Origin of the sequence: Legionella antarctica (assembly GCF_011764505.1) — a bacterium.
GTDB classification, from domain to species: domain Bacteria; phylum Pseudomonadota; class Gammaproteobacteria; order Legionellales; family Legionellaceae; genus Legionella; species Legionella antarctica.
Window position 1 is genome coordinate 1,162,401 of record NZ_AP022839.1, and the last position, 57,671, is coordinate 1,220,071.

Sequence of the window (57,671 nt, forward strand, 5' to 3'; positions counted from 1 at the left end):
AAATAGCTGATTCTGATAAATAAACGCCAAATCTCCTGTTCGAAAATAATTTAACTGACTATTAGGAATTCGATGGTTGAATGATTTAGAGGTTTCCTCAATTTTTTTCCAATATCCACCAGCTATATTGCTGCCAGATAAACAAATTTCTCCTACCTCAAGTTCTTTACATAGCGTATTGGTTTTAGGTTCAACAATACGCAAATCCAGCCCCTCAACAACACGTCCACAGCTGACCAGAGGTAATGCATTAGGGTGATACTCATCAACAATATCGATTAAGTTATTTTCATATGCTTCTTTATTAATATACAGTGTTAGAAAAGGTTCGTTTTCTTTTACCCCACTCACTAACAAGGTAGCTTCGGCCAAACCATAAACAGGAAAAATAGTCTCATGCCTTACCCCGACAGAAGAAAAAGCACGAACAAATTTCATTAACGTGTCATGGTTAATAGGTTCAGCTCCACTGAGCCAAAATTTCATTGAACTTAAATCATAACAATTGAACGTGTCATCCTTCGCTTTGCTTATTAACAAGTTATAAGCAAAATTGGGCATAGCTACAATTTCTGTTTTTGCCTCATTCACCAAACGAAGGAAATTTTGTGGGTTTTTAATAAAATCAAACGGTGACATGAGGTACAGTGTTTTCCCATACAGCAGTGGACAAATAATGGCACCAATTAAGCCCATATCATGATACGGTGGTAACCAGCTAATCGCCCTATCTATTTTATTTACAAAAGTTCCATAAATTTGTTCTGTGTTTTTTAATATGGCTTTATTCGTTACGATAACCCCTTTGGGATTGCTGGTAGACCCTGAAGTATATTGTAAAAAAGTCACATGCTCTTCTTCAACGGAAGGAATCATAGTAAAGGGAACCTGGTTATCATAATGATCAGTTACTATAATCCAGGGTACACTCCGGATAGTGATGTTACTTTCTTTATTTCTACGAAAACAATTCAGCAGTTTACGAAATACACTGGTTACATGATAATTCGTTGATTTTTTAATCTGATATAACTTAGTTAATTTCCTGGAAACAACAGTGCTGGTCAATAATGCGCTGATTTGCGCATCTGCTGCGATGAAGTTCAAATTGTCAGCTGTGCTCATATTAAGCGGAACCATAACAGGGACAGCTACAGCATGTGCAAAAACACAGGCCCAAAATGCAACAATATAATCAATACCAGGCTCTATTAGAACCAGTACACGCTTGTTAGAATAGCCTGACTCTACCAGATGATGAGCGATGCTTTGAGCTCTTTGTATCAGAGTCTCATAGTTATATTGAACATTGAGAGAATTGTTCTGAAAAAACTCTACGGCAATTTTTTGATGGTTCTCTTTGTTCCTTTTAACAAACTCGTATCCAACAGATTCCATGATCTACCTCGCACGTGACTAACTGATGAACACCAGACCTGGTACCTTGTTTTATACATCCACATTCTCAGAAGATCGCCACATCCTCATAGTTTTCATGGATATACAAAGTTAACTCATGCACGTTAGAGCAATCCCAAAATAAAGTTTCCGGCAAGGCAATTTTTAATTCCGATTCCAAATTCGATAGAATGGATACAGCTTGAATAGAGCTTACCCCTAAAGAATCGAAACTCTGATATCTATCGCTGCCAGCCAAGGAAGCGAGGAACGAGCGAGGCTGGTAGTCCCTGGTAGCCTTAGAGCCGGATGTTTTGCCGCAGGCAAAATATAAGGCATCCGAAAAGGCGTCAGTCATTGGGGTAGCGTTGTTTTTGAACCCCGAATGGGGTGAAAAAACAAGCGGACACAGGACGGCCAGGGCCGCCGGAGGCATACTTGTCGCGTTTGCGAGTCGATTTCAGCCATGGATGGCTAAAATCAATCACGAGCTTAGCGACACTATCGCCAGGTTCTTTATACCCAGCTCTTTTTGAATGAAATTACAACAGAAATGATCAAGCTCTTTTAATTTCGCTTCTTCCATAATATGTCTGCCCTCGATACCCGAACTGAGTAAATTATAGACCTTTTGATTTGTTTTTCAACTATAATCATAATCACTAGTACGTTTGAAGGAAAATATATGCATCGATTACGTCTGTATCCTCAATTAGAACCAGGAAAAAAGTTAGATTCATTATTAGGTTCAGCTCATGATGAACGTAATGCCATTTCCTTTAAAAAAATCAGGGATGCCGATGAAGCAGAGGAATATCCCGAAGAAATGCTGCAACATCTCTACAGTATGAGACTGCAAGACTATTTGGTTCCCAAATCCCAAGGTGGACTGCTTAATAATTTTGAAGAAATGGGTTTTATCCTGCGGATCATAAGCCAACGTGATTTATCCCTTGGTTTATCCTTCTGTATGCCTTTTCTTGGTGCCTGTCCGGCATGGATTGCAGAACAGGACTACACGGTAACCTTAACTAAAAATCTGATACTGGATGGGAAACGTATTGCAATGTGTTTAACGGAACATGGGCATGGATCTGATTTACTCGCAGATGAATGTTATGCTACCCAGCAGGAAAATGACGTACTGATTACTGGAAAAAAATGGCTTATCAACCATGCTACCAAAGCCCAGGCTTATATGGTGTTTGCCAGCGATGATAACCGTCATAAGCCAAGGAGCTATTCGTTTTATATGATTGACAAGGGGTATCTGAATCAATCAAATTATCGAACATATCCAAAAATTCGCACCCATGGGGTCAGAGGTGCTGATATGGGGGCAGTTGAATTTAACCAAATACAAGTTCCTATAAAAACCAGAATTGGAAAGTCAGGCCAAGGACTGGAAATATTACTTAAGGTATTTAACATAACTCGTTCAGTGGCACCTTGTTTAGCTCTTGGAGCAACGGATACTGCTTTGCGTATTGGAATGACATTTGCCTTGGAACGCAAACTTTATAGACAATCCGTTTTTGATATTCCCCATGCACGAACTACCTTAGTCAATACATTTTGTAATTACCTTGTTGCAGAGTGTTGTTCTATTCTCAGCCTGAGAACCCTTAATTTTTACCCTGAAAAAAGCGCTTTTTACTCTTCAATATGTAAATATCTAGTTCCAACCCAATGTGAACTCATCTTAGCAGACTTAGCTAAAATAATTGGAGCACGATACTACCTGCGTGATGAGTATTATTCAGGTATGTTTCAAAAAATTCTTCGCGATGTACCTCTCATTAGTTTTGGTGACGGTAATTCATTAGTTAATTTACACTCCATTTTATTGCAAATGAATAGTGTTTTCGGTCAGGTAAATAATACATGTCACCCCGTAACTCCCGATTTTTTTGATCTAACTCAACCACCTCCAGATATAGCACTAAATAACATCACACTAAGCTGCCACAAGGGAGATATTGCCTTCAGCGCTTTTTTGAAGTACATGACAGCGATCAGCATTTATTTTAACGATGACAGTATATCTTCCCTGCTCGCTGAACTTGGAAAACAAATTAATCAATTAGTTACATGGATTCAGAGCCGAACTGCATCCCTACCCTACCAGGAGCCTTACAGTTGGTTTGAAAAAGCGAAGAAATTTTGTCTGCTGCAAGCTTTATGCAGTACCGTGTTGTTTTGGTATTTTAATCATAAAGACAGCACGTCCCTTTTTTCCAAAACCAGTATACTGACCTACATCCTGAACCATAATCTTTATTCAGAACAAGAGATATCTGAAGAGTTGATAAACGAAATCGCAATTGAACTGGAATATAGAACAAAAAACCATAAATTATATTCCGTATACCCTTTCGAAACTGCTGCTGGAAAATCCGATGACCTGATACAACCAGTTTCAGTATCTTAGGTAATATGGGGTATATCACTTATGGCTTTGATGAACCATAGAATCACCTTCGTTCCAATTTGGTCTAAACTCTTAAGATAAGCAATGATTACTTAATTATTAAAAAATATTCAGTTTCTGGATTGAATTTATAAGGAGATAAATTAATGGACTTTTTAACACATGATAACCTGATGAAGCTGATAAATTACAATACCCCTCCCTGCCTGTCACTTTATCAGAAAACCCATCGTAGCCATCCAGATAATCAGCAGGATAATATCCGGTTCAAAAATCTGATAAAAATATTGGAAGACTCACTAAAGCAGCTATATAAAAAATCACAAGCCCATGATATTTTGCAACCATTTCATGAATTGGCTAACGATTTCACGTTCTGGGAGCATAATGATCAAGGATTAGCTGTGCTGGGGTCAGGCGATTTTTTTCAAATATATAAATTACCAAGGCCTGTACCTGAAATGGCGATTGTCGCAGATAGTTTTCACATCAAACCGCTGATAAGAATCACACAATCAGCTGACAGATATCATATTCTTGGACTTAACCGCCATGAGCTAAAACTGTTTGAAGGAAATCGCGATAGCTTAAGTGAAATTGAACTGGATGCAGCTATTCCTCGTACTATAGAAGATGCATTGGGTGATGAACTGACTGACTCCTACCTGACGGCAGGATCATACGGAAATGGTCCAAGCGGACCTGCTATGCACCACGGACATGGTGGCAAAAAAGCGGAAGTAGATCTTGATGCATCACGATTTTTTAAAATTATAGACATCAAAATTTTGAATGCTTATTCACGACCATCGGGCTTGCCATTATTACTGGCAGCTCTACCCGAGCACCATCATCTTTTCCACTCCATTAGTAATAACCCATTCTTAATAAAACAGAGTCTGGATATCCATCCTGATGCATTATCATTAAACAGCCTTCGTGAAAAAGCCTGGGAACTGATGAGGCCAGGTTATTTAACCAAACTCGATACATTGATCAGGAAATATCATCAAGCAAAAGAGAAAAAACGAGGTTCAGATAGTTTAAGTGAACTGGGAAAGGCAGCTCTGGATGGTCATATATCTGCACTTCTTATTGCAGCAGAGAACCAAGTGGGTGGACGCCTGGATCGTGGAACCGGAACTATTGAACTTGATGAATTACAAAATCCCAAAGTTAATGATTTGCTTGATGATTTAGCTGTATTAACATTAAAAACTGGAGGCGATGTGGTAATCGTTCCCAGTGCAAGCATGCCTACCCAAACTGGGGCTGCTGGTATTTTCAGATTTTAACAAAGGAACAAGAAGTCATATTTGACACACAGGAGCAACCATGCAAATTCAATTCAACACAGATAATCATATCAACGGACATCAGCAACTGGAGAACGGGGTCGAAAGCCAAGTAGTCAAGGCGTTGGGACGATTTGAAGAGCATATAACCCGATTGGAAATTCACCTCGGTGATGAAAACAGCAATAAATCAGGGCGGAAGGAAAAACGCTGTTTACTTGAGGCCCGCCTCAAAAACTATCAACCTATCGCTGTTAGCGAGCATGCGCCAAGCCTACAGCAAGCAGTCACCGGTGCTATCGATAAATTAAAGCGTATGCTTGACGACACCCTTCAACGTTTGAATAAAAATTAATAGATGCAGTTTGTAGTGACTCTGGTGCTCAAGGGAACGACACCATGCTACTTTGGGCCTGATTAAACTTTCTTAATCAGGCCCAAGAAAAATATTATTCTCACCTGGTTCTTAACAAAGCATTTTATGAAAATTAGGAAAATGCCCAAAAAAACTGCTGGTTTGATTTCTCTTTAATCTCTATGAGAGTGGACTTATAGATTAATTACTATACAATTAACTGTATCCTGTCAGAATCGCCGGGTAAGTGTCTGCCACTGAGCCCGGACTAATCCGAGCCGCGCGCGTCAGCAAGCGGAATTATCTCGAGATGCTTATGTGGTGCATGGAACCTGCCGCACTTTAAGTAAGATTAATTCAGCCAATGATGGCATTTCAAATTTTTTAGTCACCCTATCGTAAATATACTGATAAACGTTAACTTTCAGTTTTCTGGCCGTCTGTACAATCGTGGCAAACGTATCCTTTGATTTGGTGCCATTTTGGGAGACCGTTTGGAGATTGATGTCGCGTATCCTTGCTTGAAACCGTGTCCCTAATTCAGAGGCATTGTTGTGCAATGGCAGAAATGGATGGTCTAACACCAATAATAACGCTTGTTTTTTAGCACGTGTCTTTGCAATGCGTTGATCTAAAACATCATAGCCTGTCGTGGTTGCGAACAAAGTATCAAATTGCATTGATAGTTGTTGGGCCATTGATTGAGATGGAGCCGTCTTGTAAGTCAATAATGCATGGTAGAAATCCCATAATTGCTCAAGAAATACAGCCAATATATTCTGATTCATATCTGAGAATGGAGTGAGTTTTTTATAATGACGACCTTCATGGATCCAGCACAGCGCATGATGTAGGGCCAATTTATTAAACTGAGGCGCATCATCTGTCATTAAATAATGGATGAAGTATTTCGAGTGCTGATAATAGGCAAGAGCTGCTGACTCAAGAATTATGCGTCGATTCGTGCTGTGTTTTTTTGGATTTGGAAAAAGTGTTCCCATCAAACTATCGATTGATTCACGTGTGAGGGGTTGTGCATGCAGCATTGGTTTAATTTGATCCAACCATTTTTTTGCGAGACCAAACTCATCCATTAACTCATAAGCCTCCTGATTAAACATAAACTTTAATTGGTCTCGACACAGCAACTCCAATAAGGTCAAGCGATCTTTTTTACGACGAGTGAAGTATGCTGTAAAAAAGTCATTACATAAAACATGGGTGTAGTGATTTTTGCCGTTAACACGACTGCCTGTGTCATCCATCTGCTGGTACAAGCCTGCGTTGCTACCGGCATCGACAATATCTTCTTTTTCCTGATGAAAAATATCATTGCCTTCTGTCAGCATGGAAGCAATTTTACCATGTGATATTTGAATACCACATGTTTTTAAAAAGCGCTCAATGGCGCTCTCCGTCATCCCTGCATCACGGTATAATGTGATGACCAGCGCTTTAACCCCAGGACCAAATTCACTGCCCTTATATTCGCCAGGAATCGGCGCAATAAAGGTTTTTTTCAAAGATGGTGAGTAATACGTTTCCAGCTTGAATTCAACATTATCCGTGATGATTTTTAGATCCTGGATGATTCGAATCTCAAAACCCTTGAACTTGGCGTCATCTGGCAGCGTTGCTTTGTCCAGAGCAATCGTAACACGTCTATCAATACGTACGTTTTTTTTGTCTTTGCCTGTGTTTTTATTGTTCCCTTTACCACGTTTATTGCGATCTCCTTCAGATGAATGATTGGAATTGCCTGTATTATCGCCATTGCTACCTTTGGATTGACCGCGAATATTAGGTTTGCCCTGTTCACCCTTAAGGCGGTTTATCTCATCACGTAATACTTGGTTTTCCTCTCTGAGCAAAGCATTTTCTTCGGCAAGCATTTCGACCAAATTAACCAATACCTTAATGATAGTCACGGCCTTTTTGTCGGCAAGACTATCGATATCTTTTGTTAACTCATCTAAAACTTGTTTGATTTCTTGGCGTTTCATCATCTACCACTGCGTTACTAATGCTGATACGGCAATCATAACATGACTTTTTTTGAACGCATTTTTCGAGTTTTAACGCCACTAAGGGCTAAGAAAAAATCTGACCTCAGGAGGGAGATGTTTTATTAGTGAAAGGGGCTACATTGTGATCTTGGGGATCTTAGGGCATGCATATTGCATGACTTACGTTTGATATGGAAAAACATCAGTTTTACAGAAAAACCGTGTCAATAGGTATTTTGAATATTTTTAAAGAATTCCGCTTGCTGACGCGCGCGGCTCGGATTAATCCGGACTCAGTGGCAGACACTTACCCGGCGATTCTGACAGGATACGAATACTCTTTTTACTAAAAGACATAATATGTTATATAAAATTAAATTTTTGCCTGTACTCTAGTCTATACAGATTAACACCTGTTAATAAGTTATTTTGGTAATAAGTTTTTTTGGTTGACCATTTTCAGGTGAAAATTTATAGACTAATAAAAGTGAAAGTCCAACGAGATTAAGCATCCTGACTTCTAACACATATTTTAGGTTTTTATATGAACGGTTTCATTCATGTCCTGTTTTAAAAAATTCAAAGATTTTTATAACGCTTCTGCAGAAAATAGAATTCAGATCCATCTGTTTCTTGCATTTGTTATTATTCCAGTTCTGGGGATGTCAATTTTGTATCTATTGGTACAGATATTCTGGATGTGAGAAACCCTGCATGGCCAATTAATCCAGGTACCAAATATGATGTTCAGAAACGGGGTTCGGGCTTAAGGTTTATTGTTTCACTTTGTTGCAAAAATACTAGAGAATAGGACGTTAAATACTACATTAATATTTGAGAATAAATGAAAATAAAAAAAATACCTGTATTAAAATACGGTGATACGGTTGAAGTTATTGCCCCAGCTTCACGATGTTCAGACAAACAGTTAATTGAAATGAGGGAGTTACTTGAGTCATGGCAATTAAACTGTATCGTCAAAAAGGATATTTTTGGCCCGGATTTATTATGTGCTAACACAGATGAAGCACGCTTAAAGCATTTGTCGCAAGCGTTACAAAACCCTGAATCAAAAGCCATTTTTTGCGCACGTGGTGGCTATGGTTCTATGCGTTTAATCCCAGGATTAATCAGGATTGATCAACCACAATCCCCAAAGATTTTGGTAGGCATGAGTGATATTACGGCCTTACAACTTTATGTGCAGCAACAGTGGGGTTGGCCAATAATCCATGGGGCTGCTGCACCCGATCGATTTTCTCCAGAATCCATTGCCTCTTTAAAGTCAATTTTGTTTGGAGCGACAAGATATATTGAATTTTCTGGCCTAATTCCACTGAATCAATATGCACTAATAAACACGACTATTGAATCCAGTGTAACAGGTGGTAATTTGTCAATAATCCAGGCAGGGGTTGGCACAAGCTGGACCCTCAACGGGCGCGATAAAATTATTCTATTAGAGGACATAGGAGAGCGAGGCTATCGTATCGACCGTATGTTAGAACATTTATTTCAGGCCAATATGTTCCAAAATGCGGCTGCAATTGTATTAGGAGATTTTCTTGAAGGAAAAGAGCCTGACACCTCATCATTGATTCATCCTGTTTTAAGTCGTTTTGCTGAACACTGTGATATTCCGGTGGTGCAAATTAAAGGAATAGGTCATGGATGTAATAATATGCCATTGCCATTTGGCACGGATGCCACATTACAATTGGGCAATGAAATTAAATTAACCTGTTTCACTTAGGACACAGCAATCAAAATTGTCGCCTAGTAAAAAATCCTCTCTTGGAGTTTTAGGCTGAAAACCTCGTCTTGATGTTATTTTGCACTATACTAAAACGGTATGAGTTAAATTATATGAAAAGATTACCAGAATGATTCTGCTAAAACTGTGATAGTAGTGTTGAAGTCGCTATACGTGATTATTTATGAGGTATTACTGTGCGAGTCGTAGAGGCACGTGGGCATTGATAGGCCATTATCCAAACCCCCTACGTATTGGGTAATTGAGTATATATTATGGACACTTTAAGGGTGCGATGGATGCAATGGAACCCATTGACGGCAATTAAGAACATCTCAATGATAGTTTGTTTGCTATTATCACCGCTCTCTATTGCCGCACCCACTTTGAATATTCCTCAAGTTTCTCTGATTATGACCATCCCTAATCATCCTCAGGTAATGATATTAATAGGTAACTCTCAATCCATGGATGGAAGTTTAAGCGGGGCAATAATGACCGGATCGGGTTCTCTTTCTTCCAATTTGAGTACCCTTCATAAATCCAGATAGGCCAGGGTACATGAGGACTGGTGTTGTGTTTTATATGATCATTTGATATGATTATGAATCAAAAAGATATTCAAGAGATCAAAAAATGTATCATTTAGAAGAACTGTCCGAATTTCCTCACGCTTTAATCTATGCTTTTGAACCGGAGTCATCACCTCAGCGTCTGGCAGGTTCTCACAGTTTCAAACACGCTCTGTTTCCTGAAGCAGGTCAACATGAAGATATGTTGCAAGCTTACCTCTACGCTCAGAATACTATCCTTCCTTTGATCAGAGAAAGAGGTCTGGATAAAATAGATGAAAAAATGTTTCTGGAATGGATTAATACACTTCATGGCTTGATCGGTAAAAGTCTCTTTGCAAATTATCCGCAAAAAAAAGCGGGTGAATATACCTCAGAACAAATTTTACGATGGCATAAAGGTGCACAGTTGAATGCAGATATTGTGCATTATTTATCGGGATACCATCCTTGTAACAACATGAAAGACTTCGCAAAGTTCCTACAAGAGCAAGGGGTTGCAGTGAACGTTGCGCTTCCTTTCATTAAACTGCTTCACAAATTAAAGAGCGATAAGACAATTAAACCTCATCCTTCGCAATTACCCTTTATTGATCTAAAGAATCCTGTTTTAGAAGGAATCATGACATTAAATAAAATGGTTGTGGTTTACCATAATGGAAATTTAACGGTTAAAGAAAAAGAGGTTGTGGATCAGGTTGTCAAGGTCTGTCGATTTCCTCACGAAATTCCTGATGCGATGCAAGTCTTCGCACAAGAAACACTACAACAGCTTCGTAACCTTGAAAAAGAAAATTTGCCTGAAATTGCCAATTTTTTAGGAACACTTTTTTATCAATTTACCGATATTCATCCCTTTGGCAATGCCAATGGACGTACAGGTACCTGTTTGGTAAATATTGTTCTTCGAGCATTTGACTTGCCCGGCATCTTGTTACGTCATCCTGGAGAAAACTGTGATGAAGGCAGTGATTATTCTAAAGCAATTGCACAACTGGATAAAACTTTGGTGCCCTTACAGACATTGATTTTAAAGCGTATAGAAACCGCAAAAGAAAGTACATTTGTAGATGAGCAGTTAAAACAAATTGTCTCTTTGCGTGTCTCGTTGAGTGATTTGCTTAAGCAAATCCAGAAAAAACATCCAAAATATGACATTGAACCAATTCAGCATATGCTTAGCGAATCGGTACTTAAGTCTCTATCATCTGTTAAGGATATCAATACCGCCTCAATCATCGTGCTGACCGAAATTTTGCAAAGTGCTGCAAATGAAGAAAAAAGATTGGACGATGCAAGAAAAATCAAAGCCCTCCTGCCAACACCTGTTTCTCCAACGGAAAAACAAGCTCTAATTCATGCATTCGAACAATTGACTGGAATGACTGGCTGGAAATCAAATAGCAGCAATGGATTAGTTGTCTGGCTTGAGTTGAAAGATAAATCAACTGCAGCAACAACAGCCAGCGGATTGCAAAAACTTAATGCAGCTACGGTTACCTTAGCGAACAGAAGCGATAATGGCATGCCTGTGATTCAATGTAAGTTGATTGATATTAAAAAAATAATTGATATGGCTGCCAAGCTTCAGGCTGAGGAACATGATTCAGGCCTCCAGGCTGTAACTAGAAGGATCTAATCCTGGAGGCGATGGAGCCTGAAATTAGTGCAAGAATAAACCGAAATTGATTTTTTCATAAAGTGAGCAAGATAAAGTTTAACCTAATAAAACCTTAGTTAAGACTTTTTCAATTTCGGTTTATTTTTCACAGCTTTATTTTTTGTTTTTTTTTGTTTCATACTGTCTTTCAGGAGAGAAATGAAATCGACAACAGCTCCACTATTTTTTACAAGTTGTTGAGACGCTTTCTTTCCTGCTTTTGTTTCTTTCTCAACTTGTTGATCCAACCATTGTTGTAAGGCTTGCCGATAATCATTATGGTATTTTTCAGGCTTCCACTTGGTAGACATTTCTTTAATTAAATCAGTTGCCATTTTAATCTCTTTTTCAGTTACTTTATATGTAGTTAAATTCTCTTTAGGCACATTGAGATCCTCTTCCTCACGAATTTCATCTTTAAAGTGAATTAGGTACAAAAGAAGGGCATGTTCATGAGGAAGGATGAGGCTTAGAGATTCTTTGGTACGAATAATTACTTTGGCAACACCTGCTTTATTTGTTTTTTTTAATGCTTCTCTTAGCAGAACGTACGCTTTTTTATTTTTGCTATCAGGAGTTAGATAATAAGGTTTAGTGAAGTAGAGACTATCAATTTCATTGAAGTCTACGAATTCTTCAATATTTATAGTCTTGAATAGTTCAGGACCGGCTTTTTCGAATTCTTTTTCATCTACAATGATGTAGCTGTCCTTATCATACTCATAACCTTTTACTATACCTTCCCAAGGTATCTCTTTACCAGTTTCTTCACTAACTCGTTGATAGCGAACACGAGATTTAGTTTTTGAATCCAGTAAATGAAAATGTATGTCATTATCTTCTTCAATAGATATTAAAGAGACAGGAATAGACACTAGTCCAAATGAAATTTCTCCTTTCCAAATTGACTTAGCCATTTTCTTACTCCTGTAATTTAGCAAAAGGCAAAAATTCCAGTGATAAATGATTAGGCTATTTGCCAATATCCTTTAGCTTGTTCAAGGCATACCAGGATCTGATTTCAGCGTGTGATTCCGTGCTTCCTCAGTCAAGCCGAGGATCGACTGAGCAGTTAAAGTAGTGTAATAAACCATAGCCTATAAATTTAATATTAGACTGTTTCTGTGTATTTGGTTAGACCATTCATTGTATTTTAACTATGAGTTGATCCCCATAGGGCTATTTTCCTCGATGTGTTTCGGTACAATATCCTTTGTTAATATTTCCTTAACAAACTGTTAATATTTTGTTAACAATCGCAATCTATAATCACCCCAAGAAATCTAAAATAGAAAAACGGGGCTCCATATGCAATCCAAAGATGATAAAACGACTACGAAAAGAGGGAACTTTGGTTTTTCACGAGAAGAAATCCACCAGATAAGTTGGAGATTTTCTAATTTTACTGCCGTTGCAGGGGTGACTAGTTTCTGTATTGTTGCAGTCCAAAGTCCAGCAAAAACATTTCTGGTAAATCTTACTAAAAATGGAACAGCTATGCCGGTATACTCTGGTGGTACTTTTGGATTTGTTCGTGCGTTATATGCAGGATCTACTGCTTCTTTATCGGGTTCATTAGCAAGAACTGTATACGTCACCAGTGCAAAAAATCATAAACCTGTCGAAATAATGCCAGAAGAAATGGTCAGAGGGGAAGGAAAGTTTACCAGAGCGAATCTTGCCTTTTTCGCGGCTGCAGCAGGAGGCGATGTTGCGGTGTCACAAATTCCTGAGTCGCTTTCAATATTGAAAAAAGTACAGGGACTTCTGCCTCCAGATTTTAAATGGTTCACAGCTAATAATGCATATCAATTAATGACAGGTGGTTTTGGAGCTAAGTACTCGTCTGCGCTTATTAACTTTACTTCTTTATGTATGGTTGAGGATGTTATTGCGCAAAATTTACCTATATCTGAACCAAAAACCAGGCATTTTTTTGCTGGTGCTTTAAGTGGAGTAGTCGCGTCAGTCTGTTCCTATCCTTTTACGGTAATAAAAGATCTTACTTTAGTTAAATCTATGGTCTCACCTGCAAGCCAACTATCTATACCCTCAACATCAAGTGTAATCAAAGATCTGATTAAGGACTTCAAAGAAAATCCACTGCAAGTGGCAAAAGCAGCAGTTGGTAATTCCGGCAAACAACTTCTTGTAAGAGCGCCTCTCACTGCGGCGATTTTTGGGATTATATCAACAGTTGGGGCGGCTATGGGACCTGAACCTTTAAAAGATTTTGTCCCTGAAAGCCTTCAGCCCTCTGTAGGCAGAAATCCCCATGGATTTTTTGGTGGATCCTCACCAAGGGTTGAGGTTGTAGAAGAAGTTCCTATACAACAAGCAAAACCTCAAGAAGCTACAACAGCCTCTGGCCCAAAATAGATAAGCTTTTTAACCACACTGAACTTTTAATTTTCAGTCAATTAATGTACAATAAGCTCTGTTGTTTGGTACCTCAATAGAGGTTATTGTGCAAAGTTCAATTAGGAATGGATTATGTTTGGTTTTTTTGCTAAAAAAGTAGCTGTTAATACAGGTACGGTAATTGCCTCTGCCGGAATTGCAAATATTTCTTATGCTTTAGGAGCTTCTATTTATGAATATGGCTCACATCAATTTGAAGCAATGAAAAACAAGTCTCTTTTAGGGCAGTCATCGCCTTCGCAAGATAGAGAAGAACATATTCGTGCCTTGTTTATGCCATTGAGCTACTAATTTCAATTCCAAATTTCTTATTGAGACTGGTACACCAGAAGAGATTGTGTTCAGATCATAATATGTCCATGTCCCTTATAAGTTACCGATATTTATAAGGGACATGGGCTTTTGTAATGCTCATCCAGTGCTCTTTAATGCTATAATTTTCTATCAAAATTCACAAAACCTGGCATATACTGTAACAAAATTATTAGTTACACAAGGATTGCATTATGAACATGAAGCAATATATTTTATCATTTTCTTTAATTGCTTTATTAATCCCCTTAGTCCACGCGACTACAGAGGAAGGGGAGGAGGCATACAATCAGCAGCGTTATGAAAAGGCATTTATGCTACTTTCGCCCGAGGCAGACAAAGGTGATGCACCAGCTCAGTTTTTGCTTGGTAAAATGTATTATAATGGTCAGGGGGTTGCATACAATGCTGAGAAAACAGAGCAATTATTGTTAGCAGCCAGCAATCAGGGCAATGTTAACGCACAGGTACTCTTGGCGGCTTATTATTGGTACCTCAAAACCCCGGAAGGATTCTCTAAAGCTTTTTCCTTATATCAAAAAGCTGCAAATCAAAATGATATGGGTCCGCATGTCTGGAACAAAATTAAGGAAAAATAAGAGCTATTCATCCATCATTTATAGTTAAAAATTCACTCAAATTAACCTATTTAAACCTACTCAATACCGTATGAATAGTGATTGCTACTACGAATTGTCTTAGGTCATTTTACCACAACTCTATCAGAATGACTTATCCACAAGTCCACAGGTCAGGAGAGCTTCACTTTCTCGTATAGGCCTGTGGGCCTTGTGGGTAAGTCATGACGCTCTCATTTAGGGTTTATGGTCTTTTCCGGCCATAATACACCTCTGCGGGCGTTAAATAATTAAAGGACTGGTGAAGCCTTCGGTTATTATAATACTCAAAATACTCCGTTAAGGCCAGCTCAACCTCTTCAATTGTATCAAAATCATACCGGTAGATTTTTTCTTGCTTAACACTACGCCACAATCGCTCGATAAATATATTATCTAAATAACGTCCTCGCCCATCCATGCTGATAGAAATGTGGTGAGATTTTAGCGTATTTATCCAATCTTTTGAGGTAAATTGAGAACCCTGATCCGTGTTAAAGATCTCACAACGCGAATGCAGCAAAGCGTTTCTAAGCGCCTCAATACAAAATTCAGCCTCCATAGTAGGTGAAATAGCCCATCCAATCACATAACGACTATACCAGTCCATAATAGCTACTAAATACACATGCTTTCCTTTCATGCGGATGTAGGTGATATCTGCGGCCCAAACCTGATTTGGTTTGGTGATATCCACCTCTTTTAATAAATAAGGGAACACCTCATGCTCCTTATTGGGAACGCTTGTATTTGGCTTTGGGTAAACAGTCGATAACCCCATCATTTCCATCAACTTTTTTACTCGACGTTTACCAACAGGATAGCCTACTTCTTTTGACAGCCATCTTGCCCGCTTAATTTTACCTTCACATGGATACTGCAGATAGTGCTCATCAAGTAGCGCCATAAGCGCTTCATCTTCGACAGAAATGGGCTTGGCACTATAATAATAACTTGAAACAGGCAAGTCTAATAGCAAGCATTGTTCACGAATGGTGAGCTCGGCAAGAGGATCAATCATGACGCGCTTTTCATCCAGACTAAAGTTCATGCTTTTTTTTTAGCCAAGATAGCTGCGCTTGAAGTCGACCAATTTCTTGATATAATGCCTCAACAAGCTGCTCTTGGGACTTGGCTTCTTTTTCATTAGCCCCAGAGAATAAATCGTTAATGGCTTTGATGGCCGATTGCTTCCAAGTTTTTACCTGCGTTGCGTGAACACCGTATTCACTGGTAATTTGCGCTTGTGTGAGTTTCCCCTCAATCGCAGCTAGCGTTATTTTTGCCTTCTTGGCCGCCGTATAATAAGCTCGCTTTTTAGACATTTTATTCTCCTCTTTGTATTAAGAAGAATAGCTCTTAAAAAACCTTTTTTTGTGTCCAGAAAACCGCGCCTATATTACTTTGACCAACTGTTTTGTTTGAGGAATTCCATATAGACTGAATTTTCTAAAAGTCCTCCATAATGGAGACTATTAAGTAGTTGCTCTTCATTATCAATCCAATTTGTATTTGATTCATTCCTTCATCAGGCGTACGGAATTTCTTAATAATGGGTTATCCATTGGCTAGCCATCTTTAAAACTGTTTTTAGAATACGCAGCTACTTGACACCCAACTAATATAATAAGATAGTTTGAAATGAGCTGGTAAATTAAATAAGCTTTTCGTGAAATATGGAAATCATTTCTAATTCTAATGGACTTTAAAAACAGGACGTTATCATATGAAAAACAATGGAAATTATATATTGTTTAGTTATCTTATTTGTTTTTGTCAGATACTCATCATGTGCTTTCCCTCGGCAGTTTTTTCTGCTGAAAATAAAGATATTGAAATAAAGGTTGTTGCCGATCCTGGGAGGCGGGTCAGTGACATACCAAAGATTAGTAAAGAAGAAATTTTGGCACGTTTTCCTATGGAAAAACATAGGGAATTTATGGCCCGGGCTATTGCAAACTCATATAAAGCCGGCGTTAAATATAAAACTGGTGGTGCGTTTGGTGCGGTGATCGTTGATAAGAACGGCACAGTCATTTCAGACGGTCTCAATCATGTTGTTGGTCAAAACGACCCAACATGGCATGGTGAGATGCAAGCAATTCGCGAAGCTTGCGCCTTATTGAAGACTCCTAAACTAACTGGTCATATATTATATACTTCAAGCGAGCCGTGCCCTATGTGCCTTGCAACTGCTTATTGGGCCGGGATTGATGGGATAATCTATGGTGCTACAGTTGCAGATTCAAAGAAGTACGGTAATTTTGATGATGATTTCATTTATGCGGAGCTAAAAAAACCGGTTGCTGAGCGCGCTATATCCGAGCAAAGTTTAATGCGTCCAGAGGCTGTTGAAGTATGGAAGCAATATGCAGAACGTAAGGATAAGGTAGATTATTAAGTAGGAGTAAAAAAACATGGTGGCCAGAGACGGAATCGAACCGCCGACACGAGGATTTTCAATCCTCTGCTCTACCGACTGAGCTATCTGGCCCCAAGGGTTGCTATTAGACTCCGAGATGGATTTAGAGTCAAGAGTTTGTTTACATTTTTTTTGAAAATAATGTATTTTGATAAGCAATTGCTATTTGTGCACCCAATAAAGCATTGCTTTTTATTAACTCAATATTTGCTTCCAAACTTCTACCCGCTGTTAACTCTCCAATTCTTTTTAAAAGAAAGGGAGTCAGAGCCTGCCCATTGATATTTTTTGCTTCTTGATGGGCTTGGTGAATAAAAGGCATAATTTCATCATCTGAAATTTCAGCCTCAAGAGGAATAGGATTGGCGATGATAATGCCATTATTCATATTTAACATACGCTGATAAGCCATTAATTTGGCCACTTCTTTAGCACTGTTTAAACGTTGAATCACAGGGATGCCACTGGAACGACTATAGAATGCTGGGAATTCATTGGTAGCAAAGCCTATGACGGGTACCCCATGTGTTTCAAGAACTTCAAGAGTTTTGGGTAAATCGAGGATGGATTTAGCTCCAGAACAAACAACAGTAACCGGGGTGGTAGCAAGCTCGATAAGATCGGCGGAAATATCAAAGCTGTTTCCCACTTCTTGATGAACACCTCCAATGCCACCCGTTACAAATAAGGGCAGTTTAGCCAGGTGAGCACAGAACATAGTTGCTGCGACAGTGGTGCTCGCTGTCATTTTGCGGCTTAAAACATAGGCAATATCTCTGCGGGAGGCTTTTCTTACCTCGTTATCTTCAGCTAACTGATCCATTGTTTTTTTAGTCAGTCCAATATGAATTTTGCCTTGATAAAGTGCTATAGTTGCTGGCATGGCTCCCTGATTACGAATAATAGCTTCAACCTCAATGGCCGTTGCCAAATTAGCTGGATAAGGCATACCATGGGAAATAATAGTAGATTCAAGTACAACAACGGGAATTTGATTATTGATTGCCTCCAATACCTCTGGTTTTATTTCCAATAAATCATGAAACATACTTTGTTCCTTATTCTTTTGCACTATAGCCTGATGGTTTTTCTGAACCTTCACCAAAAAAATATTTGTTCATTTCCTCTTTTAAGAATTCACGTGACTTCGCTTCTATTAAGTTGAGACGGTATTCATTAATTAACATTGTCTGGTGGGCAAGCCACATATTCCAGGCTTTTTTTGATACTTCATTAAATATTTTCTCACCCAGGACTCCTGGGAAAGGAGATTTTTCCATGCCCTCAGATTCCTCTTTTAATTTACAACAAAATATTATTCTACTCATGTTATTTATCCCATATATTTAAAAAAGACCCATTATGCGTGAATCTGGCCTCTACTCCAAGTAATACCCAACTGCAACAGGTATTAATTAATCATCACGGCTTTGTACCTGAGCCTGTAAAATATGTTGGGAAAGTAATTGCTCTTGTTCGTTGGTTAAACCATTGAATGTAATGGCGGTACGATAATGATGTTCACTTTGGTATTGGCTGTAGACTACCGTCGCATCGAGAATAATCGGAATCATCTTGGGCTTTGTATAGATAACCATCTTTAAACTAGTGTTTTCCTTAAGAAGTTCCTCTGTTTTAAAGGCCATCCCCCCTAAACTGATATTAACTTTTCGTAATTGAGCCTTATGAGTCATTAGCATTTGTCGAGATAAATAGTCTATTTTGGCATTTAACAGATTAAGATAATGAGCTAATGCGGGTTCTTTTATTCCCATGGCTTGGGTAAGCCCAGCCAACTCATAGTCAATATTTTGGAAATATTGAGCTGCTTCCATGTACCGCTGTCCGCTTTCACCCAATAATTGATTCGTTATGGTGAGGTCAGAGCAGAACTCACCTGGTGCTAAGACTCGATAATCGAAATAAACATGATCATCGATACGAAAATGCTGACGTCTTTCATGTACTGGCATAATAGCTCCATTAAATCCGTTTGATGAAAAATACTATTTTCATGATCCCTGCTAGTTACTTATTATTTCGATGATATCAATGCGACTTATCTATAACTATAGACAGTGTTTAACCTGTTGGTAAAAAAACAGCACAAATTATTTTTTAAGCGAATAAGTAATGAGAAGCTGAGATAACATTTTAATGTTATTTAATTTAAAAGAGCAATAACAGTCATATAGTTCTAGCAGGTGTAATATATATAAATTGGTTGCGAAGAAAACTTCATCAGAAAATAAGTATAATCCTTCCTTTTGAAAAGGAAGGATTATACTTTAGCATTTATCTCCGAGACAATTAAGGGTTAGATGAATGTGAGGGAACTGGATCAGTTGGTGGCTCCCAAACGATTTTATTTACATTAGTTCTCTTACTAGGAACAGGTTTTTTACCACGGTAACTAAAATTATCACCTTGGAGCATGGAGGTTGTGACACTGTGATAAGCTTCTTTTTTATTAGCGGGTTTTGGTTTCGGATGATCCGTATCATTAGCTGCAAAGAAAGATAATCGTCCGGGAGACAGAGATTTGGCGTTCTCATCAATGACCATGGTTCCGTAAGAAATAGAGCTATTTTTTGCTGAGGACTCTGTACTTGGAGAGTCAAGAGAGGGTTTGACGTCTGATTTTGAGAGGGAAGCAGCATATGATTTTTTACTGTCTTTAGACGTTCCATTCAATGGCATAGTCTTAGCAATTGATTCTGAGCTACTCTTTGATGTTTGTCCCTCATCGGATAATATTAATGCTACATTATTTTTAATAGCCTCTTTCAAATACTCAGCTTTCGGGTTACCTAAATCATCGAATTTTGATGGGGGGAGAAATTCAAGATGAGGAAAATAGGATAAAAATTGTTCCTCATTTAAATCCAGACCCATACTGTCTCGAATTTCAGAAAGCTCAGTAACTTTTTCCACCCGGAAATAACCAAAAGACAGTACATGAATTAATTGTCTGTACCAAGGTGCCACATCCCAATCCTTATTTAAAAGAGCTGTTTCGATACATTGATTAAAAAAAGACTTTGCATAGTGTTCAAAACATTTAGTTGCCAGTTTTTCAGCCATGCGAATTAAACGAGGTTCCACAGATGGACTATCGGATAATTTATTAAATATAGGATTTGCTGCCTGCAAGAATTGGTTAACAGGGAAAGTACCATCGAGTAAGTTTTGTATTGCATCAATATCTTCCTGAAATCCGATAGTTGAGGAAGGTAATTTTTCTTCCACTTTCTGGTAGAACTGCTCTGGTTGGTGATTAAGAAATTTCATTAGTTCTTTGAATTGCTGAATTGACATTCGTTTATCAGGATCTGGTCGGGTTAATTCTTGTATAAGTACAGACAGATTAACGATTGGTCTTGGGGTTGTCGTAAAATAATGAGCTGGATTAAAATCATGATCCCTGAACGCGTCTAAATCTGGTATTTCGTCCATCTGAGTTAAAATTAAAAATTCTTTTAAAGCCATTCCCAGCTGGTAGGCCATAAACTGCGGCATGTTTAGCACAGTTTTGGATGCCGCCTGATTGTAACCATCCCAATCTTCGTTTAGGCAATCAGTGAATTGCTCTGGAGCATATGGTGGTGAACTACGAATCTTTGATACAGTCGGATTTTCCTCAGTCAGGAAGGTTTTTCTGTCACTAATGCGAATTAAATTACGATGGACTAAAAAATTAGTTAATTTAATATCGGGATGATAGGTTTTAGAATCCATTAGCCTGGTACAAAAATCGGCAAGCTGTGAAAAATAATGGGCTGTTTTTGACCCGATATGTTTGTCATCTACCTTCCTTAGTTTTTTTGCTACATCAGCCAAGTTACCTCCATTGGCAAACTGACTCAGTACTACAGGCCTGTATTCGATAAGACTCGTTTTGCTTTTAAATCTCATCATAAACACCGCATAATCTTCGATGAAATATTTTGCCATAGGAAAGGAGTGGAGATCTTGCTCTAGTCCTAATTTATCCCTATCTTCAACACGAAATACAAAAAATTCCTCCCATCCTTCCATTGTAAATTCAAAATTATAATTATTGATCTGAGTTCCCAGTACTTTGGTCTTATATTTTGGAACTGGAACTCCGGGGGGCGGGGTTTCTCTTTTTTGAATTGCATCAAGCTTTGCTTTTGCCCCATCCAGAATTTCAGAATGTCTTCTTACTATTTCGTTCACTCGATGATCGCTTTCTGACAAAGTATGAAGCTGACTATTAATTGCGATATAGTTGTCTCTTACCTCTTCGAACGGCTTATTATTTCTTAATAAAGCATCACGTTCTTGCATCAGTTGAAATTCGTCTTTAACTTTGGCTTGCTCAGGCTCAACTTTAGCCAGATTGGCAATAGCTTGAGCAAATTGCAATCCTTTGACAAAGATTGAGGCATCTGCATTGATTTCATAGGCATTCAAATTTGCCAGCCAACCATCAGGCTTACTGTCAGCAAGCCATGCGAATAACGAGGGGCTAAGGGTAAGTGTATTAAGCAGGTAATTTATTTTTTGTAAATAAAAAAGACGCTGAATATGATCTTCTTCGGGTAACTTGTTAAACGTCTTGATTAAATCTAGTAAATCTTTTGAAATACAATACTGTTGTGCGGGTAACTGCAATGGCATTATGTCTCCGGAGCAATAAGTTAGTAAAAAAAACAGCAAAAATGTGTAAATAATATTTTATTGCCCAATAATAACACAATTTATAGTTTATTACAAGTCAGTTTGCTGCGCAAAAAGAAAGTATTTAATACGAAAAGATTTTATATTTCTCTTGTCTTCATTGTTTTTATCATTTCAATATAAATACTTTTCCTTGATATAAATAAGCCTTAAATACACTATCTTGATCAGGGTATTTTATGTTTTAATATCCGTTATTTTCTTAGTTTAATTGAAAGGTTTGTCATGACTTTTGTGGTTACTGAAAGTTGTATTAAGTGTAAATACACCGATTGTGTGGAAGTGTGTCCTGTTGATTGCTTTTATGAAGGGCCCAATTTTTTGGTTATACACCCCGATGAATGTATTGACTGTGCACTTTGCGAGCCTGAATGTCCAGTTAATGCCATTGTTTCTGAGGATGACCTGACTGACGAACAGCAGCAATTCAAACAGATAAATGCAGATCTTGCGCAAACCTGGCCAAATATTACAGCAAAAAAAGATGGTCCTGAAGATGCTAAGGACTGGGAAGATGTCAAAGACAAACTTCAATATTTGCAGCAAGAGTGGAAGAAATAACGTCTCTCGCTGAGTCTTGTCGGCGAATTCTTAGTGAAAAAGGGCGGCTTTCCACATCAATTCCCGGATTTGTAGCGCGAACACCACAATCTGATTTAGCAGTAGCCATTGCGCAGGCTATTGCTGATAAATCCACTTTAGTTGCCGAAGCGGGTACCGGAACCGGAAAAACTTTTGCGTATCTATTACCCTGTCTTTTAAGTGGAAAAAAAACGCTTATTTCTACCGCAACTAAAACCTTGCAAGATCAACTATATCAGAAGGACTTACCAACTCTTGTCAGAGCGTTAGGTTTATCAGCCCGGATTCAAAACCTAAAAGGGCGATCCAACTATATTTGCCAGTATCGAGTTAATTTACACGCGGAAGAAGGGAAATTTCAAACACCTCAATGTGCTCATGAAGTGATGCATGTGAAAGATAAACTGTCCCAGATGAAAAATGGAGAACGCTCAGAGTTACCAGAGCTCAGTGAAGACTCATCTGTCTGGCATTATGTCACTTCAACCACTGACAATTGTTTGGGAGCTGAATGTCCTAATCATGAAACGTGTTTTCTAGTAAAAGCACGTAAACGGGCATTAGAAGCTGATATTGTAGTGATTAATCATCATCTTTTTTTTGCAGATTCTCGTCTAAAACAAGAAGGTTTTGGCGAGTTGTTACCAGGGGTAGATGTAGTAATCTTTGATGAAGCACATCAGCTTGCCGAGATAGCAACCCACTTTAATGGCGACAGGGTGGGTACTCGCCAATTTTGTGATTTACTAAATGACATTATTGAAGAGTGGCCGGTTTTGGATCTGGCCAATCAACCTTTAAAAGCGTTAAGTCATAAAGCAGATCAATTGGTGGATGAATTGTTAAACTCTTTACCATCCCGAGAGGAGCGCCTGAGTTGGGATGAGGTTAGGCGTAATAAATTATTCATGGCGGCATGGGATAATTGGTTGACGTTAAAGGATGATCTGCTTCAATGTTTCAATGATGAGCATTTAGCCGAAGCTCCAGGTCTGATTCGTTGTAAAGAGCGTTTGGAAGAGTTGGAAAAAACGTTACTGTCTTTTACGCAATCCAAGACAGATACCATTCGCTGGCTTGAACGCTTTAAGCATACGCTGGTTTTTCACGCTACACCTTATGATGTGGCCAGGATTTTTAGCGAATTGCTTGAGCGACAAGCATGTACGTATGTATTTACTTCAGCAACGTTAACTATGGCCGCTTCTTTTGACAGTTTTTGTAAGCCATTAGGCCTTGAGAAAGCGCGAACCCTGTTATTGCCAAGCCCGTTTAATTTTCAGGATCAGGCATTACTGTATTTACCTCGTGGTTTACCAGACCCCAAAAATTCCAGTTATTATGAATGCCTATTGAAAAAGGCTGTGCCCGTGATTGAAGCGTGTGGCGGGCGTTGTTTTTTCTTATTCACAAGTCATAAAGCTTTAAAACTGGTTGCGCAAATGTTAGGCAATACTTTAAACTACCCCCTCTTAATCCAGGGGACCGAGGCTAAACCGATATTATTAGCTCGATTTAGACAGCTTGGTAATGCAGTATTACTAGGTACAGCAACTTTTTGGGAAGGTGTTGATGTCAAAGGGGAGGCTCTTTCCTGTGTTATTATTGACAAATTGCCTTTTGCCAGTCCAGCCGATCCGGTGACGCGTGGCAGAATGACTTTTTTGAAAGATAAAGGCTTGTCTGGGTTTGACGAATTATCTCTACCTAATGCAGTGACTGCATTAAAACAGGGAGTAGGGCGCTTGATTCGAGACATTACCGATAAAGGAGTATTGATGATAGCCGATCCTCGTCTTACAGGTAGGGAATATGGGCGAGTCATTCTTGCGAGTTTACCTCAATTACCCAGAACTCGTGATGACCAAAAAGTGTTACAATTTATAAGAGAGTTAGCCTTAGATTATGAAACTGTTAGCGATTGATACATCAACTGAAATAGCCAGCATCGCGGTACTGGTTGGTGCAGAAATTTCCAGCGAGGAGCAGGGGAGTCAAAAAACTCATGCACAGTTATTATTGCCGATGATAGAGCGATTAATGGCTCATGCTGGTTTGCAAATGAATCAACTGGATGGAATTCTTTTCGGGTGTGGTCCTGGAAGTTTCACTGGTTTGCGAATAGCCTGTAGTATTGCCAAAGGACTTGCTTATGCCCATGATTTGAGGTTAATTCCAGTCAGTAGTTTAGGCGCTATTACCTGGGCTGCTCGTGAGTTGCATCAAGATCCGGATTTACCCGTATTAGCAGTGCTTGACGCGCGAATGAATGAAATGTATTGGAGCTATTTTGCTAAAGGAAAAGTAGTGTCCAAAGAACTGGTAACTGCGGTACAAGATATTCAAATACCTGAACAACAGTCTGTAGTCCTTGCGGGTGTGGGCATAGATGAATATTGGGTAAATTATCCCGATTCCATAAAGTTGCAAATCAGTGATAAAGTAACTTTATATCCGAAAGCGGCGTCTATGATACACTTGGCCCAACATGCTGAGCTAAAACCTGTATCAGTAGCACAAGCTCAGCCTATATATATACGAAATCAAGTTACTCAAGGAGGTTCTCGTGGATAAGCGATTATTGGAGATATTGGTTTGCCCTTTGTGTAAAGGGAAGTTATTAGTGAAAAAACAAGAGCTTATTTGTAGGTTTGATCGCTTGGCTTTTCCGGTTCATGATGGTATTCCAGTAATGCTGGAGCAAGACGCACGAGTTATTTCATTAGAAGAAAAAGATAAGTTATGATTAATAATGTTCATGTTATTATCCCTGCGAGATATCAGTCAACGCGTTTTCCGGGTAAATTGCTTCATGATATGAATGGCCAAACCGTAATTGAGCGAGTTTACCGACAGGCTCAATTGGCAACCCCCAAAACCATTACTATTGCAACAGATCACGAAGCGATAGCAAGTCATGCCAGAAGTTTCGGAGCGCAGGTTATGATGACGTTACCAACTCATCAAACCGGAACAGACAGAATTGCCGAAGTAGTAGCAAAAGGGAATTTTGCTGCGGATGATATTATAGTGAATGTACAGGGGGATGAGCCTTTCATTGCGCCACAATTAATAAAACAGGTTGCCCAGGGCTTAACTCAAACCCAGGCCCCTATGTCTACTTTATGTTGGCCAATCAGCAGCATGGAGATGTTAAATAATCCCAATGTAGTTAAAGTAGTGCGCTCACGCGACAATCATGCATTATATTTTTCCAGAAGCCCAATTCCTGCCCATCGGGATGAAGGTCAATCTTATGCTCAGACTTACAGACATATAGGTTTATATGCTTATCGAGCCGCCTTTTTATTAGATTATGTCAGTTGGCCTGTTTGCGAGCTGGAAGAGCATGAGGCTTTAGAGCAGCTGCGCGTTCTATGGTCCGGATTTGCCATTAAAGTCGATGACGCCTGTGTTGAACCACTGCAGGATATAAATACCAATGAAGATTTAGTCCTAGCGCAACGTATTCTAATTTCAAAGCAAGAGTCCTAACGTGAGTTTCGGATAAGAATCGAAGGATGTCCGTATTCTTATTGGTCCGTTCGTGCTGAGGAGGAGGGGAAGCGACGTCTCGAAGCATTCACACGGGTTATTGCCTTGATGCTTATGCTTCGAGACAGCGCTAAAGCGCTTCCTCAGCACGAACGGAGCAGTGTAATAGCTGTCCTTATCCGAAACGGACGTAATTTAACGTCAGAGGCCTGGATATTTAATGAAGTCTGCTTATCGGGTAATATATCTTTTTCGCAGATAGAGTACTAATGCAGGAAATAACATCATTATTATACCAAGAGAAAATACCCTGCGGAAATGGCTAGCCCCACCCACATCCATCATTTGCTCTGGAGGAATAAAACCTACAAATATAGTAACAGTACAGCCCAATAATCCCAGGATGCAAGTCAGGTAATATCCCGTTTTCCCCCCAGGTATAGCGAAGGGTCTTCTTAAATGAGCAAATTTATTTTTCAGGTTCCAGGCGGCAATAAACATCAGCACATACATCATCATATACAGTTCAGTACTCAAGTCTGTGAATAACCAATAAATAGCGTTTACACTTGGGAATAAAAGAAAACCACTGCACAGTAAGGTAACCAATAGTGCTTGTAGTATTAGAATCCGGGATGCTATTCCTTTTTTATTCAATTTACACAAGAACTTAGGTAAGAAGTCATGATTGGCAGCCATTAACAACCCTTTGGCAGGTGAAATAATCCAGTTAATCATAGAGCCTAAACTGCCTAGAAGTAACAATAATACCAAAACAGGCATTAACCAGTTTAAGTGATAAACCTGAAAAAAATTATCAAAAGCTCTCATTACCCCGTCAACCAGACTGATTTTTTCTTTAGGTAGGACAAAAGCAATTGCCAAGGAACCAAAGATCATCGTAAATAAAATAAGGACTACGGAAAAAAACATGGCTTTGGGAAAATTCTTCTGTGGATTTTTAACATTCCGGACATGAACTGCCGCTAATTCCATTCCAAGAAAGGAGGTCATTATAGCAGTTAAAGATACCCAGGATTGACTGTCTTTCCATTGGGGGAGCAAATGAGACAAACTTAAGTCGATTGCCAGGGGGTTGCCTTTGATTAACCAAATGACGGCGAGAATTATAATAAATCCCATGGGAACTATCATTCCCACGATGGCACAGAAGCCGGCAAAAGCAGCTGAAGTACGTAACCCTGAGCAACCGACTACTGTTAAGGACCAGAAAATAGTAAGTATTACGGCGATTAGGTAAAATTTATTTTGAGCCAATCCAGGATTCACCAGATAAGCTATGGTCCCCGCAATAAAAGATAAAATAGTAGGGTACCAAACCAGAGTATTAATCCATTGCAACCAAATAGTGAAAAAGGCTACGTTTTCACCAAAAGCATGTCTAACCCAACTGTAAATCCCACCTTCTTCTTCAGACCACGTTGATGAAAGTTCTGCTGAAATCAGAGCTACAGGTATTAAAAATATTATCGCAGAAAATATGAAGAAAAAAATCAGGGTTGAGCCAAATAAAGCAGTTCCAGGCAAATTTCTTATACTGTCAATTGCCCCAGTGATGAGTAATACTAATGCGAGCACTGATATTTTTTCAGTGGGACTATTTTTCATTGATTCTTCGGCTTGATAAAAAGATATACATTATACAGGAACTTGGACGTTGGGGTGAAGATTTATTTTTATCTCAAAAGGTGTTTTTATTTGTTATTTTGAACCATATTTATTCTTGTCTGTTTTTGTAACCGTCTTTGCAGGCTGGTGAATTTAAAATCGATTTGCTCCGTTGAGCCCACTCCTCAGAAGAGTATAGATGCAAGCTTAGGGCATGTAATCCCTGAGCAAACTCCTGACAAAGCAGATGATTGACCAGCCTGTGGCGTGCTACGCGGCTTAATCCTGTAAATTCAGCAGAAACGGCAATCACTTTAAAATGAGTTTGAGCACCTTCTGGCACATGATGGTTACCTGATTCATCGTCAACACTTAAAAAACTGGGGGAAAGCTCGCAGGTTAACTGTTGTACTATACGTTCTTTTCGTGACATGAAGTGGCCCTAATGCGAAACAGGAATTAAATTATACCGATTTTATAGAGCATTGTCTTAATTTAAATATGAGGTTTTTTGTTATGAGTGTTTTGTTGTCTTGGACAAACTTGGACTATAAGTTGACAATAAGTGTCACATTGTTGCTTTAGCACCATTTCCTGAATAGTTATCAATTTTATTTATAATGATTAAAGTGCTTATTAATTTTCTTTTTTGCTTCAAATACAATCGCTTTTGAGGTGAATCAAAAATAATAAATCGATTAAGGTGATTATCTCTTGAAGTGGCACTTAGCTTGCGTGCATTATACGATGTAATTAATAATTTTGGAGATAGCCATGAAACAGAAGGGTTTTACGCTGATTGAATTGATGATAGTTGTGGCAATTATTGGTATTTTAGCTGCTATCGCTATTCCAGCTTATCAGGACTATACGATTAGAGCGCGGGTGACTGAGGGCTTGCAAATGGCTTCATCAGCACAACTTGCAGTTTCAGAAACTGCAATTACCAATAACGCATTACCAGCTACTCAAGCAGCTACAGGTTATACCAGCCCTGCGCCTACTGCGAATGTTGCTTCTATTACCATAACGGACGCCACAGGTGTGATTGTTATAACCTACACGGCCGCCGCCGGTAATGGAACCTTAACCTTAACACCTACTCTAACAGCTAATGGAGATGTGACTTGGAATTGTAGTGTGGGAACTTTGTTACCAAAATATGCTCCTGCAAGTTGCAGATAATAATCCAGTACCTGGTCGAGATGACGGGCTCTCGGGGCTGTGGGTATCAAACAGCCCCATTTCATTACTTTAGTTTCTTGGCCACTAACTGATTTTTCAATCGGACGTAATCGGGCAAGCCATCAATATAACCTGGATATGCTTCACCTTGTATCAGGGGTGCTAAATAACGTTTGCAGGCAGGGGTAATTCCCATTCCATCTTCTGATATGTATTCGGCTGGCATGGCTTTTTCCTGATTAGCAACATCAGCCAAGGCAACCTGGCCAATTGACCATTGGTAGGGTTCGTCCTGTTCGCGAATAATAACAGGCATAATGGCATTATGACCGTTAATGGCATATTCAACAGCTGCTTTACCCAAGGCATAAGCTTGGTCTACGTCCACCTGAGATGCGATATGACGAGCTGCACGTTGGAGATAATCTGCAACTGCCCAGTGATATTTATAACCGAGCTCAGTTTTTATTAGCTGGGCTATGACAGGAGCGACACCGCCTAACTGCGCATGGCCAAAGGCATCTCTCAATCCAGCATCACTTAAAAACTGATCTTCGCTATTACGAATTCCCTCGGATACTACCACAACACAGTAACCATAGGTTTTTACACATTCATCGACTTTACTGAGGAATTTTTTCGGATCAAAAGTCACTTCAGGTAATAAAATAATATGTGGCGGTTCACTTGGGTTTTGACTGGCCAATCCACTGGCTGCCGCTATCCATCCGGCATGGCGTCCCATCACTTCCAGAATAAAAACTTTAGTTGAGGAGGCTGCCATGGATGCTACATCAAACCCGGCTTCTTTGGTAGAAATAGCAACGTATTTAGCTACGGAGCCAAACCCGGGGCAGTTATCGGTAAAGGGGAGATCATTATCAACGGTTTTAGGTATTCCAATACAAGTAATGGAATACCCCATCGTTTCACCCAGTTGCGATATTTTATGGGCGGTATCTTGCGAATCGCCACCTCCATTATAGAAGAAATAACCAATATCATGAGCTTTAAACACTTCAATCAGGCGTTGATACTCATCGCCATTGTCTTTTAACTTGTACCGACATGAACCAAAAGCCCCGGAAGGAGTTTGCATTAGTTTGGAAATATCTTCATCACTTTCAAGAGAGGTATCAATTAGCTCCTCATTTAAGGCACCAATAATACCATTTTTTGCGGCAAAAACCTTACCTATATGTTCGGGATATAACCGGGCAGTTTGGATGACACCACAAGCCGAGGCATTAATAACGGCGGTAACACCACCTGATTGAGCGTATATTGCATTTTTTACAGCCATTTTTTCTCCATGGAGTTGAAGGCGATTAAAGGAGGTAATATGCTTACCTTTAACAGACCTTTATTAAGTTTTACTTGCGTATTGCTTTTCATATTCACTGATTACTGCGTCAATATTCTGAATTAGCTCTGCAAAAATACTCGATAATTCCTTAATTTCTGTAACGGACCGCGCTAATTTTTCTAATTGCATTACTGATTTTTGTAATATAGGTACTCCACAAAAACAACAGGCTCCATGGAGCTTATGAGCGGCATCACCCAACGCTTTAATATTCTTGTTATTCATCAGATGAACAAACTCTTCACGATTTTTGTATAACTCCTCTATAAATTTAGCAAGAAATTCTTCGGCAAGAGTTTGATTTCCTGATACTTTTTGAACACATAATTGCCAATCAATAGAGGTATGCTTTGCTTTGTCTACGATACGTAATAGCTGAATTAAGAGCTGCTTTTCATCAATCGGTTTTTGAAGGCAGTAATCTACCCCGGATTTTTTCAAATCTACTGTACTGAGGTCACTGCTGTTGGCAGTGATGAGTACTATAGGAGAGTGTTTATTGAGTAGAGATTTTTGACGGATTACCCGAGCGGCATCCAGCCCATTCAACTTGGGCATTTGCAAATCCAACAAAATAAGATCATATTTTTTTTCTTCGCAGGAGTCTACGGCCATTTCACCATCGTCCACTGCGGTGACGTTGGCATTATCACTGAGTAAAGAATTGAGGAGCATTTTATTAATAGGGTTATCTTCAGCAATTAATAATTCAGGATGGAGAAAACGTAATTGCTCCCTTAAACTATCTAACTCATGATTGATTATTTTCTCAGAAAAATTTTCAGTATTGATGGACTCGATAAGGTCTTGTAATTTTTGAATACTAATGGGTTTGTATAAAAAGCCTTTTGCTCCAAGGGCAGCGTAGTTGATGATAGGCCACTTGGATATTAATACAAAGGGCAGGTGTTTATAATGGGACATCAGTTCAGCAACTTGTTGCTCGCAGCCTTGATTCACATTAATAAAGGCTATTTTACAAACTTTATTTTTACTTAGTGCTTTAGCGAGTTTATTGAATGAGTTCACCGCAACACATTCTATTCCCCAATACCCCAATCCATTACATAAAGCTTCTAAATGTAAGGAATTGTCGTCAAAACAAAGTATCTTCAAATGAGCGAAACGATGGGTCTGGTTTTTTTCTATTTCATAAGCCATCAACTTTTCAACCTTAATACGGGCTGTGAAAGTAGATCCTTTATTTAATTCACTGGTAAGGTTCAAACGTCCCTGCATTTCCTCGCAAAGTTTTTTGCATATGACCAATCCCAAACCTGATCCGCCGTAGCGGCGAGTAATACTGGTATCTGCCTGGTTAAATGCAGTAAACAATTTATTTTGATCTTCAAGAGAAATACCAATACCCGTATCAGTAATGCTCATACACAGAGTGTAATCTTTTTCGGTGTCCTGTTCGATTTTAGTGCGTATTAAAACATATCCGTGATCAGTAAATTTTACGGCGTTGGTTATAAGATTGCTAATTATTTGTTTAATTCTAAAGGGGTCGCCTAAAACAGTTTTAGGGACATTGACCTCAGTGATGGGAATTAAATCTATTCCTTTTTTATGTGCGTTAGGGCTTGCAAGAGCCAATACTTCATCAATACAGCCGCGGATATCCAGCGGAATACAATCAAGATGTAATTTACCTGCATCTATTTTGGAGAAATCCAGAATGTCATTGATAATTCCCAATAGATCCTGTGCGGATGATTTAATAGTTTTAACATAATCAAGTTGCAGGGGGTCCAATTTACTTTCCAACAACACATTCGTAAACCCGATAACCCCATTCATAGGCGTGCGAATTTCATGGCTCATATTGGCAATAAACTCTGATTTCTGACGACTTTTTTCCTCACTTTTTTTCTTATCCAGTGACAGTTCAATATTTTTTTCTTCTAAAAGCTCAAGACTTTGCTGTAAGTCTTCAGTCGCTGTTTCAATGTGTTGATTGAGATCGCGAATGGTACTTAAATATTGTTTCTGTAGGTGGGCGCAACCTCTTTCAATAACACCTAACTCCCCTTTACTTGAAATCCTTATTTCCGTTTCGAATTCGTTACTCAGAATTTGTTTCATACTGCGCCGTAAACGTGAAATAGGTACATAAATTTGTTTGGATAGAAAATAATGGATAGTTAATCCCATTAACAAACCGAACAAGGTAATGAAGATCGTGACTATCATCATTTGATATCGTTTAATCAACATGGACTGGGTGTCTATATCAATAGACAACCAGCCTAAAATATCATCTGCCTGAAAAGCAGAAGGGTTAAGCGTTTTGATAAAGGAAGTATTTGAGTAGAGGTTAAATTTGGGAATGGTGATGGGGGCTATGAAATTAATGGTGAAAGGGTTGATCTGTCGGCTCTCAATATAGTCCCCTGTGAAGTCTGGCGGATTGAACGGTTTATGTATGGAGTGTTTTCCACCACGATAAGCAAGTAATTGTCCCTTAGAATTATAAAAAGCTAAAGCTTTTACTTCTGGATTAATGGTTGAGGCATTTATTAAACCTTGAAGGGTTCGGCTGTCATGGCGGAGCATGGCGTATTGCGCCGCGGGTAATAACTGGCGAATGTAAGCCTCACCTAAACGGGACATATGCTGCTTTAAGTCTTTACCGAATTGGCCGTTGTAAAAGACCGCAAAAAGTAAGGCTACTAGAAAAGCTGGAATAAGAGTGGTGATTCTGAGCTGATATTTTATACCAATACTTTTCAAGATAACTCCTGGATTATGCTAAGGCACTGTAAATTCATAATCGATACCTTTATACATCCCATCTTATCGCGATATTACCCCAATCTTCAATCGCAAAAGCTTCGAATACAGGAGCTTTATTCAAGCACAAGGTTCAATCTTGCGGCCAATTCAGGGTGCGAACAGGTACAGTGATGGATTTGCAGTGTTTAATTCAGCGGTTGAATCTTTGCGTTGCTGGTAAAGTGGGCTATTATAGCCCGATTATTTTATTCCTTACAATGGAAGATACTATGACCGTCAGAACTCGATTTGCCCCAAGCCCCACTGGACTTCTACATGTGGGGGGGGTGCGGACTGCTTTATTTTCATGGCTTTATGCAAAACGACATAAAGGGCACTTCATTCTTCGTATAGAGGATACTGATAGAGAAAGGTCCACTCAGGAGTCTGTCCAAGCAATTCTGGATGGAATGGCCTGGTTGGGCCTGGAGAGTGATGAAGGGCCTTTTTACCAAACCCATCGCTATGATAGATACAATGAGGTTGCATTGAAATTACTGGCTGAAGGTAAGGCTTATCGATGCGAATGCAGTAAAGAACGCCTGGAGTCTTTGCGAGAAGAGCAGTTGGCGGCTAAGGAAAAGCCTCGTTATGATGGTCGTTGTCGAAATAAAAACCTGCCTTTAACGAATAATCCTTATGTTATTCGTTTTAAAAATCCTGATAATGGGGTAATTTCCTTCCTTGATGAGGTCTATGGTGATATTCATGTAGAAAATTGCGAATTGGATGATTTGATACTGGTACGTTCCGATGGTCACCCAACCTATAATTTCGCAGTGGTTATTGATGATTTGGATATGCAGATTACACATGTGATTCGGGGAGACGATCACATCAACAATACGCCCAGACAAATTAATTTATTTAAAGCTTTAAATGCCCCCATTCCTGTTTTTGCTCACTTGCCCATGATTTTAGGCGATGACGGTAAACGTTTATCAAAAAGGCATGGAGCGGTTGGGGTGTTGCAATTTAAAGAGTTAGGGATTTTACCCCACGCCTTGTTAAATTATTTAGTTCGGTTGGGATGGTCACATGGGGATCAGGAAATTTTCAGTATAGAGGAAATGATAGCAAGTTTTGATTTGAAGCATGTTAGTCGAGGCGTTTCAAGTTTTAATTACGAAAAATTATACTGGTTGAATCAGCACTATCAAAAAAATGATTTGCCAGAGTCGGTCGCGAAGGCTTTACAGTGGCACTTTGAAAAAGCGGGAATCGATCTGAGTAAAGGGCCAGCACTTAAGGATTTAGTTGCTACTCAGGCCGAACGGTGCAAGACTTTGGATGAAATGTGTCAGATGAGCCAATATTTTTATACCGATGCTATTGAATATGATGACGATGCGGTAAAAAAACATTTACGTCCAGTTATTCTAGAACCATTAACAGCCCTTTATGAGCGATTACAAGAACTTCATAATTGGCAAAACGAAGCCATACAACAATGCATCAATGAAGTGAGTGCCTCCTTTGATATTAACATGAGTAAAATTGCTCAGCCGTTGCGTGTAGCGGTAACTGGTTCAAGCATGTCTCCTGCAATAGATATGACTCTTTTCTTATTGGGGAAACAAAGAGTCTTAAGTCGTCTCGAAAATGCACTAGAGAAAATAAGAATCAGAGCTAGTGCGCAATAAGCTTGTTCGCTTAGGCAGGTTGGGTCTTGGCCCATAGCCGTCAGGCTAAGAGATTTTTGGATTATCACAAGATCTTCTCGATCAAAAAACGTACGAATATGCCGTTCGGGCTGAGGAGGCGTTTACGCTGTCTCGAAGCCTCAACGCCAAGACCAGAAGGCTTCGAGACAGCGCTAAAGCGCTTCCTCAGCCCGAATGGATCGAGGATAGACATGGCCGAAACTTCTTAACCAGACGGTTATGCGCTTTGCCCAACGAAGACTATTTAGTTGAACGAAATTACAATGTTGGGCCAGGCCCCAACGCTTTTATAAAGCTACATTTTATGATTAAAAAACCCCTGAATTAAGTAGTGGTAATAGTTGCTTGATTCAGGATAACATAAAAGTCTATTTATAATTATCCTGAAGGATTTTGGATGCAATATGACGTTTAACAAAAAATTATTTTTCCTGAGTTTAGTCGCTTTATCCTGTTCTCGAGTTTCTTATGTACATTCTGATTCTGCTGATAGTGTATTAACTCAAAATTTGCAGAAAGTGGTCAATGAGTACTACAAAACCTACAGTAAACAAGAGGGATTTACCGCTATTTCAGCCTCTGTCTTGATTCCTCACCACAAGAAAATTGACCCAAATAATATTAAAACAGTAGTTGCAGGAACTATAGGGGTTTCGCCATTAACCCAATTAATCACACCGGATAATTTGTTTGATATTGGCAGTATTACCAAATCATTTACTTCCCTGATGCTTTTACAACTTCAGGCCGAAGGTAAACTGTCCTTGAATGATCCTTTGGGTAAATGGCTACCCCAATACCCGCAATGGAAAGAGGTTACTTTAAGGCAGTTATTGAATATGACTAGTGGTATTCCCAATTACTCTGCTGATGAAAAATTTGAAAAGGAATTAGTGGCGGATTTGAGTCGTCAATGGACCAATGACGAGTTATTGACTTACGCCCATCCTGATCAGCCCCTTAAGATTAATAAAAACAAGCGGTATGAATATTGCAACTCCAATTACATACTTGCTGCGATGGTAATTGAAAAAGTAACGAATGATACTTACGAAAGCCAATTAAAGCAGCGCATCCTAAATCAACAAAACCATTTGAAGGATACCTATTTAATATAGGCGCGGTTTTCTGGACACAAAAAAAGGTTTTTTAAGAGCTATTCTTCTTAATACAAAGAGGAGAATAAAATGTCTAAAAAGCGAGCTTATTATACGGCGGCCAAGAAGGCAAAAATAACGCTAGCTGCGATTGAGGGGAAACTCACACAAGCGCAAATTACCAGTGAATACGGTGTTCACGCAACGCAGGTAAAAACTTGGAAGCAATCGGCCATCAAAGCCATTAACGATTTATTCTCTGGGGCTAATGAAAAAGAAGCCAAGTCCCAAGAGCAGCTTGTTGAGGCATTATATCAAGAAATTGGTCGACTTCAAGCGCAGCTATCTTGGCTAAAAAAAAAGCATGAACTTTAGTCTGGATGAAAAGCGCGTCATGATTGATCCTCTTGCCGAGCTCACCATTCGTGAACAATGCTTGCTATTAGACTTGCCTGTTTCAAGTTATTATTATAGTGCCAAGCCCATTTCTGTCGAAGATGAAGCGCTTATGGCGCTACTTGATGAGCACTATCTGCAGTATCCATGTGAAGGTAAAATTAAGCGGGCAAGATGGCTGTCAAAAGAAGTAGGCTATCCTGTTGGTAAACGTCGAGTAAAAAAGTTGATGGAAATGATGGGGTTATCGACTGTTTACCCAAAGCCAAATACAAGCGTTCCCAATAAGGAGCATGAGGTGTTCCCTTATTTATTAAAAGAGGTGGATATCACCAAACCAAATCAGGTTTGGGCCGCAGATATCACCTACATCCGCATGAAAGGAAAGCATGTGTATTTAGTAGCTATTATGGACTGGTATAGTCGTTATGTGATTGGATGGGCTATTTCACCTACTATGGAGGCTGAATTTTGTATTGAGGCGCTTAGAAACGCTTTGCTGCATTCGCGTTGTGAGATCTTTAACACGGATCAGGGTTCTCAATTTACCTCAAAAGATTGGATAAATACGCTAAAATCTCACCACATTTCTATCAGCATGGATGGGCGAGGACGTTATTTAGATAATATATTTATCGAGCGATTGTGGCGTAGTGTTAAGCAAGAAAAAATCTACCGGTATGATTTTGATACAATTGAAGAGGTTGAGCTGGCCTTAACGGAGTATTTTGAGTATTATAATAACCGAAGGCTTCACCAGTCCTTTAATTATTTAACGCCCGCAGAGGTGTATTATGGCCGGAAAAGACCATAAACCCTAAATGAGAGCGTCATGACTTACCCACAAGGCCCACAGGCCTATACGAGAAAGTGAAGCTCTCCTGACCTGTGGACTTGTGGATAAGTCATTCTGATAGAGTTGTGGTAAAATGACCTAAGACAATTCGTAGTAGCAATCACTATTCATACGGTATTGAGTAGGTTTAAATAGGTTAATTTGAGTGAATTTTTAACTATAAATGATGGATGAATAGCTCTTATTTTTCCTTAATTTTGTTCCAGACATGCGGACCCATATCAATTATCCTGCAGGGCCTGATGGTGCTCAAGTGCAAAAAGCCATATCAGATAAAAAAATACATGGGTATTTTTATGATAAAAAAAATAAAAAATCTGTAGATACAATAACTAATAATTTAACCTGGGCAGGTGCGGCAGGTGCGCTTGTTGCCAATACGGATAATGTTGCCCGATGGGTACAATTGCTTTATCACGGAAGCTTAATTATACCGGAGTACAGAGAAAGGGCACTGGCTGAATTAGAGTCGTTGGTTTCTACAAAAACAGGAAAACCGATACCGGCAGTAACCGAAAAAGAACCCATGGGATTCGGATTAGGGGTTGCAGCCATTTATAATAAGCAATTAAAACAGGCTTTTTGGTTTTATGAGGGAAGTACACTGGGATTTCGCGTAACGTATGTTTGGAGTCCTTGTAACGATATTACAACTGTAGTTGCTTTAAACAGTAAAGCTGGAGAGGGTGATCCAAAATCACCAATGGGAGACCATATACATGAAGCCAATCAAAAGTTGTATCAGGCAATTATGCAACACAATCCTGAATTACGTTGCAAAAAATAATCGCGAATTTTAATTTATAATAAATTGTAACTTAAAATTTATCATGGCGATGAATAAACAAATTACAAATTGAAATAAATTTGATGATTTTATTTGCTTTATTGTTATAATTCCCATTATTTGCCTGTATGAGTGACATAAAAAATGATTTCAATTAATAAAGACAAATCAAAGTTCTTTATTGCTATTTGCAAACAAGGAGCTCATTCTTTTTTAATGCTGGGTGTTTATGATCAAAATCAAGTAACTCATTTGCTTTGCCGGGTTGGTAAGTTCTTTGATGTTCCCCGGGAATCCAAAAGTAATAAGTGTTTTACTTCAAGCAGATTGTTATTTAATGCATTTTTTTCGAGTTCAACAGCTAAAATTATAGATGAGCAACTTTTCAGAAAAACTAAAGGAGAAGTCCCTATCAGTTATCAAGCCCATGATCTGAGTTACCAGCACTACCTGGAATTTATTCAGCTGTTAGAAGGCTTGCAAACTGATGACAACGCCTATAACTGTTACAAACCGGTTACAGTACAGCAAAGTGAAATCACTTTAATGCTTACAAGTGATCTAATATTTACTCCACGAACAGACCTAGAGGATATCATAGCGGACACTAGTGAAATAAGGCTAAATAACACCTGTCGCCATAGCGCCATAAAGCTGGTTGAGGAAGCCCGTCATGCCTCTGTATCTTCATTAGTTTCGAGCAATTTTGTTAGCGATTTACCTTACCAAACGCGCCTGGATTTTGGTAAGCCTACTTCTGAACTACCTTTCTATGTTTTACCTCCACCACCGATTGCTTACCCGGATTTGAGTGTGGAGCAAAGGAGTGTCGTGACTAAATTGTATACGCGGATGGAGCATTTGTTGTTGGTTGATCCTCATTCAGAACTTACCAAAAATAAATTTGGGAGTCTTAAGGAGTTATATACAGAGATTACTGGTCCACAAAAAGATCTCACTTTAGCACAGTTACTTTTTAGTATTCAGAGTTGGAAAGAAGAGAATAAATCAACATTAAATGTGCTCCGAAAAAAATATTTTTGGGATTATTTTTTTACGCGAGTCTCTGCAACAACTCAGTTAGTTACTGAAATTGAACAGGATCTTGAGCAAGCACAATTACGTAATTAATATTGTGCCATAAGAAAAAATATAAGGTACATTTGACCCGAATTTAAGCTCAGCAGGTACATGTAGGATAGTCCATTGCATTGAACAACATTGTCACCTCAACTAATAAAGTTTAATGAGTGCCCCGAATTAGGATTGCCTTAAAAAAAGATTTAGTGCATGGTATAGGAATTTAAAAAGGATCAATTGGATAACTGAATTAACCTGGAGTCAGTATGAAATTTTATTATTGTAAAGCAGCATGTTCCCTGGCAGTACGTATTGTCCTCAATGAATTGAATCTTGATTTTCAGGACGTGGAGGTAAATCTAAAGACCAAAAAAACAGCAGGTGGTGATAATTTTCTGGCTATTAATGCCAAGGGAGCTGTTCCCGCTATTCTACTTGATAATGGGGACGTGCTTACAGAAAATCAAGTTGTTCTCCAGTACCTGGCAGATACAACACCTGATCAAAAACTTTTAGCTCCCCTGGGAGATTTAAAGCGTTATCATACTCTGGAGTGGTTGAACTATATCTCCACAGAGCTGCATAAATCGATTGGTATGTTTTTTAATCCATCCCTCGCTGAAGAAGTAAAAACCCAAGTGTTAATTCCCGTGATTATGACCCGATTTGCCTATATTAATGACCATTTGACCAGAGACTCATATCTTATGGGCGATGATTTTACTTTACCTGACGCCTATTTATTTGTGATGTTACGATGGGCTCATTATTTTAAAATCGATTTGTCCGCATATGAAAATTTAGGGCAGTTTATGGCTCGGGTCCAGACTCGGCCAGCGGTGATTAAATCATTACAGCAAGAACAATGATAACTCGGTATTGTAAACCAAATGACTGATTTTTTTAAGGGCGGACTGGATTTAAAATTTGTTGCTAACTCAGAGTTTGAATCGCTGGATCTTGTTGCTCCAGCGAATCATGCTCCAATTATTGCACGTAATGCGCTTCGTCTGTTAATGATGGGGTGGCCTGCTGAATCCTGGACACAACTATTATCCTGGCCTGTTTTTAAAGCGGTTTTTGTTTGTCGTTCTCCAGAACTGTTAAAAGAACTACGATTCGCTTTTCAACAAGGCTTTGAGTTATTATTTACTCAATTGGAAGGAAAAAAATTAACTACTGAACAAAACGAGCAGGTACAGCTTTACTTAAGTAATTGTCTTGGTTTATTACCCTATTCTGATTTAACTCCTTATGAGTCAATTAAGATCCCGCAAAATATAAATGATGAATGGGTGTTGGTTGAATACCACATCACGCCAATTGAATTGACACCTACAACAGGTTTTAAAAGTTTTTTTATACAAGATACAGACCGTGTTTTTGCTTATGGGCTACAACCCATCAAAAATCATAAAGCCCCGTCGCAGTTAATTTTCATGGGAACCACATATCCTGCAGGGCAAGGTTTCTTACCGCAAATTAAGACCGATTTGAAAGGGTTTGAGACAGTAGGGAAATCATTATATAAAAGTGGAATAGGAAGAATTAAGCAATGGCTATCAAGGCAAGATGATAACGTTCATGTTTGTGGTGTGAGCCTTGGGGGATCTTTAAGCCTGCTTCTTGCAATTCACCAAGGGAAACATCTTAAACGTGTAGATGCTTTAAATCCAGCTGGACTTCACGACTCCTGGCGCAAAAGCAAATATGATAAATGGGATCAATTAGAAACAAAGCCCGAGGTTGTTGTTCAGGTGCAAGCTGATGATCCCGTGTCTCTTTTGGGCGTATGGAAAAAAGACTGGAAAATTGTCCGTGTAACTCCCCCCGAGGGTAAAAAAGGCCCCAATAGTTTTTGTGATCACTTTTTAAATTATGCTGGATTTGCGCAAACGGAGTTTAGTTATGTCGATGCTGAAAAAGAGAATACCCAACGAAGAATACGTAATTTTTGGTTGTATTCTGTAGGCAGAAGCATCATCTATTATTCGACAATAATTCCTTATAATTATTTAATAAGGCCCGTTTTCTACTTCATCTTGCGGCATTGGATAGCATTTACTTTAGGCCTTGTATCGCTGACAGGAATTGGTTTGATGATCGGATTGACTGGCTTGGGAGTTCTCCCGCTCCTTGTGCTAGTGGGTGCTGTTTCTGCATTGGCTGTAGTTGTCTGTGTTTCTGTTTTAAATCATTTTTTCTCGAGTTCATCTGCGGAAAATGGAGATTACCAATTTGCCAAACTTCATGATCCTGCTCTGTCGAGAAATCCTTCTATGGACATTTATAATCCTGATAATCAAATTGAAGTTAAGCTCACTTATAAGGAACTAAATACTTATTATAACGTGACGCGTTGTCTGGTGAAGCAAAAAAATTTTTTACCGGAAGAGAAGCCGCAAGCAGAGTCTGTTGATGAAATTTCTAAGAGAGAACTGTTACTTGCCAGTCAACAGCCTGAAAATAATGATAAAGTTATTTGTATGACTACTGTGAAAGCTAAAGCAGTACATATAAGACAAGTTTTAACTTTAGTAAATCAAATCGGTATGGATAATGAAAGCGAATTAAAAGAGGCGTTGGAGCAAGATTACAAGCTATATAACGTAGGCAAGCACCCCTAGAGATGAGACGTGTTATCACCTACTTTTAACATCGCATTTTGTTTAAGACTTATATAAAATAAGCGCTTATTAAATGATTTTTGAGTTATCCAGTGCATCATTACCAGGATCTAATTACCATTTTTAATAATTGTTTTGCATCTACCTATAATACTCGACTTGTTAAAGGTGATAATGAGCCAGTCTATCTTCCTGCTGAGGGAGAATGCAGCTATAACGCACTATTTTTTGCGCATGGCTTTTTTAGCAGTGCTTTGCATGAGTGCTCCCATTGGTTCATAGCGGGTGAGGAGCGAAGAAAACGGGTTGATTTTGGATATTGGTACATGCCAGATGGGCGTACCGCAGAACAACAGGCATTGTTCCAACAAGTCGAAGTAAAACCCCAGGCTATAGAGTGGATACTGTCTATGGCGGCTGGGCATAAGTTTCGTGTGAGTATAGATAATCTAAATGGCGCGGAATCAGATACTTTAGCGTTTAAGAATGCGGTTTATTCTCAGGTTTTGCAATACTGCCGAGATGGATTACCACAACGTGCCCATCAGTTTCGAGCAGCTTTGTGTGCTTTTTACAAGCAACCAACTGCTTTGACAATTGAAGAGTTTAAGCTCGAGACACTCTAGTTCACCATGTCTAATGATGTAAAACCACGCCTTTTGTCCAATCCAGGTTTAAAGCAGATGAAACATAATTTACGGTTTGCTCTGGATAAATTCCGTAACCATCAACCATTAATGCATAATAATAGGCGGACAAAAGACAATACTCATAAACATAATCATCGTTGGGAAATTCAGAGTTAAGCTTATCCCATTGTTGATGACAAATTTGGCTGTCTGCTTGTTGCATTAAATTTTGATTGGTCAGCTCACCATTTTCGAAATGAAATAATTTGTTATCAGCCAGATTGGTTAGGCCCCCTATAGCAAACCAAGTGTCTACGGGGTTAGCTGTAAGCACAGGTTGTATGGTTTTATTAACTCCATGCACGCCATTCATAAGCGATGATACTTCCTGCTTGCATGAAGGAGCATTCCCTCGTCCAGACTCCCCATCTGGAAGTGGGTAGTCGTTGGCAAAGCATGAGACAGAGTTAAGAAATTGATGGGACATTTCTGTCTGTCCCAATCCCAGAAAACTGTGGACATACAGGTTGACGTGGTGTCCATAAAGATCCAGTTCTACTTGAGAGTTGCTGTTAATCTCTTCATTTTTCTGGATGGGAAAAACAATTTGTACTGACGCTCCACCCATGTCCATAACCCCTACGGATTTATTTTGGATTGATTTCAGAGTATCCAAATGATAATTGACGGAAAGCCAATCATATAAGGCTTCTTCGTTACCTGTGATGGTTTTAGCGTCTATAAGGCGCCATTGGTGTTGTTGAGAAAACCAACGTTGAAGTTCCTGATAATATAGTTTTTGTTTAGAGGCGGGCAACAGTCGCATGCCTGCTGTAGCATAAAAATAAACAGGAATATCCTGATTGGGAGCGCCTGATAGTAACGTTACAAGATAGGCTTCTATCGACTCATAATTGGGTTCAATAGTGGCAAAACCTGGTTTGATTTTTTTTGTCCATACTTCATTAATATGAACAGGAGTATTGGTTTCATCCATGTCATAAGCATACACATGTATTCTTGAACCAGTACTTCCTGCATCAATTACGGCAATACACTGATGTTCATTACAAGAGACAGTTCCAGCGTAAGCAATTGGATTCGCTATGAGAAGACATGAAAGAACAATCAAGAGACGAAACATGGGAAAGACTCAAATTCAGGGTTGATGCATAGTACATTATGTATATTTTACTGTCAATTGTTTGCCTCGATAAAAAACAAAAAAGTCGTTAAAATAAACTAAATGAGCTATAATAAATCATCACGATCAATATTTAGATTTATTTATGAGTAGAAAAAAGCAAGTCATATTAAATGCCGCAGAGTCCAGAGATACTGCTCGTGGAGCTTTTGTAACTTTTGTCTATAAAGCGCTTTCCAATCTATTCAATACCAAAGTTGCGAATACACCAATTATTGATGTATTCGAACCCCCTGGTCGCGAAATTTATAACAAATGTCAAAACAATCCAGAAAAATATTTTAATGAACTTGCCCTAATAACACCCTATCATCAAGTTCTTGAGGAAATAGCACTGTATAAAGAATATGACAAAAATATAAAAGACATAGCGGACAACATAAAAGATGCGGACAATCTAATTATTATGGGACACTCATCAAAAAATCACTCCAGAAGCCTTACTTCCGGAGAAGGGAAGGCGACAACCACTTCTCATATTGTTAATATTTTAAACAAAGCAAAAGAGTTACGAGGCGATAAAACAAGTGATTTTAGAATCTCTCTAGTGGCTTGTTCAGGCATAAATGTTGGAAGAAACCTGATAACTGAAATGAGAAAAAATGAGATTTATGGCAGGGTTACAGCAAGAAATCATTCTGTAATGCCCGATCCATTAACCGGAAAAAAACTTAATAAACCCATGGTGAGTTCGTTACAACATCAGAATGGGGATTATAAGCGAATCTTAGTTGCAACTAAAGATGCTTGTCTGGAATATAAAGTAAATGAACAAGGAAAAGAAGATAATAGTACGCTCCAATGTAACTCTCCTGAAGAGAACTCGAAGCGCTATTTTCAACTTAAAGCAGCAATAGTTGAGATATCACATGCTGATGATTCCATCCTGCCTCAAAATATAGGGGCTTTATTCCAACACTACAAACCCTCCGAGGTTTATCATTATCTTTATGAGAACCCTTATTTATTTGAAACCAAAAAAGAGGAAAAATTTAAGGAATTAATATTGATAGATGCGAATAAAAAATATAAAGATAATCCAACTCCTGAACATGCCAAACATTTATTGGAAGTCATCAAATCTCATATATTATATTCAACCTGGAAAACCGGTTTAGGTGGGGTGACAGTTGATAATACAGAGTATGGAAGTCAAATCAAGGTAAGCAATACTATGTCAAAAATTCTCGAAGTAATTAAGACAAGTATGGAATCTGAAGCAGATAGCTCCATGAATGCGATAAAAGTCATCAGAAACTTAGTAAAGAAAAGCGGTCATTCCTTATTGCGCCACGAGGAAACACAAAATTTTTACACTATTATTAATCCAGTGCGATCAACCCCTTCAGTTTCTAATAACGACGCATTTAATTCGATAAAAAATGCTTTCCAGAGTCTTCGCGAAAAAATAACTGGGACCAAAAAAATTGAATCGGAATCCGAACCAGAAGCTAATCCACCAACGTTACGTTCTTAAAAACGCAACCTAATAAGAAGAATACCCATTGTAATACCTTATTCGCAGTAATATTCAGAAAATAAGGTTACAAGGTAACATTTCTATCTGCTCCAAAATTGAAAGTTATCTGTAAGCAATTTTTATAATTTATTTATCTCCCCAAGTGTTCAATAATGTACTTATTAGATTTAAAATAGTATAGTCTGGACCTTCATAATTTAATCCCAACATATTTTTTTTGGACGAACATCTCATGAAATCGCAAGAACAACTAGGTTCTTTATATGCAGTGATATCAGGACTGCTGTATGGTTTTATTGGTTACTTCGGGCTAAGCGCCATGAATGGGCATCTTTCAGCCAGTACGATGTTGTTTTGGCGATTTTTTATTTCCAGCATGCTCATTTTGATAATTGTTATTCCGCAACTAAAGAAGCGTAAAGATTCATATAGACAGATGTTTAACGCTTTTATTAGTGGCGTTTTTTATTATGGTATATCGACATTGCTTTATTTTATTGCCAGTGGCTATTTAGGAACTGGCCTTTCAATGGTTATATTTTTTACCTATCCAGTCATTATAATGCTATTAAATTATTTCTTTTATGGTCAATCAATTCCTAAAGTCTATTATTTAGCTATTTTAATTATTTTAACAGGCATGCTGCTAATGGTAGATATGCATGAAGTAGCCTTTGATATATGGGGCATTTTTTTGGGTCTTGCTTCAGCATTTTTTTACGCCTGTTATCTTATGTTTAGTAAAAAAAATAAACTCTCTCCTAACGTTTCAACCTTGATGGTATCCTTGGGATGTATGGTAACCAGTTTTTTTGTTGCTTTTTTTGGAAATACCTTCACCGTGCCCACTTCTGCCATGGTCTGGCTTAATTTATTCGGTATCGGGGTGATTGCTACTGTATTGCCAATTTTATTGATGTTGCACAGTTTGAAATATATTAGTTCTTGTCATGGGTCACGATTACTAGCCCACCCTCTGGCCACTCAAAGTAGCCCACTTAGGGTAAATTTTTTTAACTCACTTGTCATCTACTAAATTAAATTTCGGTATAAATTTTTTCCTGTATGACTCCCCATCAAGAACAATTCGATAAGCTTTATTTACGATACGATCTAATGCTGCGTTTGCCATAACCGGATCATAAAATAGCTCCATCCATCCTTCTATTTTACGGTTAGTAGTTATAATTAGCATAGAGTTTACATGGATAGCTGCTATTAAATCATACAGATCAGTGGACTGTTCTGGCGATAATGCTTTCAGCCCGAAGTCATCTAAAATAAGCACATCGTATCGTGAGTAACGTTTAAAAAGCGCAGTCCATGTTTCATCCGCTCTTGCTTGGTGGAACTGATTTAACAGTTCATTCGCTCTTATAAAGCAGACTTTTTTATGTCGTTGACATGCCATTAGACCCAGGGCTTGAGCCAGGTGAGTCTTTCCGGTGCCAACAGGTCCCATGATGATGACATGGTTTTTTTCTTTGATAAACTTCCCTGTCATCAGGGTGCGGATGGCTTGTGTGACTTGTGTTGAATATCGAGCCAGTTCAAAATTTTCAAAACACTGAGGCTCCTCAAATCGAGCTTGCCTTACACGCCCAGCAAGCAATTTTTGTTGACGAGCCTCATCCTCATCCTGAAACAACATTGAGAGCAACTCTTCATAAGAGAGGGACGCTGCGCGAGCCTGTTCTACTCTTGCTAGCAGTGTGTCTGGGATCCCTGTCAAACGTAGTTTTTTTGCAAGCTCTAACATATTGATATCACTCATAATGAGCCTCCATCGTTGAGCTGTAATCACTTGCTGCGCGAATATAGGCAAAGTTCTCATGATTGGCCGAGCGCTTAGTGGAGAATGTTCTCGTGTCTTTTTTATCCAGGCCTTCCGTGAGGATTTTTTTCAATGATTGATGAGTATAATTATCAAATAAAATCGCGCGTAAACATGCATTTTCAAGGCGCTCATTACCGTATTCCTCAACCAAGCGGATGATAGCCTGGGCTTTTCTTAAGCTCGTTCTAGAGCCTTCAGCCAGTACCTTTGTGACCATTTCCTCCGTTGCCTGACCAATTGCTTTGGCCGCTTCAATACAAACGCCAGCAGTATTTTCTAAGTAATACTTTGCAGAATTATGGTAGTCATTGGGATCCGTTTCCCACTGTCCACGCCCGTAGTTACGAATATGGGTCTTAATCAAAGCATGATTCACATAGGCCTGAACGGTCTTCAAGCCAACTCTAATTTTAACCTTTGTCCCGATATGTATCGTTGGCACAGAATAAAAATTACCAGCAACAACAAAATGATGGTCACGATGAACTTGAGCATCCATCCAAATGGGCATATCAAAAGCGCCTGCTGGCAGTGGGTTTAATAAATTAAATTCTTCATTTTTAAATACGTCAATTGGCTTTTCACCAGTGGTACTGCAGATGACGTGCGATACCTTATTAGCGCACCAATCACGTGCAAAGGCGTTCATCGAGGCCAAATCATCATAGGTTATCCCCGCGATAACCTGTTCTTTTACCAATTGAACACTACGCTCAACCTTCCCCTTGTGCTCGGGCGTTCGAGCCTTCGCCGGATCGGCTATAAAGTCATAAAAGCGAGATAACTCTGCATAGGTTTCATTGACCGTTGGATCATAAATATGTGCTTTAATAATTCCCGATTTCAAATTGTCTAAAAGAATGCAGTTGGGCACGCCTCCAAAAAAATGAAAGGCATTGATATGGCTTTGCGCCCATGATTGCTGATTTTGAGAATGTACAAACTCAACATATCGATACCGACTATGTGATAACGTCATAATAAAAGCGTATGTTTTTTTATTATTGATAAACCCAACAAACGCATAGTCAACTTGTGCTTCATGCCCAGGCTTTGTTAACAAATGTACCGTAGCCTTAGGCAACGAGGGGAAATGACGTTCAATATAACGACTAAGACTTCTTCGACTGCTAACAAGACCATTATCGCTTAAAATTCGGTGTATCTGCATATGGGTAATCCACTTCTCAGTGAGGAGTGATGCTATTTTTTCGTGATGCGCCTCAAGTTCTTTTTCTGATTTATTGGGTCTGTTGTTGGCTGTAGTATTAACGATTTTATTATGTATCTGCAAAGCGATAACTTCGAGCTCATCATTGGAAATATCCTCCTGATAACCCAAATCCTTGGCCATTGAAACGTACTTGCGTATGCTCATTCGTGAAACGCTTAGAGACTTTTCAATATTGCGTTGAGTCATCCCTTTTTTGTGCTGATATAGCACCTCTCTAATTTCTGCCATTGTTTTAATCCTCATCTCATAACAAATCCGTTAGTTATTGGTAATGACCAAACTAACACTGTTTATTTGCTACTCAAAGTGGGACTCAGAGATGGCCATGGAGTGGGCCATTAATCGTGGCCAAACCCGACCTTTAGTGGGCTAGTAATCGTGGCCCATGACAGTTCTGAAAAAGCATCTATTCTATCTGTTTTAGAGCCAGTTTTTGTAGTGGTATTCGGGGTATTACTTTTAGGTGAAACACTCAAACCATGGCACGCTTTAGGGGTTGTTTTTGTGCTGGCTGGGGCTTTGATAACCTTGTTCGGCCATAAAATTAATCTTCGTCCTAAACTGATATTTTGGGCTAATAAATTAACTTAATTTTTTAGAGTTTAACCAACTGTCAATGATTTCATGATCAGAGACTTCCAGGAGGGCTGGAGCATGCCCGGCATCTGCGATTTCATATACTTCAGTTTGGGTGTGAGTTCGGCGCATTTTTTTGATGATTTCAGGTGTCAGTAATTCAGAGTGAACGCCATGAATTACTAAAACCGGACAGCGGATTTTACTCCAGACAGACCAAAGATCGATATCATACAAGATCCCTTCAAGAGCTTTTTGAGGATGATGAAAAAAATCCGATACAATTTGCATTGTCGATTTAGGGTTTCTAATGGCAGGATCAACCTTTGCCACAAATACTTTAGCAGCTCGTTTCTCAACACTATGTGCGGTAAAATCATCCCATTGTTTTTCGCTTAACTTGCCAAATTCACTGTAATTTTTCTTGAAATGCTTTTTCGCTTCTTCCATACTTTTAAATTCAGGATCATTCCCTATATACTTAGCAAGCTTTCTTAGACCCTGCAGTGGAATTTGTGGTCCAACATCATTAAGTATGAGCCGACGAACAGGGGAGTGTGGTAATGACGCTAACATCATTCCAATTATGCCACCCATAGAGGTTCCGATCCAATCGATCTGCTGAGCGCGAGTTCTTGCAATGAGAGCATTCATATCTGCTACGTATTGATTGAAATTATAATGATGCGCCTGTTTAAACCAAGAACTATCCCCGCGTCCAACGACGTCAGGGCAAAAAATATGACGACCTCCAATCCCAAGATAATGAGCTAAGGCATCAAAGTCGCGACCATTTCGAGTGTAACCATGAACACATATTACCGTGGGGAGTTCAGGAGACCAACTTCCCCATTCGGTATAAGCAATGTTATGAAACCCCTCTTCAGACACACCAAGAAAACTATTTTTTTTCATAGGACTCTACTGGTTTCTACTAATGTGCCGTTTTAATACCAATTGCCAACACCACTGCAACCACAACAACTGTCAACGCAGGTATTAGCACAACTACCACCTCGGCCACAACAACTGCTAAGGAATGATGATGCTCCAACTAGAACTATAATCAGTAATATTTTTTTCATGAGCTATCCTTGTCACACTATGTATCTTAAATATACTATATGAATTTAAATTTAGCCAATATGAAAAAAATATTGTTCAAATAAGTATGTTAGATAACCAGTGTCAATTACTGACCTGGGGTGTTCTGATAAGGAATATGCTCTCGATCAAGGCATTCGGAAAAGAGGCGTGTTGATTCATCAGAATTTAATTTAAGTGGAGATGGAGACCAAAATGAATTTTTTGGTACTAATTTGGGCTTATTGTGAATGATTAATACTTTATTTTTTAAGCCTCCATCTTCCAACGGTAAAGGGAGTGCTAGTCTTTGGTCGCTTGGCTGTGAAAATAAAGTTTGGGGAGAAAATCTTAAATTGTATAAATCATACCATTCATTGTCTAATTTCCAAAAAACTTCAGATGCGCGATTAGGGTTGAGTTGATTAGTAGATAAATAAATATCTTCTGCCTTTGCCCAATAGTAATTACCCCCCTGGCTAACAATGAATCCCAATTCCTGCTTTTTATTTACATAATATCCTACTACAACTGCCGCATGCTCACGATGACTCTTCATTCTGGCAGGCTCACCCTCTAAATCAATATCATAGAATAGTATTGGTGCTTCACCTGAATTAACGGAACGAATGATAGTCCAATTATAATCAGTAAAACTATTCGCTGTGACCACCGATGAGTGATCGTAGCCATTATCAGCAGCAATTTGGGCTAAGGTTTTTGCGCTGTATATCTCGCCAACCGTTGAACCATATCGTTCTTTGGCTTGTTGCCGCAGGGAATCAGGGTGATTTTTATCTTTTCTTAGTGGCGGTGGTTTGGGCATGTCGTGTATTTTGTGCAGAGCATTTAATACGACACTCAAGGCGTTTAGCTTACATATTTGTCCGCGCTGAGATTGAGGTGTTATGAACAGGCCTAATTTATAATCATATCCGGTGGGGGTTTTAAGAACTTCGCTCTCCAGGAAATTAGAAAAATTTTCAATAATAGGCATAATTGGGAAAACTCAACAAAAGGCCATTATGATGTAAATAGGCTCAATTTGTCAAGTTTTATGAGAGTATAAACTAGAGCGAAACTTATCCACGGACTTTAGCTTAAATAATAAAACTTGGCCTTAGCCCCCAGTAAGACTGTTGAGGCACGTGCGTCCAGGCAGCATTTCAACTTATGGCATCTGTAACCATTGGAGTTTCCATAATTCAAACAAAAATAATTGATTGTTTTCAGTATTTAAATAGGGCTTGAGTTCCTGATTTAACAAAAGCCGATTATTAGCTAGCAGGTGAATTAATTCGTGAGACACATTTTCAATATCCCATTGGCAACCATTAATATACAATTGATACTCTGCTTTTTGATTGACAACCTGATATGCAAAACGACAGGATGCATCCCTGGCCAGATCAGATCCTGCTTGCAGCTCTTCTATAAAGCCGGATAAATCAATTTGATCCTCATCTTCCAAAGGAATTGGTAACTGTTGTTCTGCCTGTTGGTCAAGACGAGTTGCAAAACAGCCAAACCATGATTTCATGATCTGCTCATCGTTTATCAAATACTGTAATAATGATTGAGCATTTCTCCAGGCGGGCTCTGTTATTTCCGAAGTATTATTTAAATGAGACCAGTCGGGATCCTGGTAGAGTTTTTGGAATAATTCTTTTTCCGATAAATAGTCTCCTAAACTGTCCCATATCTCTTGTCCTTGATAGCTTCTATAGCCAAAAGAATAGGTCATGCATTCCTCAGATAACCCAATACCGTAATGCCCTATGTGGGGCGGCAGGTAAAGCATGTCACCTTCTTCAAGGATGAATTGTTCTTCTACAGCAAATTCGTTCATAATGCGTAACTCAAGATCTTTTATACAGTTCTCAGGGTTACACTGTTTCGAAGTTAGGGACCATTCGCGTCGACCTTTAGCTTGAAATAAAAAGACATCGTAGTTGTCATAATGTGGCCCTACACTTCCATTCAGGGCAGCGTAGCTGATCATTACATCATCAATTCGCCATTGAGGTATAAAATCAAAGTGATTGAGCAATTCATTAACTTCGGGAATGATTCGATCAACGCCCTGAACCAGTAGCGTCCAGTTGGTTTTAGGTAAGTTATTAAAATCAGTCTCTGAAAAAGGCCCCCGCCTTAAGTGCCACTGCGGATTGTTATGTAACGTTTCAATGACAATACGACTTTCTACCTCTTCTTCAAGAGCGAGTCCCGCCAGTTCATCAGGTGATACAGGATTAATAAAACCAGGTAAAGCCTGGCGGATGACCAGCGGTTTTTTTTGCCAATATTCATTGAGAAAGGTTTTTAAAGTAATTTCCTGAAAATGTACCATGAAGTATCGATTGTTTGAATTTGTAGTTACCAATTTAAACATTTTGCAGCTATGGTAAGCAACAACTAAATAAAGTTTCCTCAAATGGAGTTTTGATTTAAACCAATTCAATTTGCTCCAGTAAAATCCTGCATCTATAATTTAACTAATTAAAGGAGAAATCTATGTTTAAAAGAGTCGCCTTGTTTCTTGCAACCAATTTAGCCATTATTGTTGTTATTTCTCTCATATTGAGCATTTTTAACATTGCTCCTTACCTTACTCAATATGGTTTGGATTACCAATCGTTATTAATCTTTGCTTCCATAATTGGGTTTACAGGTTCATTGATTTCCCTTTTTATTTCTAAATGGATGGCGATTCATGCCTATAACGTTAAATTGATTGATAAACCAACCAATGAATCCGAGTTTTGGTTAACTGCAAAGGTGCGGCAATTAGCTACTCAAAGAAATATCGGGATGCCCGATGTAGGGATTTATGAGAGTCCAGAACCCAACGCATTTGCAACAGGATGGAATAAAAATAAAGCTTTGGTAGCCGTTTCAACAGGATTACTGACCTCAATGAAAGCTGATGAAGTCGAGGGCGTATTGGGACATGAACTATCACATGTTGCCAACGGTGATATGGTAACAATGACTCTTATTCAAGGAGTGGTGAACACGTTCGTCATTTTTTTTGCCCGTATTGCCGCATTTTTCGTAACTCAGTTTTTCAGAAAAGACGATGCAGAACCCCTACAAGAAGGTTTTGTTTATTACGGAGTGGCAATTGTATTTGAGCTGTTCTTTGGTATTCTTGCTTCACTTATCGTGATGTGGTTTTCACGTCATCGAGAGTTTCGAGCAGATGCTGGTTCAGCACGGTATGTTGGTAAAGATAAAATGATAAGCGCCTTACAACGTTTGCAGCAGTTGATGGAAAGAACGCCTGAAGATAACCGGGCTCCGGCACTGAATACTATGAAGATATCTGTCCGTAGCTCATGGCTTTCATTATTCTCCAGCCATCCTCCACTCGAAAAGCGAATTGAAGCACTACAAAAACACAGAAGATAGTTGCATAAGAACTTTAGGTCTCCATGAGAGTTTACACTCCGGTTACGGTGCGTGCAGAGCCTTACCCAAAAAGTCTAATAGGAACGTCATTTTCGAAATGATTAGCGCACACATAGATCCAGAATCTGGTTGCATATTAATTAAATCAAATCGATTGTTCATGAATTGTTTTTCAGAATACGTTCCAACTCTCCTTTTGCCTGGCGTGAAAAATTAATAAGGTCTGTTTGTATCCTGTCAGAATCGCCGGGTAAGTGTCTGCCACTGAGCCCGGACTAATCCGAGCCGCGCGCGTCAGCAAGCGGAATTATCTCGAGATGCTTATGTGGTGCATGGAACCTGCCGCACTTTAAGTAAGATTAATTCAGCCAATGATGGCATTTCAAATTTTTTAGTCACCCTATCGTAAATATACTGATAAACGTTAACTTTCAGTTTTCTGGCCGTCTGTACAATCGTGGCAAACGTATCCTTTGATTTGGTGCCATTTTGGGAGACCGTTTGGAGATTGATGTCGCGTATCCTTGCTTGAAACCGTGTCCCTAATTCAGAGGCATTGTTGTGCAATGGCAGAAATGGATGGTCTAACACCAATAATAACGCTTGTTTTTTAGCACGTGTCTTTGCAATGCGTTGATCTAAAACATCATAGCCTGTCGTGGTTGCGAACAAAGTATCAAATTGCATTGATAGTTGTTGGGCCATTGATTGAGATGGAGCCGTCTTGTAAGTCAATAATGCATGGTAGAAATCCCATAATTGCTCAAGAAATACAGCCAATATATTCTGATTCATATCTGAGAATGGAGTGAGTTTTTTATAATGACGACCTTCATGGATCCAGCACAGCGCATGATGTAGGGCCAATTTATTAAACTGAGGCGCATCATCTGTCATTAAATAATGGATGAAGTATTTCGAGTGCTGATAATAGGCAAGAGCTGCTGACTCAAGAATTATGCGTCGATTCGTGCTGTGTTTTTTTGGATTTGGAAAAAGTGTTCCCATCAAACTATCGATTGATTCACGTGTGAGGGGTTGTGCATGCAGCATTGGTTTAATTTGATCCAACCATTTTTTTGCGAGACCAAACTCATCCATTAACTCATAAGCCTCCTGATTAAACATAAACTTTAATTGGTCTCGACACAGCAACTCCAATAAGGTCAAGCGATCTTTTTTACGACGAGTGAAGTATGCTGTAAAAAAGTCATTACATAAAACATGGGTGTAGTGATTTTTGCCGTTAACACGACTGCCTGTGTCATCCATCTGCTGGTACAAGCCTGCGTTGCTACCGGCATCGACAATATCTTCTTTTTCCTGATGAAAAATATCATTGCCTTCTGTCAGCATGGAAGCAATTTTACCATGTGATATTTGAATACCACATGTTTTTAAAAAGCGCTCAATGGCGCTCTCCGTCATCCCTGCATCACGGTATAATGTGATGACCAGCGCTTTAACCCCAGGACCAAATTCACTGCCCTTATATTCGCCAGGAATCGGCGCAATAAAGGTTTTTTTCAAAGATGGTGAGTAATACGTTTCCAGCTTGAATTCAACATTATCCGTGATGATTTTTAGATCCTGGATGATTCGAATCTCAAAACCCTTGAACTTGGCGTCATCTGGCAGCGTTGCTTTGTCCAGAGCAATCGTAACACGTCTATCAATACGTACGTTTTTTTTGTCTTTGCCTGTGTTTTTATTGTTCCCTTTACCACGTTTATTGCGATCTCCTTCAGATGAATGATTGGAATTGCCTGTATTATCGCCATTGCTACCTTTGGATTGACCGCGAATATTAGGTTTGCCCTGTTCACCCTTAAGGCGGTTTATCTCATCACGTAATACTTGGTTTTCCTCTCTGAGCAAAGCATTTTCTTCGGCAAGCATTTCGACCAAATTAACCAATACCTTAATGATAGTCACGGCCTTTTTGTCGGCAAGACTATCGATATCTTTTGTTAACTCATCTAAAACTTGTTTGATTTCTTGGCGTTTCATCATCTACCACTGCGTTACTAATGCTGATACGGCAATCATAACATGACTTTTTTTGAACGCATTTTTCGAGTTTTAACGCCACTAAGGGCTAAGAAAAAATCTGACCTCAGGAGGGAGATGTTTTATTAGTGAAAGGGGCTACATTGTGATCTTGGGGATCTTAGGGCATGCATATTGCATGACTTACGTTTGATATGGAAAAACATCAGTTTTACAGAAAAACCGTGTCAATAGGTATTTTGAATATTTTTAAAGAATTCCGCTTGCTGACGCGCGCGGCTCGGATTAATCCGGACTCAGTGGCAGACACTTACCCGGCGATTCTGACAGGATACGTCTGTTTCTTCTTCAAAAAATTCAAAGGACTTATGGAGCGTTGCTTCATCATGTTTTTGAAAAGCGGATGCTTTTTTCTCTATATCATCCGGTTTATAACCGAGAAAGTTTAAAATTTCTTTAGTCATAGTTAATGAAGAGTCGAATAATTCTCTTCTGAAATAATCAACCCCGGTTTTATGCAATTCATAAGCATGGCGGCGATTGCGAGCACGAACAAAAATTTTCAAGTGAGGAAATTCCTGTTTAGCTAATTTGACTATTTCCAGATTAGTATCAGGATTTCCAACTGCTACTATCAACAGTTTGGCATGTTCTGCGCCTGCGCTTTTTAAGAGATCCAAACGATTGGCATCACCAAAATAGCCTTTGTAACCAAACTTTCTCAATAATTCAATTTGCTCAGGATTTTTTTCCAAGACGGTTACATTTACATGTTCCCCACTAAGGAACCTACCAATAATTTGTCCAAAACGACCATAACCCGCGAGTATAATTCCATTTTTTTCGCTGATAGGATCATACTCTCGCTGAGGAATAATACTCATAAACTTAGGCACTACAAATCTATGATACAGCAGCATTAAAAAGGGGGTGGCGAGCATGGATAAGGCAACAACCATAGTAAAGAAGCCTGCTGTATCTGGGGAAACCACTTTTGTTTCCCTTGCATATTGAAAGAGAACGAATCCAAACTCCCCTCCCTGGGATAGAGCCAAAGCAAAACCTATTGTTTGGATTTTAGTCAGATTAAAGGAACGGCCCAGAATAAGTAAAATGAGTGCTTTGATGGCGATCAAACCTAAGACAGCACTAATAAGTAAGAACATTTGTTGTGAAAAAAGGGTGAAATTCATTCCCATACCTACAGAGATAAAAAATAAACCCAGCAATAATCCTTTGAAGGGTTGTATGTCTGCTTCAACAGTATGTTTGTATTGAGAGTTGGCTAAAACGACACCAGCAATAAATGCTCCTAAAGCTCGAGATACACCAATGTAATCCATTAACAGGGTAATACCCACAACCAAGGCGAGAGAAAAAGCAGTAAATACCTCACGTAAATGCGTTCGCGCGATGATTAAGAATAAATGTCTGGATAAATAATGACCGATTAAGATGATCGCGCCTATTACTCCGGTAATTAGTAGTGCGTGGCTCCACTTGGGGAGCTGAGTAATAAAAGAAGGTTCTTGAGAAATTAACGTCACCACTCCTTGTGGTGCGAGTAAAGGCATAACAATAAGAATAGGTATTACCGCGATATCCTGGAATAATAAGACAGCAAATGAAGTTTCACCCTCGGTAGTTTTTAGCAGGTTTTTTTCCTGCAGCATTTGTAAAACTAACGCGGTCGAAGAAAGGGCGAGTGCCATACCGATTGCCAGACTGGCCCGCCAATCATACCCCATCAGGATGCCCATACCGAATAAAGCGCCAGTGGTGGTGGTGACTTGTAACCCCCCCAAACCAACTATTAATTTTCTAAGTTTCCACAACTTGACAGGTTCTAATTCCAAGCCGATTAAAAACAACATCATGACCACTCCAAACTCAGCAAAATGCATGATTTGCTCGGCATTTCCAATGAGTTTAAGGCCAAATGGACCGATAAGGATTCCTACAACAAGATAACCTATCACGGAACCCAGTTTAAAACGGCTGGCTATAGGAACCATAACACTTGCTGCAGCAAGAAAGATAAATACATTTAAAAGTAAATGTTGACCCATAATAGAAATCCGAATTGGTGAAAATTTATTTATCGTGACAGTTTTTAAATTTTTTACCACTGCCACAAGGGCAGGGGCTGTTACGCGCTACTTTTATTTTGCTATTTTTTACAGGTAATTTTTTTTTACTTCCGTCCACATAGAACCATTGATTATCTTCCTGATGGAATTCACTGATTTCATGGATATGTTTTAACTGATTATTTTCCCTAAAAAGTGCTTTAAACTCAACAAAGCCTTTTTCAGGTGTTTCCATATACAATTGAAGGACTTTTAATCCTGCCCAGGTTACACTCAGAGCCCATTTTTTTACTTCTGATTCGTCAAAATTAATTAAGGGTCTGCCTTTCATGGTATTTTTAATGTAATCAATTTTAGCTAAACTATAGGCCGTGTATCTTGATCGCATGAGCTGTTCGGGTGTTTGGGGCATTTCTTTTTTTTCTATAAATGGCTTACAGCACTGTTCATAAGATTTTTCTGAACCACAGGGACATTGTGACATTGAATTACCTAAAATATGAGTTAAATGATAGTTAAGCGTTTATAATATATTCTATATGGCATTGTATTTTTATTGAATGGTTTTATCGGATTTCTTTGTTTTTACTAGGGAAGGGCATCTAAAATGATTACATTGTTTCAATTTT

53 protein-coding genes and 1 tRNA gene (2 of these 54 cut by a window edge) are annotated in these 57,671 nt (G+C 39.0%); 30 read left to right on the forward strand and 24 right to left on the reverse strand.

All coding sequences use genetic code 11. The annotated features are described in order from the left end of the window. Window positions 1–1,398 carry the 5' portion of a fatty acyl-AMP ligase gene (locus HRS36_RS05615; protein WP_173236547.1) on the reverse strand. The gene continues 309 nt to the left of window position 1, outside the view, so the window shows 1,398 of its 1,707 coding nt (coding positions 1–1,398); its start codon is at window positions 1,396–1,398; the stop codon falls past the left edge of the window. A 67-nt stretch (window positions 1,399–1,465) separates the two neighbouring features. Continuing rightward, window positions 1,466–1,756: an acyl carrier protein gene (locus HRS36_RS05620; RefSeq protein WP_173236548.1), complete on the reverse strand. Its 291-nt coding sequence runs from the start codon at window positions 1,754–1,756 to the stop codon at window positions 1,466–1,468. Between the two features lie 327 nt (window positions 1,757–2,083). Between HRS36_RS05620 and HRS36_RS05625 the strand changes: the two genes are divergently transcribed. The 3 genes from HRS36_RS05625 (at window position 2,084) to HRS36_RS05635 (ending at window position 5,479) form a co-directional block, all read left to right on the forward strand. Continuing rightward, a complete protein-coding gene (locus HRS36_RS05625) occupies window positions 2,084–3,829 on the forward strand; it encodes an acyl-CoA dehydrogenase family protein (protein ID WP_173236549.1) in 1,746 nt (581 codons plus the stop codon). 146 nt (window positions 3,830–3,975) lie between these two features. Beyond that, on the forward strand, window positions 3,976–5,124 hold the full coding sequence (locus tag HRS36_RS05630) for a baeRF3 domain-containing protein (RefSeq protein ID WP_173236550.1): 1,149 nt from the start codon (window positions 3,976–3,978) through the stop codon (window positions 5,122–5,124). Window positions 5,125–5,164: 40 nt separating this feature from the next. Further along, on the forward strand, window positions 5,165–5,479 hold the full coding sequence (locus tag HRS36_RS05635) for an HPF/RaiA family ribosome-associated protein (protein ID WP_173236551.1): 315 nt from the start codon (window positions 5,165–5,167) through the stop codon (window positions 5,477–5,479). A gap of 314 nt (window positions 5,480–5,793) precedes the next feature. Here the strand turns inward: HRS36_RS05635 and HRS36_RS05640 are convergent, their stop codons facing one another. Beyond that, window positions 5,794–7,485: an IS66 family transposase gene (locus tag HRS36_RS05640; RefSeq protein WP_173235423.1), complete on the reverse strand. Its 1,692-nt coding sequence runs from the start codon at window positions 7,483–7,485 to the stop codon at window positions 5,794–5,796. 844 nt (window positions 7,486–8,329) lie between these two features. On the opposite strand from HRS36_RS05640, the gene HRS36_RS05645 reads away from it, so the two are divergent. The 3 genes from HRS36_RS05645 to HRS36_RS05655 all read left to right on the forward strand — a co-directional run bounded on the left by HRS36_RS05645 (window position 8,330) and on the right by HRS36_RS05655 (window position 11,449). Next, a complete protein-coding gene (locus tag HRS36_RS05645; protein ID WP_226905587.1) occupies window positions 8,330–9,238 on the forward strand; it encodes a S66 peptidase family protein in 909 nt (302 codons plus the stop codon). A 299-nt stretch (window positions 9,239–9,537) separates the two neighbouring features. After that, window positions 9,538–9,789 carry a hypothetical protein gene (locus HRS36_RS05650; RefSeq protein ID WP_226905588.1) on the forward strand — a complete coding sequence of 84 codons (252 nt, stop codon included), beginning with the start codon at window positions 9,538–9,540 and terminating at the stop codon, window positions 9,787–9,789. Window positions 9,790–9,874: 85 nt separating this feature from the next. Further along, a complete protein-coding gene (locus HRS36_RS05655; RefSeq protein ID WP_173236552.1) occupies window positions 9,875–11,449 on the forward strand; it encodes a Fic family protein in 1,575 nt (524 codons plus the stop codon). 98 nt (window positions 11,450–11,547) lie between these two features. Here the strand turns inward: HRS36_RS05655 and ku are convergent, their stop codons facing one another. Beyond that, window positions 11,548–12,387, reverse strand: a complete 840-nt coding sequence (gene ku / locus HRS36_RS05660) for a non-homologous end joining protein Ku (protein WP_173236553.1) — start codon at window positions 12,385–12,387, stop codon at window positions 11,548–11,550. A gap of 391 nt (window positions 12,388–12,778) precedes the next feature. On the opposite strand from ku, the gene HRS36_RS05665 reads away from it, so the two are divergent. The 3 genes from HRS36_RS05665 to HRS36_RS05675 all read left to right on the forward strand — a co-directional run bounded on the left by HRS36_RS05665 (window position 12,779) and on the right by HRS36_RS05675 (window position 14,802). Beyond that, window positions 12,779–13,849: a hypothetical protein gene (locus tag HRS36_RS05665; RefSeq protein ID WP_173236554.1), complete on the forward strand. Its 1,071-nt coding sequence runs from the start codon at window positions 12,779–12,781 to the stop codon at window positions 13,847–13,849. Window positions 13,850–13,963: 114 nt separating this feature from the next. Beyond that, a complete protein-coding gene (locus HRS36_RS05670; protein ID WP_173236555.1) occupies window positions 13,964–14,182 on the forward strand; it encodes a hypothetical protein in 219 nt (72 codons plus the stop codon). 215 nt (window positions 14,183–14,397) lie between these two features. Further along, on the forward strand, window positions 14,398–14,802 hold the full coding sequence (locus HRS36_RS05675; protein ID WP_173236556.1) for a tetratricopeptide repeat protein: 405 nt from the start codon (window positions 14,398–14,400) through the stop codon (window positions 14,800–14,802). 223 nt (window positions 14,803–15,025) lie between these two features. On the opposite strand, the gene HRS36_RS05680 is transcribed toward HRS36_RS05675, so the two are convergent. Continuing rightward, window positions 15,026–15,871: an IS3 family transposase gene (locus tag HRS36_RS05680; RefSeq protein ID WP_173235473.1), complete on the reverse strand. Its 846-nt coding sequence runs from the start codon at window positions 15,869–15,871 to the stop codon at window positions 15,026–15,028. Then, a complete protein-coding gene (locus HRS36_RS05685; protein ID WP_173235475.1) occupies window positions 15,861–16,145 on the reverse strand; it encodes a transposase in 285 nt (94 codons plus the stop codon). The genes HRS36_RS05680 and HRS36_RS05685 overlap by 11 nt, the downstream gene beginning before the upstream one ends. Window positions 16,146–16,546: 401 nt before the next feature. Between HRS36_RS05685 and HRS36_RS05690 the strand changes: the two genes are divergently transcribed. Continuing rightward, on the forward strand, window positions 16,547–17,221 hold the full coding sequence (locus HRS36_RS05690) for a nucleoside deaminase (protein WP_197933214.1): 675 nt from the start codon (window positions 16,547–16,549) through the stop codon (window positions 17,219–17,221). 17 nt (window positions 17,222–17,238) lie between these two features. On the opposite strand, the gene HRS36_RS05695 is transcribed toward HRS36_RS05690, so the two are convergent. The 5 genes from HRS36_RS05695 to HRS36_RS05715 all read right to left on the reverse strand — a co-directional run bounded on the left by HRS36_RS05695 (window position 17,239) and on the right by HRS36_RS05715 (window position 21,886). Further along, window positions 17,239–17,314: transfer RNA gene (locus HRS36_RS05695), tRNA-Phe, on the reverse strand. A 49-nt stretch (window positions 17,315–17,363) separates the two neighbouring features. Then, window positions 17,364–18,290 carry a pseudouridine-5'-phosphate glycosidase gene (locus HRS36_RS05700; protein ID WP_173236557.1) on the reverse strand — a complete coding sequence of 309 codons (927 nt, stop codon included), beginning with the start codon at window positions 18,288–18,290 and terminating at the stop codon, window positions 17,364–17,366. A 10-nt stretch (window positions 18,291–18,300) separates the two neighbouring features. Then, window positions 18,301–18,570, reverse strand: coding sequence for an oxidative damage protection protein (locus HRS36_RS05705; RefSeq protein ID WP_173236558.1), 270 nt, complete (start codon window positions 18,568–18,570; stop codon window positions 18,301–18,303). 87 nt (window positions 18,571–18,657) lie between these two features. Next, window positions 18,658–19,215, reverse strand: coding sequence for a PilZ domain-containing protein (locus tag HRS36_RS05710; RefSeq protein ID WP_173236559.1), 558 nt, complete (start codon window positions 19,213–19,215; stop codon window positions 18,658–18,660). A gap of 337 nt (window positions 19,216–19,552) precedes the next feature. Beyond that, window positions 19,553–21,886: a protein kinase family protein gene (locus tag HRS36_RS05715; protein WP_173236560.1), complete on the reverse strand. Its 2,334-nt coding sequence runs from the start codon at window positions 21,884–21,886 to the stop codon at window positions 19,553–19,555. Window positions 21,887–22,171: 285 nt separating this feature from the next. Between HRS36_RS05715 and fdxA the strand changes: the two genes are divergently transcribed. From fdxA to kdsB, 5 genes are read left to right on the forward strand one after another with little or no spacing between them, the layout of a single operon-like run. Then, entirely contained in the window at window positions 22,172–22,507 is a 336-nt protein-coding gene (gene fdxA / locus HRS36_RS05720) for a ferredoxin FdxA (RefSeq protein ID WP_173236561.1), read from the forward strand. Then, window positions 22,495–24,453 (forward strand): DNA repair helicase YoaA, encoded by a 1,959-nt coding sequence (locus tag HRS36_RS05725; RefSeq protein WP_173236562.1) that lies wholly within the window; start codon window positions 22,495–22,497, stop codon window positions 24,451–24,453. The genes fdxA and HRS36_RS05725 overlap by 13 nt, the downstream gene beginning before the upstream one ends. Beyond that, the gene (gene tsaB / locus HRS36_RS05730; protein WP_173236563.1) at window positions 24,434–25,102 is read left to right on the forward strand and encodes a tRNA (adenosine(37)-N6)-threonylcarbamoyltransferase complex dimerization subunit type 1 TsaB; all 669 of its coding nucleotides are present in this window, start codon (window positions 24,434–24,436) and stop codon (window positions 25,100–25,102) included. Before HRS36_RS05725 ends, tsaB begins: the two co-directional genes overlap by 20 nt. Beyond that, window positions 25,095–25,274, forward strand: a complete 180-nt coding sequence (locus tag HRS36_RS05735) for a Trm112 family protein (protein ID WP_173236564.1) — start codon at window positions 25,095–25,097, stop codon at window positions 25,272–25,274. The genes tsaB and HRS36_RS05735 overlap by 8 nt, the downstream gene beginning before the upstream one ends. Beyond that, the gene (gene kdsB / locus HRS36_RS05740; protein WP_173236565.1) at window positions 25,271–26,023 is read left to right on the forward strand and encodes a 3-deoxy-manno-octulosonate cytidylyltransferase; all 753 of its coding nucleotides are present in this window, start codon (window positions 25,271–25,273) and stop codon (window positions 26,021–26,023) included. The genes HRS36_RS05735 and kdsB overlap by 4 nt, the downstream gene beginning before the upstream one ends. Window positions 26,024–26,254: 231 nt before the next feature. Here the strand turns inward: kdsB and HRS36_RS05745 are convergent, their stop codons facing one another. Together HRS36_RS05745 and HRS36_RS05750 are read right to left on the reverse strand one after the other, a co-directional pair. Continuing rightward, a complete protein-coding gene (locus HRS36_RS05745; RefSeq protein ID WP_173236566.1) occupies window positions 26,255–27,652 on the reverse strand; it encodes an APC family permease in 1,398 nt (465 codons plus the stop codon). 109 nt (window positions 27,653–27,761) lie between these two features. Further along, entirely contained in the window at window positions 27,762–28,085 is a 324-nt protein-coding gene (locus tag HRS36_RS05750) for a BolA family protein (protein ID WP_173236567.1), read from the reverse strand. Window positions 28,086–28,426: 341 nt separating this feature from the next. Here HRS36_RS05750 and HRS36_RS05755 point away from each other — a divergent pair, with 341 nt between their 5' ends. Then, window positions 28,427–28,837, forward strand: coding sequence for a pilin (locus tag HRS36_RS05755; RefSeq protein WP_173236568.1), 411 nt, complete (start codon window positions 28,427–28,429; stop codon window positions 28,835–28,837). A gap of 64 nt (window positions 28,838–28,901) precedes the next feature. Here the strand turns inward: HRS36_RS05755 and HRS36_RS05760 are convergent, their stop codons facing one another. Both HRS36_RS05760 and letS read right to left on the reverse strand, forming a co-directional pair. After that, the gene (locus HRS36_RS05760) at window positions 28,902–30,140 is read right to left on the reverse strand and encodes a 6-phosphofructokinase (protein WP_173236569.1); all 1,239 of its coding nucleotides are present in this window, start codon (window positions 30,138–30,140) and stop codon (window positions 28,902–28,904) included. 63 nt (window positions 30,141–30,203) lie between these two features. Beyond that, window positions 30,204–32,942, reverse strand: coding sequence for a two-component system sensor histidine kinase LetS (letS, locus tag HRS36_RS05765; RefSeq protein WP_173238470.1), 2,739 nt, complete (start codon window positions 32,940–32,942; stop codon window positions 30,204–30,206). A gap of 269 nt (window positions 32,943–33,211) precedes the next feature. Between letS and gltX the strand changes: the two genes are divergently transcribed. The 9 genes from gltX to HRS36_RS05810 all read left to right on the forward strand — a co-directional run bounded on the left by gltX (window position 33,212) and on the right by HRS36_RS05810 (window position 42,114). After that, window positions 33,212–34,624 carry a glutamate--tRNA ligase gene (gltX, locus tag HRS36_RS05770; protein WP_173238471.1) on the forward strand — a complete coding sequence of 471 codons (1,413 nt, stop codon included), beginning with the start codon at window positions 33,212–33,214 and terminating at the stop codon, window positions 34,622–34,624. A 425-nt stretch (window positions 34,625–35,049) separates the two neighbouring features. After that, window positions 35,050–35,763 carry a serine hydrolase domain-containing protein gene (locus HRS36_RS05775; protein WP_173236570.1) on the forward strand — a complete coding sequence of 238 codons (714 nt, stop codon included), beginning with the start codon at window positions 35,050–35,052 and terminating at the stop codon, window positions 35,761–35,763. Window positions 35,764–35,832: 69 nt separating this feature from the next. Then, window positions 35,833–36,117, forward strand: coding sequence for a transposase (locus HRS36_RS05780; RefSeq protein WP_173235475.1), 285 nt, complete (start codon window positions 35,833–35,835; stop codon window positions 36,115–36,117). Continuing rightward, a complete protein-coding gene (locus tag HRS36_RS05785) occupies window positions 36,107–36,952 on the forward strand; it encodes an IS3 family transposase (protein ID WP_173235473.1) in 846 nt (281 codons plus the stop codon). The genes HRS36_RS05780 and HRS36_RS05785 overlap by 11 nt, the downstream gene beginning before the upstream one ends. Window positions 36,953–37,247: 295 nt before the next feature. Further along, complete coding sequence (locus HRS36_RS05790; protein WP_226905589.1) at window positions 37,248–37,781, forward strand: serine hydrolase; 534 nt, start codon at window positions 37,248–37,250, stop codon at window positions 37,779–37,781. Between the two features lie 144 nt (window positions 37,782–37,925). Next, window positions 37,926–38,912, forward strand: coding sequence for a hypothetical protein (locus tag HRS36_RS05795; protein WP_173236572.1), 987 nt, complete (start codon window positions 37,926–37,928; stop codon window positions 38,910–38,912). Between the two features lie 215 nt (window positions 38,913–39,127). Next, window positions 39,128–39,730: a glutathione transferase GstA gene (gene gstA, locus HRS36_RS05800; RefSeq protein ID WP_173236573.1), complete on the forward strand. Its 603-nt coding sequence runs from the start codon at window positions 39,128–39,130 to the stop codon at window positions 39,728–39,730. Between the two features lie 21 nt (window positions 39,731–39,751). Beyond that, window positions 39,752–41,488: a hypothetical protein gene (locus HRS36_RS05805; protein WP_275941000.1), complete on the forward strand. Its 1,737-nt coding sequence runs from the start codon at window positions 39,752–39,754 to the stop codon at window positions 41,486–41,488. A 92-nt stretch (window positions 41,489–41,580) separates the two neighbouring features. Then, window positions 41,581–42,114, forward strand: coding sequence for an elongation factor P hydroxylase (locus tag HRS36_RS05810; RefSeq protein ID WP_173236574.1), 534 nt, complete (start codon window positions 41,581–41,583; stop codon window positions 42,112–42,114). Window positions 42,115–42,124: 10 nt separating this feature from the next. Here HRS36_RS05810 and HRS36_RS05815 read toward each other — a convergent pair whose 3' ends face one another. Further along, the gene (locus tag HRS36_RS05815) at window positions 42,125–43,261 is read right to left on the reverse strand and encodes an acetate and sugar kinases/Hsc70/actin family protein (protein ID WP_173236575.1); all 1,137 of its coding nucleotides are present in this window, start codon (window positions 43,259–43,261) and stop codon (window positions 42,125–42,127) included. A gap of 145 nt (window positions 43,262–43,406) precedes the next feature. Here HRS36_RS05815 and HRS36_RS05820 point away from each other — a divergent pair, with 145 nt between their 5' ends. Together HRS36_RS05820 and HRS36_RS05825 are read left to right on the forward strand one after the other, a co-directional pair. Further along, window positions 43,407–44,798 carry a hypothetical protein gene (locus HRS36_RS05820; RefSeq protein WP_173236576.1) on the forward strand — a complete coding sequence of 464 codons (1,392 nt, stop codon included), beginning with the start codon at window positions 43,407–43,409 and terminating at the stop codon, window positions 44,796–44,798. 235 nt (window positions 44,799–45,033) lie between these two features. Then, window positions 45,034–45,837: a DMT family transporter gene (locus HRS36_RS05825; protein ID WP_173236577.1), complete on the forward strand. Its 804-nt coding sequence runs from the start codon at window positions 45,034–45,036 to the stop codon at window positions 45,835–45,837. Here the strand turns inward: HRS36_RS05825 and istB are convergent. Then, a complete protein-coding gene (gene istB / locus HRS36_RS05830; RefSeq protein ID WP_173235440.1) occupies window positions 45,820–46,575 on the reverse strand; it encodes an IS21-like element helper ATPase IstB in 756 nt (251 codons plus the stop codon). The genes HRS36_RS05825 and istB overlap by 18 nt on opposite strands. Beyond that, the gene (gene istA / locus HRS36_RS05835; protein ID WP_173235442.1) at window positions 46,568–48,115 is read right to left on the reverse strand and encodes an IS21 family transposase; all 1,548 of its coding nucleotides are present in this window, start codon (window positions 48,113–48,115) and stop codon (window positions 46,568–46,570) included. Before istA ends, istB begins: the two co-directional genes overlap by 8 nt. A 135-nt stretch (window positions 48,116–48,250) precedes the next feature. Here istA and HRS36_RS05840 point away from each other — a divergent pair, with 135 nt between their 5' ends. Further along, on the forward strand, window positions 48,251–48,463 hold the full coding sequence (locus HRS36_RS05840; RefSeq protein ID WP_267313936.1) for an EamA family transporter: 213 nt from the start codon (window positions 48,251–48,253) through the stop codon (window positions 48,461–48,463). Here the strand turns inward: HRS36_RS05840 and HRS36_RS05845 are convergent. From HRS36_RS05845 to HRS36_RS05855, 3 genes are all read right to left on the reverse strand, one after another. After that, on the reverse strand, window positions 48,455–49,363 hold the full coding sequence (locus tag HRS36_RS05845; RefSeq protein WP_173236578.1) for an alpha/beta fold hydrolase: 909 nt from the start codon (window positions 49,361–49,363) through the stop codon (window positions 48,455–48,457). The genes HRS36_RS05840 and HRS36_RS05845 overlap by 9 nt on opposite strands. Window positions 49,364–49,640: 277 nt before the next feature. Continuing rightward, window positions 49,641–50,528: a hypothetical protein gene (locus tag HRS36_RS05850; RefSeq protein ID WP_173236579.1), complete on the reverse strand. Its 888-nt coding sequence runs from the start codon at window positions 50,526–50,528 to the stop codon at window positions 49,641–49,643. 174 nt (window positions 50,529–50,702) lie between these two features. Next, a complete protein-coding gene (locus HRS36_RS05855) occupies window positions 50,703–51,881 on the reverse strand; it encodes a cupin domain-containing protein (RefSeq protein ID WP_173238473.1) in 1,179 nt (392 codons plus the stop codon). A gap of 164 nt (window positions 51,882–52,045) precedes the next feature. On the opposite strand from HRS36_RS05855, the gene htpX reads away from it, so the two are divergent. Further along, on the forward strand, window positions 52,046–52,942 hold the full coding sequence (gene htpX / locus HRS36_RS05860) for a protease HtpX (RefSeq protein ID WP_173236580.1): 897 nt from the start codon (window positions 52,046–52,048) through the stop codon (window positions 52,940–52,942). A gap of 321 nt (window positions 52,943–53,263) precedes the next feature. On the opposite strand, the gene HRS36_RS05865 is transcribed toward htpX, so the two are convergent. From HRS36_RS05865 to HRS36_RS05875, 3 genes are all read right to left on the reverse strand, one after another. Continuing rightward, on the reverse strand, window positions 53,264–54,955 hold the full coding sequence (locus HRS36_RS05865) for an IS66 family transposase (RefSeq protein WP_173235423.1): 1,692 nt from the start codon (window positions 54,953–54,955) through the stop codon (window positions 53,264–53,266). Between the two features lie 293 nt (window positions 54,956–55,248). Then, window positions 55,249–57,021 carry a monovalent cation:proton antiporter-2 (CPA2) family protein gene (locus HRS36_RS05870; RefSeq protein ID WP_173236581.1) on the reverse strand — a complete coding sequence of 591 codons (1,773 nt, stop codon included), beginning with the start codon at window positions 57,019–57,021 and terminating at the stop codon, window positions 55,249–55,251. Window positions 57,022–57,046: 25 nt separating this feature from the next. After that, window positions 57,047–57,526 (reverse strand): YchJ family protein, encoded by a 480-nt coding sequence (locus HRS36_RS05875; protein ID WP_173236582.1) that lies wholly within the window; start codon window positions 57,524–57,526, stop codon window positions 57,047–57,049. Window positions 57,527–57,649: 123 nt separating this feature from the next. On the opposite strand from HRS36_RS05875, the gene HRS36_RS05880 reads away from it, so the two are divergent. Then, a protein-coding gene (locus tag HRS36_RS05880) for a glutathione S-transferase family protein (RefSeq protein ID WP_173236583.1) crosses the window boundary here: on the forward strand, window positions 57,650–57,671 show its 5' portion. Its footprint extends 728 nt past the window's final position; 22 of the gene's 750 nt are visible here — the first part of the coding sequence; the start codon lies at window positions 57,650–57,652; its stop codon lies off the right edge, out of view.

Coding starts and splice junctions, on each gene's coding strand:
- HRS36_RS05620 (WP_173236548.1), bottom strand. CDS start 1,756: ATGACTGACGCCTTTTCGGATGCCTTATATTTTGCCTGCGGCAAAACA.
- HRS36_RS05625 (WP_173236549.1), top strand. CDS start 2,084: ATGCATCGATTACGTCTGTATCCTCAATTAGAACCAGGAAAAAAGTTA.
- HRS36_RS05630 (WP_173236550.1), top strand. CDS start 3,976: ATGGACTTTTTAACACATGATAACCTGATGAAGCTGATAAATTACAAT.
- HRS36_RS05635 (WP_173236551.1), top strand. CDS start 5,165: ATGCAAATTCAATTCAACACAGATAATCATATCAACGGACATCAGCAA.
- HRS36_RS05640 (WP_173235423.1), bottom strand. CDS start 7,485: ATGATGAAACGCCAAGAAATCAAACAAGTTTTAGATGAGTTAACAAAA.
- HRS36_RS05645 (WP_226905587.1), top strand. CDS start 8,330: ATGAAAATAAAAAAAATACCTGTATTAAAATACGGTGATACGGTTGAA.
- HRS36_RS05650 (WP_226905588.1), top strand. CDS start 9,538: ATGCAATGGAACCCATTGACGGCAATTAAGAACATCTCAATGATAGTT.
- HRS36_RS05655 (WP_173236552.1), top strand. CDS start 9,875: ATGTATCATTTAGAAGAACTGTCCGAATTTCCTCACGCTTTAATCTAT.
- ku (WP_173236553.1), bottom strand. CDS start 12,387: ATGGCTAAGTCAATTTGGAAAGGAGAAATTTCATTTGGACTAGTGTCT.
- HRS36_RS05665 (WP_173236554.1), top strand. CDS start 12,779: ATGCAATCCAAAGATGATAAAACGACTACGAAAAGAGGGAACTTTGGT.
- HRS36_RS05670 (WP_173236555.1), top strand. CDS start 13,964: ATGTTTGGTTTTTTTGCTAAAAAAGTAGCTGTTAATACAGGTACGGTA.
- HRS36_RS05675 (WP_173236556.1), top strand. CDS start 14,398: ATGAACATGAAGCAATATATTTTATCATTTTCTTTAATTGCTTTATTA.
- HRS36_RS05680 (WP_173235473.1), bottom strand. CDS start 15,871: ATGAACTTTAGTCTGGATGAAAAGCGCGTCATGATTGATCCTCTTGCC.
- HRS36_RS05685 (WP_173235475.1), bottom strand. CDS start 16,145: ATGTCTAAAAAGCGAGCTTATTATACGGCGGCCAAGAAGGCAAAAATA.
- HRS36_RS05690 (WP_197933214.1), top strand. CDS start 16,547: ATGAAAAACAATGGAAATTATATATTGTTTAGTTATCTTATTTGTTTT.
- HRS36_RS05700 (WP_173236557.1), bottom strand. CDS start 18,290: ATGTTTCATGATTTATTGGAAATAAAACCAGAGGTATTGGAGGCAATC.
- HRS36_RS05705 (WP_173236558.1), bottom strand. CDS start 18,570: ATGAGTAGAATAATATTTTGTTGTAAATTAAAAGAGGAATCTGAGGGC.
- HRS36_RS05710 (WP_173236559.1), bottom strand. CDS start 19,215: ATGCCAGTACATGAAAGACGTCAGCATTTTCGTATCGATGATCATGTT.
- HRS36_RS05715 (WP_173236560.1), bottom strand. CDS start 21,886: ATGCCATTGCAGTTACCCGCACAACAGTATTGTATTTCAAAAGATTTA.
- fdxA (WP_173236561.1), top strand. CDS start 22,172: ATGACTTTTGTGGTTACTGAAAGTTGTATTAAGTGTAAATACACCGAT.
- tsaB (WP_173236563.1), top strand. CDS start 24,434: ATGAAACTGTTAGCGATTGATACATCAACTGAAATAGCCAGCATCGCG.
- kdsB (WP_173236565.1), top strand. CDS start 25,271: ATGATTAATAATGTTCATGTTATTATCCCTGCGAGATATCAGTCAACG.
- HRS36_RS05745 (WP_173236566.1), bottom strand. CDS start 27,652: ATGAAAAATAGTCCCACTGAAAAAATATCAGTGCTCGCATTAGTATTA.
- HRS36_RS05750 (WP_173236567.1), bottom strand. CDS start 28,085: ATGTCACGAAAAGAACGTATAGTACAACAGTTAACCTGCGAGCTTTCC.
- HRS36_RS05755 (WP_173236568.1), top strand. CDS start 28,427: ATGAAACAGAAGGGTTTTACGCTGATTGAATTGATGATAGTTGTGGCA.
- HRS36_RS05760 (WP_173236569.1), bottom strand. CDS start 30,140: ATGGCTGTAAAAAATGCAATATACGCTCAATCAGGTGGTGTTACCGCC.
- gltX (WP_173238471.1), top strand. CDS start 33,212: ATGACCGTCAGAACTCGATTTGCCCCAAGCCCCACTGGACTTCTACAT.
- HRS36_RS05775 (WP_173236570.1), top strand. CDS start 35,050: ATGACGTTTAACAAAAAATTATTTTTCCTGAGTTTAGTCGCTTTATCC.
- HRS36_RS05780 (WP_173235475.1), top strand. CDS start 35,833: ATGTCTAAAAAGCGAGCTTATTATACGGCGGCCAAGAAGGCAAAAATA.
- HRS36_RS05785 (WP_173235473.1), top strand. CDS start 36,107: ATGAACTTTAGTCTGGATGAAAAGCGCGTCATGATTGATCCTCTTGCC.
- HRS36_RS05795 (WP_173236572.1), top strand. CDS start 37,926: ATGATTTCAATTAATAAAGACAAATCAAAGTTCTTTATTGCTATTTGC.
- gstA (WP_173236573.1), top strand. CDS start 39,128: ATGAAATTTTATTATTGTAAAGCAGCATGTTCCCTGGCAGTACGTATT.
- HRS36_RS05805 (WP_275941000.1), top strand. CDS start 39,752: ATGACTGATTTTTTTAAGGGCGGACTGGATTTAAAATTTGTTGCTAAC.
- HRS36_RS05815 (WP_173236575.1), bottom strand. CDS start 43,261: ATGTTTCGTCTCTTGATTGTTCTTTCATGTCTTCTCATAGCGAATCCA.
- HRS36_RS05820 (WP_173236576.1), top strand. CDS start 43,407: ATGAGTAGAAAAAAGCAAGTCATATTAAATGCCGCAGAGTCCAGAGAT.
- HRS36_RS05825 (WP_173236577.1), top strand. CDS start 45,034: ATGAAATCGCAAGAACAACTAGGTTCTTTATATGCAGTGATATCAGGA.
- istB (WP_173235440.1), bottom strand. CDS start 46,575: ATGAGTGATATCAATATGTTAGAGCTTGCAAAAAAACTACGTTTGACA.
- istA (WP_173235442.1), bottom strand. CDS start 48,115: ATGAGGATTAAAACAATGGCAGAAATTAGAGAGGTGCTATATCAGCAC.
- HRS36_RS05845 (WP_173236578.1), bottom strand. CDS start 49,363: ATGAAAAAAAATAGTTTTCTTGGTGTGTCTGAAGAGGGGTTTCATAAC.
- HRS36_RS05850 (WP_173236579.1), bottom strand. CDS start 50,528: ATGCCTATTATTGAAAATTTTTCTAATTTCCTGGAGAGCGAAGTTCTT.
- HRS36_RS05855 (WP_173238473.1), bottom strand. CDS start 51,881: ATGGTACATTTTCAGGAAATTACTTTAAAAACCTTTCTCAATGAATAT.
- htpX (WP_173236580.1), top strand. CDS start 52,046: ATGTTTAAAAGAGTCGCCTTGTTTCTTGCAACCAATTTAGCCATTATT.
- HRS36_RS05865 (WP_173235423.1), bottom strand. CDS start 54,955: ATGATGAAACGCCAAGAAATCAAACAAGTTTTAGATGAGTTAACAAAA.
- HRS36_RS05870 (WP_173236581.1), bottom strand. CDS start 57,021: ATGGGTCAACATTTACTTTTAAATGTATTTATCTTTCTTGCTGCAGCA.
- HRS36_RS05875 (WP_173236582.1), bottom strand. CDS start 57,526: ATGTCACAATGTCCCTGTGGTTCAGAAAAATCTTATGAACAGTGCTGT.